Raw genomic sequence first — 57,671 nt, forward strand, 5'->3', positions numbered from 1 at the left:
GGAATGCTGCCCCGTTACTTTAAGTACATTACTTCACAATCTCCTTGGGTAAATAACCCTAAAAAGGCGGTGCCTTTTTTTGTGCAAGTCCTAACCATTAAAAATTCGGTTCATCAGTAATATCTATAACTACATGGTTTTTAGGGCAGACCCTATGCCAGGTCCACCCATTATGATTATTAGACGGCGAATAACCACCCAGAACCCTTTTAACCACAAGTAGGACAACTCGATACTTTTTCATATTTAAATGGCATATCGGAAAGCGAAAGGTTTATAGCCTTTTCCACCTCTTCAATCTCTATACCAGTTTCAATTAAGTCATCAATAAATATAAAAAAAGTCTTTTTAATATTTATTGAATATTGTAAAGTAACGGATTGAAATAATGAAAGCAGTCGGGATGTAACTTTTTGGGTTCTATCTTATTTCAAAATTCTGGTGAATACCAGTAATAAAATAAGCTTCATTTTGTAAATATTGTTATTGTCTTTTTAATATTGGATAGAACTCAAAATTATAAGTTCATCTGACACGGTCGGCGCCGAGCGTTGCATTCTCTATCGCTAGATGATACAAGCTGGGCAATAGAAGGAAGTTCACGGCATGTTCACGAAGGATAGTTAACGCAGTTATTTATTTCTTTGCTGATAACATTCTTATTTTTATCTCCCTTTTTATGAATTGAATTATAAAAAAATTTGAAATATTTACAACTTTATTAATGTTTATTTTACTGCCATAATAAATTAATATAACTCCAGAAAAGTAGGTGAAAGTATGAGAGGGTCGATTAATGATTATACAATTATGGAATCTCTATTTTTTAGTCAAAGAATAATGCAATTAAGCAAAGCGCTCTGGAAAGTAATTGAAAAGGATTGGCAGCAATGGATAAAGCCTTATGATCTTAACATTAATGAACACCATATTTTATGGATTACCTATTATTTAAAAGACGCTCCCATTTCAGAAATTGCCAAACTTGGAGTCATGCACGTGTCAACAGCCTTTAATTTCTCAAGAAAGTTGGAAAACCGAGGATACTTGCAATTTTCTAAAAAGGAAAATGATATGAGAAACACATATATTCAATTAACGGAAAAAGGGGAAGAATTGCTTTTAACCATTTTCAAAAATTATGAGCCGTTACAAAATTCCGTATTTAAAGGAGCATTACCATTACACCAATTATACGGAAAATTTCCTGATTTTATTGAAATGACAACCATTGTTCGTAGTATATATGGAGATGACTTTATGGAAGTTTTTGAATACTCTTTCGATAACATTGAAATAAATTCGCTCAAGTGGAAGGAATGATTAAAAAAATGAATAAAATTTCTTTTTAAAACTATCATGGCCCGTTAGTGAAATAAGGAAAAGATACCTTAATGACATCCCAATTTTAAACTCTTGATCTCGCTTTTTTAACAAACATTTTGTCTTAAAATGAATATAATCATAATGCCATAATATTTAATTCACTCACTTTAGTTTCAATTTGGGCCAAATTTAATTTACTATTTTTTGTATAATGTATTTTAATATTAGGAAAAATTATAACAGAGCAAGGAAATCAACCTCTGATAACACCTTCATTGAAATGCCTTGCTCAATAATTTAAAAAAATAGGCTAATATCCAAGATTAATAACTCAAATGTAATAATATATATACAAATACTGACCTTCAATCAGTATGTATCGTAATGACACATTCCATTGTGTCTATGCCAGGAGAAATCCTGGTTTTTTATTTTCGCCAACCGTACCAAATAGGACAAAAAGACATATGTAATTTAATACCTTTAAGCATATATTCTAGAGGTGACAAACTAGAAAATTTCCCTTTATTTTTAGTTCCGAGTTCTTTCTTCACTTTTTCTGCAAGCAGTTTACCTCGTTTATTAACGTTTTCCATTTCAATTCCGTTGGGACGTAACATATCTTTATTCCAACTAATCCATTTACCAAACATCACTGCCCACCTCATAAGTTCTTCTTTTAAATCATTTGAAATGGAACTTCTTAAATATCAAAGATAAATCCAAATTGATTACACCAAAAGGTTTTGTATCAACTTCACCTTCTACTTTTAAATCATAAGTGTCCTTATATCCACCTAAACAACTCATCCAATAGCCCCCTATTTTGCGTTCATTAAGTGGCAGTAATAGGCTTTTTATTATTCAAATAACATTACTAATTGATTTCTACTTACAAATGATTAGAATTCTATATATGCTTTGTATTGAATTGAATAGGCTATTATATTAAAAATAAAAAGTAATTTGGCCTGAGTGGGAATCTCAGACAGGACCCAAATTAAATTTTTGAATTTATTTAAATAAAATAAGAAAGACAGAATTATAGGTAGAACAAACATTCTGTGTTAATATATAAGTAAAGATAATTTGGAGTTATCTTTACTATACATAATATAATTATTTAGAACTAACATAGGAGGTCAATAATGAATTACTTGACTCTTCTTCAAAATATGAATGGTGAACAGTACTTAACCCATTTACAGGAGAATCTAAAAGCACGTCATCTACTTGATGAAAATCGGAACCTCACACTTGAAATTAGTTCCGAACAGGATTTTCTTGAAATGTTTTTTTTAGAGAAATTGTTTCCGCAAGATAAAAAACTTTCTTCCCACACTATTAAAGCCTACCGATCGGATGCGAAAACGCTGCTTACTTTTCTGACGGACCATTCCCTTTCCTTTCGGGATATCGGATTCCCAGAAGTAAAAGCGTATAACCAATTTATTAAAGAACATTATTCGGCTAAATCAGCTATACGAAAATTGGAGTTTTTCAGAAGATTGTTGGACTTTGGTTATGAAACACAATTTTATAAAGCCCATCTTTCCACTTGGATCTCGAAGCCAGTGTCTAAAAAAGGACACTTTATAATAGAAGAAACTCGTCATGAAGAAGCACAAACTCGTGTGCAAGTCAGGGAATTGAATCAACGAGAAGCTGAATTTCTAATTTCCTTCTTTCCTAAAATAGTAAGGGCAACACGAAATCGAGAACAATTGGAGAAGAGGAATTTGCTAATTGGCTACTTGCTCTATACCACGGGGCTCCGTGCAAGTGAGCTTTTAAGCTTAAATTGGGGAAGCTTTCGATATAATCGTAAAGGATTTTTATTTGTAGATGTCATTGGGAAAGGGAATAAACCTCGATCAATTCCTATAAGAGATGAAACCAAAGATATTTTATTTAGTTATCGAAAAAGTATGGGCGAAACCGTTGAAATAAATTTGCAGGATACGAGCCCTCTCTTTTTTGCTTTATACAATAAAATTGAGCCTATAGTAAATAAAAGACGGTTAACCTACCCAGCCTTGTATAAAATTGTGAAGGAAGCTGTACAACTTGCTGGTGAAAATTTAAATGTAACTCCCCACTGGTTCCGTCATACATTTGTCACTCTTCTGCTTGAAAACGACGTTCCTCTTGCGGTAGTTAAGGATTGGGCCGGCCATTCGGATATTTCTACAACCAATATATACCTAAAACGCATCAACCAAGATAACTCATATATTCATTTAAATAAAGTTAACTTGTTTTAAAGACACTCTTTTTTATTAACGTAAAGCATACAACAGTTGAATGGAAATATTTGGATTAGAAAGAGTGTTTTTTTACTTTCCTAGAAGGAAAAATTATTGGCCATTTTTATTGATCTACAGACCATGGAGAACAATATAGGGGACCTATTCAGGTTATGTCTATTCTAAACCATTGAGTGATATCTTCTGATTTCTGAGGAAAACTATCCAGCATTAACTTTGATTTCAATACGTAGAGCAATGGATATAAATATTCATTTAAAATTTATTCTTTCAGGTGATTTTAAAAGAACTTGGAATCAACGAAAATACTACCTAAAATTAATAAAATGCACAAAGTAAATTAAGATTAAAAATTTGAACAACATAATTTCCTTAATTTGGCATGTTGTAGATTTGCATTCTGACGTAATTATCTTAGTACTCATGTATAACTCTTCAACTAATTTGTTGTAGTTTGATTATTTGAAAATTCAAAAAAGTCACCTTTGGTTAATTTTATATAGTGATGCAGAACAGCGGAAATATCCTTTGGTCTCTCACCATGTGCACCCCCCTTATAAAACGAATATATATAGTACAAATGATTATAAAGTTATTAATATTAAAAATAACATATATTTAAATGCATAAACACAGTCTTGCTTTGCTATCCTGCCCGTTCAATAAGAAAAGCCACCAAAAATGGCAGCCGAATCTAAAGCTAAGTAAAACTCTTCACAATCCAAAATAAATAAATGAAGAGGTTACTCAAAAGTTATTAGAATATGGACCCCTTTGAAGTAGCCTCAAATTAGATAATTAATCCATAATCGATAATTTCAATGCATCCAGATTTTTTTTCATAACACCAATATAGTCTAATCCTTGTTGTTGCTCTTCTTTCGTTAATCCTTCTAATGGATTTAATACTTCAACTTAGATGTACTAAGAAACAACAAACAACCTTCTACCCTTATTGAACTCGGCTTCCTTTCCAATCAACAAGATGATATCATCGTTCTAAGCTCTAATTTCCCTAATAACGTAGCTCAAGGAATCTATCTAGGATTACTTGAATATTTCCAATCAAAGTAAGAAGCACGGGGACGGTTCCCGTGCTCCTAAGAGGGCTAATTAGGCCCCTTCTTCTTTTTTATATCTGCTACAATACATAATTACATAGTTTACCGATATTCTCTACTTCCACAGGTACGACATCGCCTGCCTTCATTGGACAACTGCCAGATGGTGAACCAGTAGCCAAAACATCACCAGGCTCCAGTGTCATAATCTGTGAAACCCAGCTGATAAGGAAAGGAATGGAAAGGAGTACAGCCGTTCGTAAATTAGTTAATGGAAATACAAATTTAAATTCCTAGTTGACACATTGGATTAATTTGCTTGTTATAATGTAATAGGTACATAATATTCCAAAAATGTATATAAAAATGAGCTTAGCTTATCAGTCAACTGAAGGCTGCTTCCATTCTAAATGGGAGCAGTCTTTTTTATTTAGTGTTAGGAGGGAGCAAAGAGCATGCAGGACTTATTTGTAAAAATAGCAAGCAGCGTTAGTGGCTAAAGACTTGACCTAAACCAGATCCTGCACCTGTAATTAATATCACTTTCCCATCAAAACGATTACTCATTGTAAATTTCCTCTCTTTGTTTTTTTCAAGGTCTAAAGTGAATTTTTTTGAATTATTTTTAATCAAAATATCTCACATTAGAGATATAGGATAAATTATTGCGCCGTATACCCGCCATCAACAATCAAACTAGTACCAGTCATGAATGAAGAATCATCAGAGGCCATGAATAGTACTGTTTTTGCCATTTCTTCAGCTTTACCAAGACGTTTCATCGGTGTGGCTGCAGATAAAGCCTGCTTGCTTTCTTCCGGAATAATTGGTGTATCAATAAAACCAGGGCATAATGCGTTAATGCGAATATTTTGTTCTGCATATTCAAGTGCAAGTGAACGAGTTAAGTTAACCACGCCGCCTTTTGCCGCGTTATAAGCTGCTGAACCTGGTGACCCAACCCAACCGTACATAGATGCCGTATTAACAATCGTACCGCCGCCTGTTTTTAACATTTCACGGATGGATTCACGTGCTATTAAGAATACACCATCCAAGTCAACATTTACGGTGTTGCGCCATTCTGAGTATTCTAAATCATGTGAAGAATGAACACGGCCGATACCCGCATTGTTGAATACAACATCCACTTTGCCGAACGTTTCAACAGTTTGTTTAAAGATATTTGCGACTTCTTCTTCACTCGTAATATTGGCTTTTATAAAAAGAGCTTCAGCATTTAGCGCTTTTAATTCTGCCTCAAATGCTTTCCCTTTTTCCTCATTTAAATCAACAAGAACCACTTTGGCTCCTTCTGAAACGAATAAACGTGCTGTTGCTGCCCCAATACCTGATGCTCCACCGGTAATCACAGCTACTTTGTCTAATAATTTCTCCATACTAGTTCCTCCTTTAACACATTCTAAAGAAAAATAATAGTCAGATTGATTATCTGTACTATTTTGTTCACAATTCAATTGTACTCTTTTGTTCACATTTAACAATCATTAAGATATCATTAAGTGTCTACTAGTTAGACAATAATTATTGATCTGTCTATATTAAGGGAGGTTTTTTCATGAATAATGAACAAACTACGACTTCTCCACGACAAAATCGGACAAAAGAGCATTTAAAGCAATCATTGATTGAACTTATAAAAGAGAAGGGTTACCATTCTGTTACTGTAAAAGACATTGTCGATTATGCCTCTTATAATCGTAGTACCTTTTATATCCATTACACAGATAAAATTGAATTGGCTGAGGATTTACTTGTTTCCATGCTTCGAGGGTTAGAAGCTTCAGTGGGCAAACCATATGTGCCTGGTCAAAAAGTTTATACAGCAAAACTAAATGCACCATCTTTAAATATCGTTTCATATATCTATAAAAACCGGAATTTTTTTAATCTGATTAACTACGATGACACGTTACCAGGATTACATACAAGGTTCCCTCAAACAATCTTAAAAATCTATAAGGATCAATTTATTTTTGAAACCATCAACAATTTCCCCGTTAATATGGATTATTTTAAACGTTATACAGCATATGGATTTTACGGACTAATTCTGAACTGGATTACAAATGGCTTCAAAGAATCTCAAGAAGAATTTATCCATGAAGTAATTGATTTAACGAGAACACACATTTACTCACTGGAGTATATTGGAAAATAACTGAACAGTGATATAATTGGCTTTTTTTGTGTCTGATTCAAATCCGTCAATATTGGCTGCTAAAGCAAACTCACGAAATTAGCTATATCGTAAAAAGGCAGTATTGGTTCTAATGCGAACATTAACAGTAGTAGGTTTTAGGCCTTGTTCGTAAAGCAAATAGCCAATATAATCCCTACAATAATTCAACTGTGACTTCCTCATTTGAACCTAAGTAATCATTAAGGTAATAAAAGTGTTCGTAATAACCTTGTATTCTAGGCTTTGCTAAACCTTCCAAACATTTCAAAAAGCGTCATTCTTTGTTCGGTATTTTTTAAACGGGTAACCTTTTTAGTACTTCTTACACCTTTACGATTTGTCTTTCTTGCAACTGCTGCATAAAAAAATCACCCATGTATATTTGCCACCATCATACCTTTTCCGGAATCGGGCGAATACCACATGCATCTTAGGACCATTGACCATAATAAGTAGAATACAGAAAGCCAGATCCTTTCATAAAAATATAATATATAATATGTTTTATCATATATGTTTACATATTGTTTAATGTTATTTTTAACATATAATACTAATAGTAAATAAGGAAATATTATATTTCCAAGTAAGATCACCCTTTTCTACTTTTTCTAAAGTGCGTTTTTAGCAAGTTTAATCAGGGAAGGGTGCTGTAAATAAATTTTAAGTAACCTTTCGAAATACCAATTCAAAAATAAAAAAATGGCCTGAATAATCCAAAGCCATTTCAATAATATCTTTTTATTTCTGTGTAAATCCTACGCATATTATTGTGGACAGATACTAGAATAGTAGTTTGTAACGGTGTAGGACGTGCTAAATTCCATTTTGAAATCTGCGTATGTAAGAACAATCGAAGAACAAAAAAAACGGTTTCCATATGCAAATGAGACTCAATTAGAATATTTTTCCACTTATACAACAGGAGGAACGATTGATATCGTACAAAAATGGATCAATTTATGATATAAAAATTCCATCTGAAGAAGTTGTCCTCATCTTAGAAACTATGTATATGATCTAATCTCAAAAACATTATTTTTATTAAAGAATGATCATACACAATTTATTGAATCCCCCGGTATTATAAAAAATATTTTGAATTTTAGCCGTAAAAAGAAGATTTTTTTTATTAGAATTTAACATTATTAAAATCTATAATTAGTTTAAATTATTGGGTAGTTGTAATTCTTTACATAAAAATGAAAGCGCATTAATACAAGCGTCCGGATTGTTTTTATTGAAATCATAATATTAAAGGAGCTCATTTTTTTAAATAAGGAAGTGATGTTATGGATGATGAACAACTTTTAACCTTCATTACTGTTTTTGAGTTAAATAATTATTCGCGTACAGCAGACCACTTGAATTTAACACAGCCCGCGGTAACGGCAAGAATTCAAAAATTAGAAAATGAACTAGACTGTAAATTATTTTACCGCGACGGAAAAAAAATCCTATTGACTAAGGAAGGAACTGCCCTGCTTCCATATGCACGTAAAATATTAAACTATGTAAAAGAAGCCAGACAGGTGATTGAAGGTATTAAAACTCCAACGATTACCATTGGATTATCACCTGCCATCTCTGTTTCGATTGTCTTAGAGGTTTTATCACTGCTGCGCAAAACAAGTGAGTTTTCGTTTGAACTAGTGGAAGCAGCGGACTCTGTAGAAGTTTCTAAAATGATTGAAGATGGGTCAATCGATATAGGGCTGGTAAGAGATGTAATCCCATTTACAAATCTGGAATCTGAATATATTTTTCATGAAAAGCTTGTTTTTATTGTTGGAAAAGACCATCCATTAGTTGGAAAAGCTGAAATTTTCAAAGACGATCTTATTGACCAAACGATGATTTGCTATCGTAGGGAAACAGCCTTATGGCGAAAAATTGATGAAAGATTAATCGGAATAAGAAATCTAAAACGAATTGAAGTTGGCGGATTCGAAATGGTAATATCGATGATTAAAAATAACTGGGGTTTTAGTGTCGTACCAGAACTAATTCTAGCTAATCACACAAATACACACAATAAAGATTTATGTACCGTCCCTTTTGCTGAATTTAAAGATCTCACTTATAATATTGCTGGAATATATAAAAAGGATTCTCCAAAATTAGAAAGGCTTCTTCTGTTCCTTCATACTTTTGAAACTATTTTAAAAAATTTAAAATCTATTTAAATAGGTATAAGCTATGGATCAGCAATAACAAAGGACATTCCATTTAAACAGAAATGTCCTTTGTTATAAATCTATACCGTTTCTTTAATAACACTGTGGCTTTATTTAACCCCAGAAACTCGATAGCATTTTCTCCAAGCACACGTTTTCTAACATTTCGGCTACATTACCTGCTGGTGCTTCTCGCAGCAAAAATGGCTAGTCAGTACCCATGATGATGTGATCAGCCCCCTATTTTTCAATCATAAATTGAAGGTTGTGCCGGTCATAGACTAGTGTATCGTAATAAATTTTCTTCGCATAATTGCTTGGCGGCTGGTCCGTTGTACGGATATGCGGCCATACTTCCCCAAGCTTGATCGATCCTTGGTAATAAATAGGGCAGGGTTCCTCCGCCATATGGCAAAACAGAATTATATATTTGGATACTTATCAAAAATGCCGCTGAAGATTAAACTTCCTACAGCAAGCGCTGTCTCGGAAGGCATCCCGATTGAATACATATTATATTCAGGCATTCTCTCTTCGCCAACTGTCGCCCAAGGATGGACTAAAATCGGAACATCCATTTTTGCCGATGCTTCTAAAAATCTTTGGAATCTCCGGATCATCAAGATTTTTGCCGTTTGCATTGCTACTGATTTCAATACCAATCAGCCCAAGCTCTTTTATAACTCTTTCCATTTCTGCAATTGCCAAATCGACATCCTGCTGTGGTACCGTTTCAGTGGATTTCTAATCGAAATAATCTTTGTTTTTGCGCCTTAATTCAAGATTTTAGTTATATTCATAAGGTTATTAAATGTTACACAAACTTATAAAAAATCAAAAAACCGTCAAGATATATCTCGACGGTATTAACCATTTTAATTATTTTTTTGAGTTAGTTCGTTTTCAATCTTCTTTGTTTTACTTTTTCCATAATGACTTTGGACTCTGTACTTTGCTTTAAATTTTATTATTAATCGTTTTGTTCTCTCACTATAATATTATTCTCAATTATTAATGGTTTTTCTACAAAATTAATCTTTTTCATTATTTTTTGTATTACTTTCGGAAAAAAGTAAGCCCCAAAAAAAGCGCAAATAAAAGCCTGTGACCAAGTTTTTAACCATGCATGTAAAAATGTTCCATCATAACCCCTATTTATTAAGATTAATATTAATGAAATAAAAAAGGACATACTAAAAGCCATTAAAAATGCAAAAATGATATTTTTATATTTAATATTAATATTTATTATTACTCATCTCCTCATCATTTAATTTAACTACATTTTTATCTTACGAATACCTACATATCAAAGTTAGAAAAGCTTCTTCTATTTCTACAGTCGTTTAAAACCTCTTTAAAAAAATTAAAATTTTCCTGATCTATAGAACTATAGTTCAAGATAAAAGAACATTCCTATCAAAATGGAATGTTCTTTTATTTGGCCTATTCCGATTCTTTAATAAAACTCTCTTTATTTAATCCCAGAAACTTAATCGCATTTTCTCCAAGCATTTGTTTCTTTTCCACATCCGAAACATTTTCCAACATTTCAACTATTTTCCCCGGCGGTGCTTCCCGCAACATGAATGGATAATCTGTACCCATGATAATATGATCAGCACCAAATTTTCCAAGCATAAATTGGAGATTGCACGGATCGTAAACGAGCGTATCGTAATAGAGTTTCTTCGCATAATAGCTTGGCGGCTGTTCCGTTGTGCGGATATGCGGCCAAACTTCCCAGGCTTGGTCGATTCGCGGTAATAAATACGGCAAGGACCCTCCGCCATGGGCGAAGCAGATTTTTAATTTTGGAAATTTATCAAGAATACCGCTGAAGATTAGGCTTCCTGCCGCAAGAGCTGTTTCGGACGGCATTCCGATCGAATACATAAAGTTATGGTTTGGCATTCTCTCTACTCCGACCGTGGCCCATGGATGAACTAAAATGGGTACATCCATTTTTGCCGCTGCTTCCAGAAATCTTTGAATCTCTGGATCATCGAGGGTTTTTCCATTTGCGTTGCTGCCGATTTCAATCCCGATCAGCCCCAGCTCTTTAACTGCTCTTTCCATTTCTGCAATCGCCAAATCCGAATTCTGCAATGGTACCGTTCCAAGGCCGACAAAACGATCAGGATATTGGGCTACTACCGAAGCTATGAAATCATTTTGTGCTTTCGACAGCTCTAAACACTTTTCTACATCTGCCCAATATGTAAACGTAACCGGAATCGGAGATAAAACTTGGACATTGACACCTTCTGCATCCATTTCAGCGATGCGCTTTTCAGGATTCCAGGCATTCTCGTCGATTTTTCGGAATGACTTTCCATCCTTGTAAATTTCAGCTCCACAGCTGCACGTATGCTTTAAAATCGGAAAACGATCATCCGCATATTTTTCCGCAAAATCAGGAAAATTCTCAGGAATAATATGGGTGTGAAAGTCAACACGGAAATTCTCACCTTTTGACACGATGCTGCCTCCTTAAAGGATAATTGTTGATTGATTATTGATTAACTTTTTCCAGGTCTTCCTTTATCAATTTACCAACTTTTCCCCATCCTGGTTTAGGTCTTCCTCCCCATTCATCAAGGGTATGCATGGTTGGTTCTAGACGGCGAGGCTCTCTTGGATTTTCCTCCGGAAATTCTTCCATTCCTTGACTATACTCAATCGTTAAACCGTCAGGATCCGCAAAATATAGGAAAATGCTGCCCGATGGGTGATGTTTTCCTGGCCCAAAAAGAATCGGAACATTGTTATCCTTTAATCTATTAACTTGAATCCCCACATCATCTACACGTTGAGCTTGATAAGCAAGGTGATTCAATTTATTTTCTTTTCCTTTTGTTAGGGCAAAATTATGGTGAAATGGAGTTCCAGCTGCCCTTAACCAGGCCCATCCCGTTTCCCTTCCTTGGATATCTGAAATATTGAAGTTCAAAACATTCGTAAAGAAATCAAATAATTCGTCAAATTTATTAGTTTCATAAACGACATGAAGAAGTCTCGTAATTCTGGCTTTCTTAGGAACAAATGGTGTACCCATTTGCATAATTTGCACATAAAATTCGTACGTTACCCCTAAATATGGATCTTTAAAACGCAATGTTCTACCTTGGGCCAAACTTTGGCACTCCTCTGCGCTTAATTCGACAGGATTTACACCTTGTTCCGTTAAATGGTCAAACACTGCTTGAAATTGGTCTGCCTTTTCAAGCTCAAATGCTACTCTTTTTAACCCAGGTTCTTCTCCTTGTTCAAGGATTAAATTGTGATGGTCCCCGCTGCATCGAAGGTATGCCGCATCAAGAACCCGTTCAACAAATTCCATACCAACAATATTTTCATAAAAATCTACCGATTTATTAAGATCAGTCACGCTTAACACAACATATCCCAACTTTTTATAACGAATCATTCAAAAACCTCCTATGTTATAGTAGAGGGTCTGACCCTCATAGCTTAACCACGTTAATGTGTTAATTCGTATGAACCCCAATCAAAATCTGACTTCATATTATAAAATGATACTTACTTTTCCGTGCGGGCGGAGACTGTCCAATTTGAGAATGACTTTCTTGGATTGAATCTTTAATTCTCCGTTTTCTTTTACCAAGATGTATTCGAGGACCCCGACATAATTGTCAAGTACTTCACGTTTCGTACGGTAGGTAGAGAAATTGCATCTGACTTTTACGGCATCCTCTTCATTATTAACGATTCTTACATTCGTCACATTGTGAAGAGTAGTGGAGTGCGGGTATTCTACATGGGCTTCTCTTTTCAGTAATCGTAACGCCCGCTGTTCTAAACGGGCACGATCATCATGAACAAAGAAAAGCGACTTTTTAAAATCTGCATCAGGATTTCCGATGGGCGGAATCACATACGTTCCATTGCTTGCGAATAACGCAGCCCACTCCTTTAACTTAAACTCATCAAGAAGCTCCGCCTCATGGAATAAAAAATCTTCAATTTCTTGACGTGTTATGTTCATACTTCCACCTTCCCATCTTCTTCTTTTTTGCTTTCCGCTGCTGTCATCCGTTTATCCCATTCACGCCAAAAGGCACGCATTTGTTCTTCATCCGTCGCTTGGGGAATTTCCCTGTTCATTCCTTTGGAAATATCATTCCATCCGACTTCTTTAGTATTTAAAAAGCCTTCCTGGCATAGTTCAAGTGCTTCATTATCATCCGGAGTCGCAAAACCGCCTGGCCCTAAAAACTCTAAGTAGCTGTCATTCCGTACCTCTCTGAAACCGTCTGTTTCATTTATAGGAGATAAACCATAGGCGGTTACTTGCATATAACCCGGTTCAATCGGATAAAAGGTTCTGATTGCAATCGCCATGATGTCATTGATGACCAGGTTAGGGAAAATTAAAATATTACGGTTCTTTTTCGAAATGCGGTGGGCTCTTTCTTCGCCAAATTTTTCTACTAAGCGGGCATTGATTTTGTCGATAATTTCTTTCGCCTCTTCACCGTAACCTTCAATCCATTTTCCGATTGGTCTTGGCCACGGGGCATAATATTCCATTACGGCATGTCCATTCCCCAGAGCGCGTGCTTCCCCTGCAAGACTGTCTTTTTCCATTATTCCGCCGCGGGTCGCAACAATATCAAAATAGGTTTTATGGGTTGGTACCCCGTGGTATAAATCAAAACTATTTTCACAAAGTAATTTCCAGTTCGCTCGTACGCTATATTCTTGGGGATCCTGCAAAACTTCCATTCCAACTTCTGTTTGATCTGCCACCAAGTCGAGATACTCTTTAGCACCTGCCAGGTATTCCTCTAATGAAATGGCGTTGTCATCAAAGTTAACGAATACGAAACCGCGGTAACTTTCAAGTCGTTTGACAGCCAGCATATTTTTGGAGCCATCGCAGTTATGGTCTTCCAAGAAACCAAATTTATCAGGTAATCCGACTAATTCCCCTTGCGTATTAAAGCTCCACGCATGATAGAAGCAGCGGAATACTTTTGAGTTTCCTTTTCCTTCACGGCATACGAGCGCACCCCGGTGTGGACAGGAGTTATATAATGCCCTTATTACCCCATCATTGCCGCGGGTAAATAAAAGGTTTCGTCCACCAACTTTTCTTCTATGAAAATCGCCTTTATTCGGTACTTCTGATTCATGCCCGATATATAACCAGCATTTATCAAAAATTTCATTGCGTTCGATTTCTAAAATTTCCGGATCAATAAAAACTTCACGATTTACTTTGAATAAACACTTCTGTTGATCATCCTTAAGATAGCTGCTCATTGGCTCTCCCCCTAAATAAGTTTTTTTAGTAAACCTGCACATCATCTGTGTCAGTTCTGAAAGAGGTTTTAGAAAACCTTAAAATCATTTTTATTGCATCGTGCTTCCGCCATTTACACTAATCACTTGGCCCGTAATAAAAGTCGCCTTATCGGAAGCAAGGAATTCGACGGCATCCGCCACCTCTTCCGGATAGGCCCCTCTTCCTTTTGGAATGATGTTAATATAGCGTCTAACAACCCCGTATCTCTCTTTCTGTTCTCATCCAGCAATTCCCCCTCTACTGCCGGGGGAGCGATGACATTCGCGGTAATATTATTTTTGGCTAATTCTCTTCCTAATCCGGAAACAATGGCATGGACGCAGCCCTTTGCAGCATTATAGGCTGCATGGTCCCATAAACCATTGCGGACAGAATCTTCTCCTATGTTAATAATCCCTCCGTAATTTTGTTTCACCATATTCGGCAACACTCTGTATCATGACCACAGCATGGTCCAGAGGTTACGGTCGATTGTTGTTTTTAAGGTTTACGGTGTTTGTTCAAGGAACGGGAGAATCACGCCTCCACCGGCATTATTGACAAGACTGTCGATTTTGTCCCATTTATGTATGGCTTCTTCAACCATCTGGATAACGTTTTCATCTTTTGATAGATCACCAATAAAGTAGTCTGTTTCCCGCCCTGTTAATTGGTCCACTTCCTCGGAGACTTTCTTCGAACGTTCGAGATTGGTTCCTGTAACCAATACAGTCGCACCTGCTTGTGATAAACCAATTGCAACCGCTTTCCTAATTCCTTGTAAAGAACCTGTTACAACTGCTACTCTCCCTTCCAAAAGATAGGCTTGTGATTGACTCGACAAGCTAAAATCTCCTCCTTTCCTTGTAAAAATGGTCTGTTTCCTTTTTGTCGTGCAACTATCAATTGCACAAAAACTAGCATCGATCCGGATACCTCAGCTAAATGTAATCGCATCCAAAACTTAACTCAGTGTACTTAGGTAAACAGCGTTTAATGCATTTTTCCAGATAATATCTGAACATATTGACATTCGAAATATCAGAATATTATCTCAATTGATTTAATTTTAAATCTTTTTTTTGTGAAAATCTAATCGAAATATTCTTACTTTTAATGCCTAAATTCAAGATATTATTTATATATAAACATTATGAATACGCTGTTAATTCGCGTGCAAAGAGATGATTTAAGAGGAATAATTAAAAGATTTCGTTTGTCCTGAGTAAATTCTAAAGACATTTAAATGGACATGACATAATAAAAAAGGGTAAGGGGTGCTCGAAATTATAAAAAGGATAAACTAAAAGAATCTTTATATTTGTTTTGATAATCTAGATTTGAGGCACTTTTATACGATTTGATCACAAAAAAAATGAGCCATATGATTTCCAATTCTATTAACCTCTCTTATGATAGGAAGTGACTAAACTTACTTCATATGAGAGGACGAATAGGATGATCAAAATGGCTTAATTTCATAATATCAAATTCTTAAAAAAGGTTGAAGGTTTATCGCAAAGGTAATTCAGTGACTACTTGCACTTGCTTTTGTCGGTATCTCCTGGTTCCTACATTAAGGCTTGTAGCTTTTTTAGGTACTCATTTTCAATCCTTAACATTCGAATTTCAAGTTGTAGTTTTTCGACTTCAATAGATTCTTCCCCAGGTTATGTTTATGATTAGTTGTCATATCTTTAGGTCTTCCTCTCCGAGTGAACAGAGCTCCGACACCTTTCTCTTTGTATTTTTTCTCCAACTACCAAATTGTACTAGGTGTAGATAAATCAAAATGAAGAGGAGTTTCGGGTAATGATGCTCTGTTACTACACCTCATTCTTGTACTTCCAACTTTAAGTTACCATCATAGACACATTTAGAACTTCGTATATTGAATGCTTTATCCCCATATTTTTCGTAGCGATTTACCCAATCAAGTATAGTTTGAGGACTACCAATGCTAAATTTCTTTACCAGTTCTCTTGATCCTCCCCCTCCTTCTAAATACTCTGATACAATCTATTTTCTAAAATCACTTGAAAACTATTAAAAACCCCCTTAAGTTGGATTATTAGTCCAACTTAAGAGGGTAACTTCATTAAGTTGCCTTTTTCTAATGCTAAAATATTGTTTATTACAGTTTTATTTACTGCTAAAAAAGTTACCTTCCCTCCGAAAAGAGAACCCGTTACTTTTCCTCCTGGCTCCTATTTGTTGAAACTGGATGAATTACATAATAGAATCCTAAAATACTTTCAATCTCTCCTATATCTAAATATTCATCTGATGAATCTTTAAGCACTATCTGTGCATCTTGAATATCCAATTTCTCTAGTTTTTCAATGAGTTCAGATACTGTCATTTTATATTTTCCTCCATATTTATTTACCGATGTCTGCAATTTTTTTATAATGAGTTTGCACCTGGAAGATAGACCTGAAAACAATAGATTAACATGATAAAAAAATTCGTTAATGAAACGATTAAATCAGACAGATATAAAAAATACCAATTCAATAAGATGAATGGGTATGCCTTTAAATCTATTTCTACTATGGCTAATCATAACGATATGAGTAATAACAAGAAGAGGTGTAGTGAACCTCGCTTAAGGGGATGTCAATACCTCAGGTATATCGACAAACCCGAATATTTTCGAATTTGTCGACAGTCTGAACTCCCTTTCAAAAAATATAGGGAGTTTTAATTTTTTATTTCTAAGGTTGTGAAAAATTACCTTTATAAAAACAACTAATAGTTTGTCAATTTTCTAGAACAAAGTTACTAGACTCATGCTTATTCGTTTATTTTCTATCAGAAACCGGTACACCGGCAACTCCCCAATGAGTTTTTGGCATTTCATTTACCAATACTCGAACGCTAGTTTTTGGTACAACTAATGTTTCAACAACAGTATTAGTAATATTTTCAATTAATGCTTTTATTTTTTCAGGTGGTCTGCCTTCCAAAATACTTACTTGAATAACTGGCATGGTAATTCCCCTTTCATAAATTATATTTTCCTATTGTAATATGTTTTAAAATTGCTCATTTATTTACCAACAGAGAAAGTTACTTCGCCCAGGCCATCAAATTTACCTGAAACAACGTCGCCAACTTTTAACAATATTGCACTTGTTAAGGCTCCCGATAATATGATTTCGCCTTTTTTAATTTTATCTCCTTTTCTGGCGAGCATGTTTGCCAATACTGCAATGGCATTGGCAGGATGTCCTAAAACGGCAGCTCCAGCGCCCAATTCTTTAATTTGGCCATTAATCGATAAGGTTGCCCCTACTAATTCAAGTTCAAAGTCATTTGGTTTTCGAAGTGTATTACCGAATACGACCCTTGAAGTAGATGCATTATCAGCAATTACATCTGTGTGGGTAAAGTTAAAATTTTCATAACGGCTATCAATAATTTCAAGTGCAGGTAAAACATACTCTGTTTTAGCTAACACTTGTGAGCCGGTAATTCCTGGTCCTTCAATATCTTCGCCAATCAAAAACGCAATTTCTGCCTCCACTTTTGGATGGATCAGATCAGAAAATGGAAGAACACCAGCGTTATCGATCAACATATAATCAAACACATATCCATAAATTGGCTCAGTAACGCCCATTTGTTCCCACTTCGCCTTGCTTGTTAATCCCATCTTAGGGCCAATGATTCTTCGGCCCTCGTCTAATTTTTTTTGAACAAGCAGTTCCTGTGCCTGATAAGCTTCCTCAACTGTTAAATCAGATTTAAACGTCTTAGTTACCTTTACAACTTCACGTTTTTCTTCTTCTGCAGCAACTAAGTAATCAGCAATTTGTTTAATAATATCACTTGCCATTCCTTTTCCTCCTTTGATCCAGATTCAGTATCTATTTAAGCCAATTATTTAAAGTTAACGCTTACTTGACCAAGATGAGCAAATCTTGCTGTAAAATTGTCGCCCGGATTAACGACAACCATGCCGGAAAGTGCACCCGAAAGGATTACTTCACCTGCTTTAAGAGTAATATCATAATCTGCTAAACGATTCGCCAGCCATGCAACACAAGTTGCCGGATTTCCAAGTGCAGCTGCTCCAACACCTGTATTGGCAACTTCACCATTTTGCAAAAGTACCATGCCCATTAATTCCAGATTAATATCTTTAATTTTTGTAGGCTTGCCACCCAATACAAATAATCCGGATGAAGCATTATCAGCGACCGTGTCTGGTAGCTTAATTTTCCAATCTTGTATCCGACTATCAACAATTTCTAAAGCAGGAACAACATAATCTGTTGCTTGCAGCACATCAAGAACAGTCACATTCGGACCTTTTAAATCTTTCTTTAAAATAAATGCTATTTCACCTTCTACTTTTGGCTGAAGCATGGTTTCATAAAAAATAGTACCGCCATTTTCAACGACCATGCTGTCTAATAGATGTCCATAGTCAGGCTCATCAACACCCAACATTTTTTGTACGGCAACAGAGGTTAATCCAATTTTTTTGCCAACAATTTTCTGTCCTTCAGCTACCTTCTTTTTAATATTTTCCAATTGAATATTATATGCCACATCGACAGTAATTTCTGGATCTACCACAGTTAGCGGATTAATTCCAACGCGTTTTTTTTCAGCTTCTAATAATTTAGCAGCAATCTTTTCAATTTTACTAGTCAATTGAATATATCCTTTCTATTATAAATGTATTTTGAGACTGTTTAGTATAAGCTGAGAAACATTCAAAAAAGTTGCACGGTATATCTTATTTAAACCGTGCAACATATCTATGTTAAAAACTAAAAATTAAAGTTTAACACAAATATTAGTTATTTCAGTGTAGAATTCCCAACTGTGACTACCGCCAACACGACCTAGTCCACTGTCTTTCGTACCTCCGAATGGAGTTCTAAGATCACGTACAAACCAGCAGTTGATGTAAGATAAACCTGATACAATTTTTTGGGCTACACGGTGTGCACGACGGATATCGTTAGTCCAGATTGTGTTACTTAAGCCCATCCGAGTATCGTTTGCTGCCGCAATCACTTCTTCTTCTGAGTCAAATGGAATAACTGTAACAACCGGTCCAAAGATTTCTTCACGAACACAACGAGATCTGTCATCTAGACCAGTAATGATGGTTGGTTCTATGAAATATCCTTTATCCAAACCATCAGGGCGCTTACCGCCTGTAACGAAAGTACCACCTTCTTCTTCAGCAATTTTCAGGTAGCTCATTACTTTATCATAGTGTACTTTGGCGACTAATGCGCCTTGATCATTGCTCATATCAAATGGATCGCCAACTTTTAATTCTCTTGTTTTAGATGCAAATTTTTCTACGAATTCATCAAAAATTTGGCGTTCAACATAGATTCTTGAACCGCAGACACAAACTTCCCCTTGATTTGTAAAACTTGATCTAATGGTTGTTGCCACTACTTCATCAATATCCACATCTGCAAATATAATGTTAGGGTTTTTACCGCCTAATTCGAAAGAAAGCTTTTTTAGTGAAGGCGCAGCTTCTTCCATGATTTTAGCACCTGTAGATACTTGCCCGATAAAACCGATACCTGCAATGTCAGGGTGTTTGTTGATTGCACTTCCAGCACCAGGTCCAAAACCGTGAACCAAGTTTACAACTCCATCCGGAACACCAGCTTCTTTAAGAATTTCCATTAATCTTGTTGCAGTCATTGGGGTTAATTCAGATGGCTTAATCACTACTGTACATCCTGCAGCCAAAGCTGGAGCTAATTTCCATGTTAATAAGAATAATGGAAGATTCCATGGCTGGATTAATCCTACTACTCCAATCGGGCGGCGATATCCGTAGTTAAGCGCATTGTGAGTTTCATCTTGGTATGCCTCTGTTCCTATAGAAATCATGTAATCAGCAAAAAAATGGAAGTTTGCTGCTGCACGAGGAGCATCAACGTGACGTGAGAATTTAAGGTGCTTACCAGTATCTAATGATTCTAATTGTGCGATTTCTTCTTGACTTGCTTCAAGAATGTCACCAACTGTGCGGATAATTCTTGAACGTTCATTTACAGTCATTTTTCCCCATGGGCCTTCTTCAAAAGCACGTTTAGCAGCTTTAACAGCTAAATCAATATCTGCCGAGCTTCCTTCTGCAACTGTACCATAAACTTCCTCAGTTACAGGGTTCACGTTATTAAACGTTTTTCCATCTACAGATTCAACAAATTTACCGTCGATATAATGTAAACAATCAAATGGTTTTACGATAGGTTCAACTACAGTTTTAGTTTCGATTTGCACCATTCATAATTCCTCCTTGGTTTTGATTTAAATATTTTCTAAATATAGCGTTAATGCTTACATGCTTTATGTTAATGCTAATTTGTTTATGGAACTTTCCACTTCACTTAAAAGAGTTAAAAAAGTGTACGTCTGACCCAACCTAAATTTTAAGATAATGCTTACTTTTCCGTGCGGACGGAGACTGTCTAGTTTTAGGATGACTTTCTTGGATTGAATCTTTAATTCTTCTTTTTCTTTTACCAAGATGGATTCGTTGACTCCTACATAATTATCGAGCACTTCACGTTTTGTGGGATAGGTTGAGCAAATCCAGCTTACCTTACGGCATCCCCTTCATTACTAACGATTCTTACATTCTTGATATTGTGAAGAGTGGTTGAGTGCGGATATTCTACATGGGCCTCTTTTTTCAATAATCGTAACGCCCCTGTTCTAGACGGGTTCGATCATCATGAACGAAGAAATTTTTTAAAGTCCGCATCAGGATTTCCGATGGTATGAATCACATACGTTCCATTGCTTGCGAATAATGTAGCCCACTCCTTTAGCTTAAACTTTCCAGAGGTTCCGCCTCATGGACTAAAAGATCCTCAATTTCCTGACGTGTTATGTTCATACTTTCACCTTCCCAGCTTCTTCATTTTTGCTTTCCGCTGCTGTCCTCCGTTTATCCCATTCACGCCATCAGGAACGCATTTGTTCTTCATCCATTGCTTGGAGAATTTCCCTGTTCATTCCTTTGGAAATATCATTCCATCCGACTTCTTTAGTATTTAAAAAGCCTTCCTGGCATAGTTCAAGTGCTTCATTATCATTCGGAGTCGCAAAACCGCCTGGCCCTAAAAACTTTAAATAGCTGGTCTGATTCCTTCTTGTCGAGACTATCAAATGCACGAAAACTAGCATCGAACCCGGGCACCTCAGCCAAATGTAATCGCATCCAAAAGTTAACCCAACGTGCTACGGTAATCAGCGTCTAATGTATTTTTCAGATAATATCAATATTTTAAAATGTTAATATTTAAATATATCGGAATATTATCTTAATTAATTTAATTTTAAATCTTTTGACCATGTAATTCTAATCGAAATTATCTTTCTTATAGCGCCCGAATTCAAGATTTTATTTATATATAAACACAATGAATATGCTGTTAATAATATAGTAAACCATTGTTTCTTCCAGTTACATTTCGATTAAATGGGATTAAACATTCCATTCAATATAATTTTTGTATCAATCCGTTTTGCAAGTGGTTCGGAAAGCCACAAACACGATTTACTGCGGTCAAGAATAAACCTTATCGGTACAAACTCATCCGGAAAGCGGGACACAAATCAATTCAATGTAACTTGTGACGCTATATAACCTAATCAAGGTATGACATTCGATTGCACCACCACACCCAATTCTAATTAGAGCATCGCACAGGAAGTAGAACACTGAATCCGTATTAATTCTGTGAAGGATGTTGTGTCTGAATACCAATTTCATAAGGAAAAGTATGTAAATTCAGATATCAATCCAGTTGAACATCCTTCCTATTTCTACAAAAGAGAAAAAAGCAAAACTTGCACGCAGCGATGGCAGTGTAAAGAGTGTGGGAAATATGATGCCTGCCAGAAGAAAACATCTACCTTTAACCAAAAATGAAATGGCATCCTGCCGTTATTCATCAAGCTATTGGTAAATAAAATGCCGGTTTCAAAAACTATTGATGTTCTAGGTATTGGGGTAAAAACTTATTATAGTAAATTGGAATGGGTTTATCGCAGATACTTAGAATTTTTGGACGACACGAACAGAAGCCATTACAAAACAAATCTTTTGGAAGGTTCTGGATTAATACCGATAAAATGATTTACTGCTTGAACAACGTTCGTAAAAAAAGGAATGGGCGGAGCGAGATATGATGATGTAGAAGATTCCCAATTCCCAACTCATATTATTGTTTCTGCTGATGTATTTTCTCGATATGTTTTTCGGTCAGATGTTGCTTTTGATTTGGACATAAGACTTGAAGATAAAATGCTGGAAACCGTTTTATATAAAAAAGACCACCTATACGAAATGGTTACTTAAACTCTAATAAAAGTGGATTCTTTTTTCATTTTTTTAGCGCAAACCAAATTGGGTGAGAAAGTTTATATACAAGGCTATAGCTTAAATCTTAAATTACTATGAATGAATCAGATTAAATGATATTTTTTCTCTAACGCTAAGAAGAAGAAATAATTTTAGTTCCGCCTGTTTGCCACAAAAGGAACATGTATTTTTTGTTTGGGCAGACATTTTTTTTACATGTGGAACAGGAAGTAATTCCAATCCTTTGGTGAGATGTTCTTTACAAACCATTACCATAATGAATGCTCCTTTCTAATTAGACTCTACCTATGAAACAGTGTTTTAATCCTCCTAGGAAAATTCTGTAATTTTACTTGGTATAGGGTAAGCAAAACCCGTATTTCTTCCGACGAGGCGACAGGATTCACTTTAGGTTACAACCTGTCTGTTAATTTGCTAGCACTCTCAAAGAGTTACTTTGACACAGGGATTCAACCTTAGCCACCAGTTACCTGTCAGCTACCGAGCACCATCTAGATAACGTTTTCATCTTTGGATAGATCACCAATAAAGTAGTCTGTTTCCCGCCCTGTTTATCGGGCCACTTCCTCGGTGACTTTCTTCGTACGTTCCGGATTGGTTCCTGTAACCAATACAGTCGCACCTGCTTGTGATAAACCGATTGCAACCGCCTTCCCAATTCCTTGTGTAGAACCTGTTACAACGGCTACTCTTCCTTCCAAAAAATAGGCTTGTGATTGACTCGACATGCTAAAATCTCCTCTTTTCCTTGTTATCTCTTTTTTGGTTTGTAATGAAAAAGGTCTGTTTCCTTTTTGTCGTGCAACTATCAAATGCACAAAAACTAGCATTGATCCGGATACCTCAGCCAAATGTAATCGCATCCAAAACTTAACACAGTGTGCTATGGTCTAAAATTGTAATTAAAATATATCAGAATATTATCTTGATTAATTTAATTTTAAATCTTTTCCCCATGTAATTCTAATCGAAATAATCTTTCTTCTAAAGCCAAAATTCAAGATTTTATTAATATATAAACACAATGAATACATTGTTAATTCTAGTGCAAGGAAATGTTTTAATAGGAATAATGACTAGACTTCGTTGTCCTGAGTGAGTTCTAAAAAACATTTAATTAAAAAAGGGTAAGGGGTGTTGGAAATCAAAAATAAAACCACGAATAAACAAAAAAACATCTTTCTATTTAAATCCTTCCAAATATTTTTTTCCAAAAAAAAAAGCAGTTATCCCTATAAAATGTACCCTAATAGAGTACTTAAAAAAAGTCTACCTAGATGGAGACGGAGTAATTATGAGTAAAAAGATCTTCATAGAGAAAGAGATCAAGTAGCAATCAGCTAATAATTACGTTAAATCTGTAAGCTCAAAAGGAATCACTTATACTGATCAATTTAAGCCTATATTTATTGTGGAAAAAGAGAAGGGCAAATTCGCAAGAGAAATTTTGTTGCTGTTTGTACCATCTTGTTTTCTCCTCCTAATATGGCTCTGATTTTCTAAATAAGAATTATTAATCAATACAGTAATATTTTCTCCTTCTAGATCCCCTTATTGACTTACAACTATAAAAAATATTTTAAAAAAACCGCCTTTTTATAAATTATATTCTATTAGATATTTCAATAGCTTTTTATTACACTATAAACATTCAGAAAATTTCAATATATATAAAATATTTATTTTCTGAATGTTTAAGACAAAGGGGATCCTATAAGTTAATGGAAGATTTAGGGTTATATAAAAAGGGGGGAAAATGAAAATGCCATTATTAATGGTTGCACTTGGGGTTATTCTATTAATTATTTTAATCACGGTCTTCAAATTAAACGCTTTCATCTCATTGATTATTTCCTCGTTTGTTGTGGCGCTGGCATTAGGGATGCCGCTAGGTGGAATAGTCACTTCAGTAGAAACTGGATTAGGAGGTACTTTAGGACATATAGCGCTAATCTTAGGTTTCGGAGCGATGATTGGTCGTTTGATCGCTGATGCAGGTGGAGCCTATCGAATTTCAATGACATTAATCGATAAGTTTGGAAGAAGGAATGTGCAATGGGCAATTGCTGCTTCTTCCTTTATCGTAGGAATTGCTTTATTCTGGGACGTTGCCTTTATTCTATTAGTTCCAATCATCTATATGATTTCTAAGGAACTAAAGATCTCCATTACACACTTTGGCCTTACGTTAGCAGGTGCTTTAGTTGTCGCACACAGTTTCTTGCCACCTCATCCAGGAATCACTGCCGTTACACAGGAGTACGGAGCAGACCTCGCCATGGTATTAATATACGGAATCATTATTGGGATACCAACAATTGTAGTTGCGGGAGTTTGGTTTCCTAAAATCAACAAAAAGTGGATCCCAAGTGCTTTTGAAAAAACAGGCAATGCGGAAGCAATAGGAGATCAAAAAATATGGAAATTAGAAGAAACACCTGGATTTGGAATCAGTGTCTTAACAGCGGTATTCCCGATTCTATTGATGTTTGCAGCAGCTTTTTTAGATATTTTCCAAAAACAATTGGGATTTGCCGATAATCTTTTAGTTGTAATTATTCGTTTTGTCGGAAACGCTCCAGTAGCTTTGTTAATCTCACTATTATTAGCTATATATACAATGGGAATTGCCAGGAAAACTCCAATGAAAGACTTAACGTCCTCTGCAGGGGCATCCATAAACGCGATTGGTTTGCTAATCTTAATTACTGGTGGTGGTGGTGCATTCAAACAAGTTATTATAGATGGCGGAGTTGGGGAATATATTGCTAGTCTGTTTACTGATGTTTCCATTTCTCCAGTTCTTCTTTCGTGGATTATTGCCGTAATTTTCCGTATTTGTTTAGGTTCAGGAACTGTTGCAGCATTATCAACTGCCGGATTGGTCCTTCCAATGCTAGAATCATATCCTGAGGCAAACTTAGCACTTGTTGCTCTTGCTACTGGAGCGGGAACAGCTTTTGCTTCACACGTAAATGATCCTGGCTTCTGGATGGTAAAAGAATTTTTTGGCTTATCAATGAAAGAAACATTTGCGACATATACGATTCTTTCATCAGTAGCATCAATTGTTGGAATTATTCTTGTCCTCTTAATGGATACTTCTGTCATATTAGCTGGTGTAACCATTGCAGCTATCCTAGTTGCTGCAGTTGTTATTCACACGATTGAAGGGGCTGGAAACAAGAAGAAGCAAATTAAAAATATTTCTGTTTAATCTTTATATATTAACATAACACCAAGAGAAAGCTATCTGATAAATTCCTTTCACAATGAAGTTACTATTATAAAAATAAATAGCAAGATGCTTCCTATTTTTAATAGACTTTCTATTCTAATTATTAAAAATGAAGAAAATATAATACGAAATGGGGTATTTAAATGAAGATCATCACAGTACTTGGAGCAGGTATTATGGGTCATGGCGTTGCTCAATTACTTGCACAAGCAGGATATATTGTACGTATTCAAGCTAGACGCGAGACATCATTGGAAACAGCAAAAAAAATGATTACGAACAGCTTGAAAATTATGGTTGATAAAGGAATGCTGTCACAAGAAAAAATGGAGCAGACTTTGGATAATATTAAATATACAACAGATTTACTTGAAGCGATCCAGGATACTGATTTTATTCTAGAATCTATTCCAGAAGTGCTTGAGACAAAATTAGATACTTACGAGATTATTGAAAGCATTGTCTCTGAAAAAACGATTATTGCATCTAATACATCTACTTTCCCATTAAAAGAATTAACACAAAGAGCAAAACATCCAGGAAGATTTATCATTACACACTACTTTAACCCTCCACAACTTGTACCAATTGTGGAAATTGCTAAATTTGAGAAGACAGATGAAAATGTCGTAAAAGTAACTTATGACCTAATGAAAGAAATCGGTAAAACTCCAGTGGTACTTAAAAAAGAGATTACCGGCTTTATCGTTAACCGCATACAAGTAGCTTTTCTACGGGAATGCTTCAACTTAATTGAATTGGGAGTATGTACGGCAGAAGATATTGATATCGCTGTAAGAGGAAGCATGGGCTTTAAATGGGCTTTTTGCGGACCAATGGAAAGTCAGGATTTAGCAGGTCTGCAAACAACACAAGCTATGGTATACAACATCGAGCAGGATTTATCGAATACAAGAGAAGTTCCTAAATTCTTAAAAGAAATGGTCGAAAAAAGTGAACATGGTATTCGTTCAAATAAAGGTTTCTATGAATACGATGATAATGGGGCAAAAGCAATTTATACACGTGATGATAATTTCCTAGATCTTCTAAAATTAATTCAAGACAAAGAAGCAAAGAAGGAAAAAACAGCATCAGCAGTTAAATAAGCAATGTGACAGTTTAAAAATAGTGAGAAAGAAGTTGGTTTAGCCGGCTTCTTTTTTTTGCTCCGTACAACGTCTCCGATTCTGGGATAGAAAAAGCTTTTGTTGATTAACTTAGATTTACCCTCGGACCCAAAGAACACTTATTTTAAGTTCAACTCTCCTGTTACTTGAAGAAGAAAAAGGCTACTGAAGAAACATTTCCTTCAAAGGCGAATTCCCTTCTTAGTTCAAAAGCTATTTATTGTTTAGCGCTTTCTTTAGTCCTTCTAGTTCTGCCAATGCACCTGTTGCTGAATAAAATTTAATCTTATTTTCTAATATCTCTATTTCCTCTTCTAAACTTAATTCCTCCACTGTATTAGTTACTCCCTTTAACGATTAGGGCAAGAACCAAAATGAAAGTGTGTATAACGCGCGATTAACTTTTCTTTCATATAGCCCTCTTTTTTAATCCTTGCATGCCCTTCGTATAGTAAGCATACGGAATTTCCGTTTTTGGAACAAAGGTGGAATAGTGAAACTCATGCCCTTTCGCTTTTAGGTTTTTAGCTAATAGAAAATTTCCTTCTATTGCTGTAATTTCCCGATATCCCAAAATTGCGCTTGATATTAAATAATCTGAAACTTTGCTCTTGATCATCAGTATTTAAGACAAGAGTTAATTTTCTTGATTCACGCAATAAGTTCTCCACCTTTTCGGAACTACATCAAAAGCAAGCCTTACATTCAAATGGAGTTCCTAATTCCATTAAAAATAAAAATTAGTTAAGGTTGATAATTTAAGATAATAAACATGAAGTGAAAAACTTTTTCACTGACCCCCTTTTATATATTGTTTGAGGCCCTCAAGAATTGTTCTTAAGGCTTATTTTTTTCTCTATATTTTATGTTCACTCACACCAACAACTGTTTTGTGACACACAAAAAGGGACGTTCCGCACTCATGCATGGAACGTCCTTTTAAATTATAGAAAAGACGAAGACTCATCGTCGTCACTAGAATGATTTGCTACATCTTGCTTGCTATAGACGATCAATTAAAAAGATCGTTTATTGTTAACGTACACTATCGGCTTATTTATTATCTCTGAGTTAAAATATTCATATTAATATAATGTATATTTAAAAGTAATAATGCAATTTACGATGTAATCAGAAATAACTACAATCATATATTATATGAAATTAATAACATATAAGTTGAAATATATATATAATAAATTCTTTGAGAAAATTAATATTCCTATCGTCCTCTAGCAGAAATAGATCAAAGTCAATCTATTGCAAGGAATATAATCTCTTAGCAAATAATAAGTCTCGTGAATAATTTTCGATACTTTTTTGATCTATTATGAATGGTAAAATTTTTATAGACACACACAGTTTTGAAGTTTGCTGGCACCCGTTTTTGTAGTATCTCTATGTTCTCTCGAGTACAGATAAATCAAGCTTACTTGCTTTATAGTGTTAACGAAGTAAAGAAATTACTAGAAAAGGCCCTGGTCGCATTCGCTGAAAAAAGTCTATTCAAGACTTCGTCCAAGTTCTCCCTTTATCATTGCTGTAAGCTAGGCTTTGTCTTTGTTTTGATCCATCTGCATGAGTGAAAATGGCATAAGCCCAGTTTTTCCATTAAAAAAACCTGTGGAATCATTGTATTCCACGACAGCACTGCCGGAAAATATTGCCCCATGTTCATCTGGTTGTAGAGCAATCGGAAGGTGCTGCCAGTGTATTAGGTCTCTACTAACTGCGTGTCCCCAATGCATAGAACCCCATACCGTTTCAAAAGATGAAACTGATAGAACAAATGAAATTCTCCTTCGTAATACACCATCCCATTTGGGTCATTCATCTAATTGTTTTCAGGCGAGAAATGAAATTGTGGTCTGTATCTTTCTTTATAAAATTGATTTTCTGGCATCAATTTTATCACCCCTCTTTTTACTGAAAACTTTTTATAAAATCTAACACTTCCTGTTTTTTCCGGCATTACTCGAAGTGCCCCTTTCTTTGTTGTAATTAAAGGAGCAGCCGCGTTTGCGAACGTGAGCATATCGACCAGATTCGCTTCTGATAGGTTTCCTAATCCATATTCCAACACAAAGTTAATGATTGAACCGAAACAAGTATCCCCTGCACCAGTTGTCTCAATCGTATTTTGGTGAAGGAAAGCTGGTCTTTCTACTTGCAGATTTTTGTAAAATCCAAGACTTCCCCCGCCCCCCATTGTTAGCGATTTAACGAAATCACCACTTCAAGGCACTCATTACCCTAAAAAGTCGATCAAATCCAGTTTTGCTTTTGTTCTAAGCTAAATGGGGCTGGATAATATTTCATTGTTTCCGCATCTGAAAAACTAGAATGAAGAAGAGGTGTGTCCTCTTTTCTATATAGTCAAAAATACAATCTTTTAGTTAACTTTTTACCTATAAAAATGGAAATAAGAATCTTAAGATAATAAAAAACTTATAAAAATACCCTTAAAAAATAAAATATATTTCGAATATTTTTGAGTGTAAGCAAAGGAGCAATCAAATGAAGACATCTATATATGATATTATATTAATTTGTTTGGGTTTAATCTTTGGTACATATGCAATATTTATTGACCAAACAAAACGAATTAGTTCTGAATTAGCTGGAATATTATCCTTCATTTTAGCGATTTGGCTATGTATTTCGTGTTCAAAGTCTTGGAAGAAAAATAAGTGATTACTTAATAATTAATTTAAGGGGTATTTAGTGTTAAGGAATTTACTGTTTGTTATACTTTTGAAAATGAAATTATTACCGAAAAAATCATAAAAAAATAAATGTAAAAAAAGAAGACATTGAAAAAGAAATAATTGAAAAAATGGAACGTTACAAGTATTTCATTGTTGAAAATGATGAAGGAAGATATGTGATAAGTCCATATTTAGTCCGTTATTTACGTGTGTCGGAAGAGAGGAAATTAGCCTAATAAAGTAATTAAAATTATTAAAAAAATACCTATAATTATACTTGGTCGAGGGATTGATGCTCTGGGCTTTTTTACTTTTTAAATTTATCGTAATAATTTCTGTATGACGCTATAAATGCTTTTCATCTTCAAAGAAAAAAGTACATCGTACGACGGTGATCCTTCTACTATTAAAAAGGAATAACGATGATTATTCAGTGTTACATGAAAAAAGGAAATGGATTTAGAATGGATGAAATTAATTGAAGAGGCTCTTGAAATGGGACTCACCGTTGAGTAAATCATGGAATTTTTAAAAAAGGGTAAACAAGTTAATAATAGATGGAGGGTTCAAACCATCCTTAATATCAATATCTTTATTTTCATTATCATTAATAATAATATTAGGAGGAAATAAAATGGGTGCAAGCACATATATGAAACCGTTATTGAAGGAAATGGCGAATCAATCTTATCTAACTAATTATAAGGTGACAAGGGTATATCCAATAAAGGATAATGCGGATACAGTTGGTTTCAGGCTTTCAAAAGAAGAAGCTATTAAGGTGGCTACACAGTTATTAATTGCGGCTCAATTATCTGACCAAATATTTTTACAAGGTTCAAGGAAGGACCAGACTGTGGCTATTTCTAGATATAATACAGGAGATAAGGAAAATGAAGATGTTCAAGCATAGGATCACCGGGTCAATTAGTTTGAGATCTATTATTTTGCACCTATAAGTTGTAGCCATTTAACCTATTTACGTTATCTTTCTAAAACCTACTAATATATTGCCGACTTTTCAATCTCTTGCACGTAGTGGAGTAAGCAAGAACTCACCAACTCTGTGACATAGGTCTTCAAGTTAGTGGGAAAATGTTATTTCAAGTTATTTTTAGGTATCAATAGTTGTTGGAAATCGTTATTATTAAAGTTTTACGTAGATTTAATAAATTTCGTTATTTAGTATTATCGGTAGTAATTTTTAGTTCGTGACCAAAATGTTACCACTTTATTTCTATTCGGCACCCGCCCTATGTTACCGACAACTTCTTCAGATTCTGTTTTCAGTGGTCTGTAGATAATATTATTTACTTCTTTATATTTTTGCTCTTTAGCATATTACCAAATTGACCATTAATCTGTGGTAATGTATATGACCCCAACCCTGTCAATGATGGATATACTTTATGATTATAACAGAATGAAATTATTGTTATAACGGATTTCAATAATTCTTATTATAATTGAGATTTTGTTTTAGGAAACAGTTTGCTCAAATTTGTCTCCAAAGTGTCCCCGCGATTAGCAATAAGTAAAAAACTATTAAAACCTTCTAAAGACGGTACAAGTCTCTGCGGTTTATACAAACCTCATCCTCTTCTTTCATTTTTGACATAGGGAAAGGGAACCTATTTGAGACCAGGAATTATTACATCATGCCGCCCATTCATGACTATATATAATACAATGAAATCAAAATACAAAAACCGCTTCGTATAAAGGTTTTACTGCACTTGTATTAAATAATGGCGAATGAGATAAAAATTTGTTGCGGACAATCATGCGGACAAATTCAGATAAATGGGGCAGTATGCCAATTAGGTCAGCTAGTTGAGTGCTACTCTCGTTTATTGATTTGCTTATTAAATAGCAATCACAAAAAAACTAGAAGCGTTGATATGACGCAGTTTCTAGAGTTTTTTATTTTTACGCTGCTTTGTAGAATTTTGTATTCTCCCCCAAAGAATTAGGGGGCTTTTGGGGGAAGTTTTTAACAAAAATATTCAAGTGGGCAGACGTATACTATTTTGAAAAGGTCCTTGAAGTATCAAAAAAGGGTGTCCTAAAACCTACTTGGACACCCTTTTCTTTCAATATTATTCGTTAAATAACGATTAGTCTTCAGTTGTTGATGGTGCAAAGCTTTCAGGTTGCTTTTCCACTTCATCTGGTGTTTGAACTTTTTTCTCACCTGGATATGGCTTATCAAAACCTTTTGTAGCGTACCAAACGGCATGATTCATCATATTTGCATTTACTTGGTCCGGTGAAGCGTTTTTACCACTAAACTTGTCATTATTTTTGTTTGACCATTCCGTCCACTTCTTCGAAAACTCCTGTGCCTCCGGTGTTACTTTCGTTGTATTTGCTAGTGCGGCCGAGTTGGCTTCAGGTGTTCCGTTTAGCGTGGTAAGCGAAATTTGATTTTGTTCAACGTCATAAGGAGTAAAGTCAGGTTCGTCAGTAAAGATTTCACTCATTGGTTCTGCTGCAGCGTCAGTCTGGTTCATTGCAGGTAACCCAAGAATTTGCTCAATACTGCGGGTCATGTTAACAACTGTCCAGTAATGGCTGTTCGTGATTCCTCTCTTAACCCATGGACTGATGACATGGGCAGGCTGACGGTGTCCATCTACGTGATCTAATCCGTTTTGTGCATCATCTTCCGTAATAAAAATCGCGGAGTCTTTCCAGTACGGGCTGTGTGAAATCGCATCGACAATTTTACCAACCGCTAAGTCATTGTCGGCCACTTGTGCCTGAGGAGTAGGTGTACCCGTGGCAGTTCCGGACGTATGGTCATCTGGCAATGTCATGGTCACAAGTTGTGGAAGATTGTTGTTTTTCACATATTGCTCGAATTGGTCAAGGAATAATTGTGCACGATATTGATCTGGTATCTTTGTATCAAATCCTGGAAATGGATGATAGGTATGATCATTAAGTGTCGGCACATCACTCGTTGCCTGGAAGGAACCCATTGGTGCACGTAAATCACCTTGCTGCTGCCCAGACATCTTCAGATAATCATTGTACCAATCTGTCCAAGAGCCATGACTTACAGATCCTTTAAATTGATTGGTATATTCCCCGTAGTTGACAAAGCTGATGCGGTTCTTGATGGCATTGTCCCAAAGGAATCCAGTGGATGCATACGTCATTGCATCACCGCCATTATACGGATAACTGCGTACATTTCCCGTATTGGTCTCTTTATCCTGATAATCTGGGTTGGTTCCTTGTACGATCCATTGATGGCCGCTTGCCGACTGGATGCCGCCAACGTAAACATTGTCTAAAAGCGGGAATTGATTCGCAAGCTTATGGAAGTTCGGAGTAACCTTCTCAGGAAACTGAACTAGCGCTGGCTCACTATTGCCCTTTCCGATATCGCCAAGCACTTGGTCATAGGTACGGTTCTCTTTGACGATATAGAAGACATGCTTAATCGTTGATGGCTCACCAATACGTTCTGGCATCGCCACAGGCTTCTTGTTGTTGCGGGGCTCGGCGTTTCTATTTTTCATACCAAACCAGTCATTGTTCGTATAGACCTGTTTTGTCCCTTGAGCCAAATCTTCCATGGATGGGAATGGAATCATCGATAGTGATCCGATTTGCGCATATGAGGAGTGCCCTTCTACCGTTATTCCTTGAATCGATAATTTACTTGCTGGTCCGAGTGAACCTATTCCATCACTGTTTGCAACTAGGATTCGCTTGTTGGCTGAATCGACCGCCAAATCAACTGGAAACCAAGCTGTGGGAATAAGCCCTTTTAGTTCAGGAACTTCCGCTGGTCCGTTCCAGTCATATACAGCTACTGCGTTGTCACGTCCAAGGCTGACTAGAAGCTTGTTTTCACCTAACATCTTGACTGCATTAGGAGCAGAACCTTTTGGAGCATCCGGATATGGCTTGATGTCAATCGTCTGAACGACATCATTCGTTTTGGTATCAATAACGGATACAGTATCGCTGTTGGTGTTTGTTACAAACAAGTACTGGCCGGACTGCGTCATCCGCTCTGGGTGCACACCAACTTCAATCGTCTTAACGACCGTGTTTGTCGTTAGGTCTACGACGGAAACGGTTCCTGTCGAGCTCGCACCCGTCTTAGGGTCCGAAACTACTTGCGTACCGGAAGAGTTATTTGTTGTATCGCCTGGTTTTGCAACACGGCCGCCCTGGTTAGTCACATACGCGGTATTGCCGTCAACAAGCACACTTGTAGGTGCATTTCCTACTGGAATCCGGGCAGACAATGCGCCTGTCGCCGAATCGACCACACCTAGGGAGTTGTCCCTATTAAGTGCGACAAGAAGCTGACCCTGAGATCCAACTGTTAGATCAAGCGGGTTGATGTTCCCTTTGACACTTGCTGCAGGAAGATTATATGTTTTTTCAACTGTAGGCGTGCCGTCACCCGCAATCGACATTGCGACAATCTTTCCTGTCGAACCTGACGAACCTGTCGCATAGAGATAACTACCATCCTTTGAATAAGCCAATCCCCACATACTAGTAAGTTTTAAAGAGTAGCTCGCGCCCATTTGTTTTCCTGTTGTTAAATCAATCATGTTTAGCCCTTGGCCTTTTCCATTCAAGACCGCTGCAGTTTTGCCATTTGGATGGATTGCAACCGACATAGGATTACCATTAAATTCAATTTGTTTTCCAGCCGGTGTAATCAACTGGTTGACAGGCGTTTGAACCGAGCCATTAGCCTGTCTCCCAACGAGATTTGTGCCAAACACACCATCTTGTGCAGCGTAAACTCCTGCAGAACCAAGAAGGAATGTACCTAAAGTAAGTGCAGCAAGCACCCTTCTCTTTTTTCTTAATTTCTTAAACAAAATCATCACCCCTTATTTTTTTCGCATACAAAAAGGATACTGATGATCTATGAATCTCTTATCAAGCTAATGTAAAAAATTTATGAAGAATCTTCAGACTATTTAACTATTCTAGTAATTGGTAAATCTATGTTATATTAAGATATACAATTCTTACACAAATGTGATTTACGTATTAAACCTTTGCTATAATTAAAATAGCCCCTAATAGGATTAACATAACAATCCTCCAAAATTGCCCTTACCACCAACCAAATCAGGTCACCCAATTGAAGATAAAATAAGCGCCTTCCTTATAGAAAGACGCTACCTGTTCACATAAGAATCTCTAAGTAAATCACCTTAAATCTACATGGCGTTTACATTTCGTACATTGGTAAAGATTAGTTTCCACTTCACGATGCTTTTTTATTTTACGGCAAGTTTGACAGGAAAGTGTGACGTATCGGCCAGATAAGGCATTTAACTACTCCTGCCTCATCCACTTCAATTTTCTTCCGGTTCCTCCTCCAACACACGACTAAATAATGCATAAGTTATAAACACGGTAGTAACCCCTGAGAAAAAACTTACCCAATTCATTTAACCATCCTCCCTGCCTTTTAATAAGTAAACTAGCTCTCCTGCACCATTATTAACTAGGATTACTCTAAATATGAAGTTTGTGTGCAGTACTCTTTTTGCAATCTGTCCACTAGCCCTGCATTGTTCAAGCTTAATTCGATTAACAGACCAGCAAGTGTTGTCGATTTCATGTTGCAAGCTGTTGCCAGTCGATTTAGCTTGAACACTGCTTATTCGTTAGAGACAGGTTCACCCTATGAATTTTCTTTCCGCCCAGTCCCTTCTCTTCTATCAATTCGCAATTCCCCTTTCCAATGTGGGATTTGTGGAGATAATATCCCCTTTAATGTTTTGAGTAGCCGTTATGTTTCGGGCATTTTTGAGCCATATCTCTCCTAGATAGTTATTATTATTTCTCATCAGATTCTAATGATTTTTTACAATTCATTTACACTCTCTTTCCTATTACTTTACATTCTTTTAGTTAAATATTATTGAAAGAAATAATATTTAGAGGTTAGTGGAGGAGATTCTAATTGAGAAAATGAATACGTACAGTCACATTATCATTAACAGTATTATCGCTTATGGCAGCACCTTTTGTTGGAAAGGTAAACGCTGAGGTTCCAAAAACCGCATCAGTAGAAAAGCAATTTGCTCCTGAATTAAAAACAGTTTCACCGATAAAACATACAGTAGTAATTTTTCAGGAGAACCGTACGTTTGATAACTATTTTGGAACATATCCTTATGCTCCTGGATTTAAATCACTTCCCGGAACACCTATGGATGTTAGAAATTTCAAATATGTAGCAGGTAGTGTACCAAGAGATGTTAACGGGAATGTCTATAACCCTGATTCAAATGGAAATCCGGTATATCCTTGGCATGATGCGGGTAAAGGTGAAATCCAAGAAACAGATGTAAATCATGGTTATAAAGCAATGATCTCCATGGCCGATGAAGGAAAAATGGATAAGTTCTATCAGGTGAATCATGATAGTGGCAAGCCTACTGATACAAATGACAAGGGCTTACTATCTATGTCTTATTTTGATTACAATGAAATTCCTGCTTATTGGCAGTATGCTCAGCATTTCGCGATGGCGGACAACTATTTTCAGCCTGTTTATGGACCGTCAACGCCAGGTGCATTCTATTTAGTGGCAGCGCAATCTGGAAATGGAAATGAAACGACAAATACAAACACAAATCCTAAGGCTCAAATTACGGGTGACCCATCTCCTAAAAACGGTCCATTTGGCGGGGATAGCACCAATGGACTGAAATATAATCTCACTTACAAAAACATTGGCGATGAGCTAAGCGCATCGAACCAATCCTGGGCATGGTATGCTGGGGGATGGGATGCTGCAAAAGCAGATCCTGCGTCAGCTGAAGCAAAGACGTATCCACCGCACCATAACCCGTTCCAGTATTTCCAAAACTATGAGGATGGGAAATATGATAATAATCTAAAAGATTACAATAACTTTGCAAAGGATATCGATAATGGCAATCTTCCTGCGGTTAGTTTTATAAAGGCTGGTTATGGAGATGATGAACATCCTGGTACTGGAAACCAGAGTACTCCATCAGCAGAAGAATTTACAGTCAATACGATTAACAAAATCATGAGCAGCCCATATTGGAAAGATACAGCCATTATTGTTACGTATGATGAAGGTGGCGGATTCTTTGACCATATTGCCCCTCCAACTGTAACTCCTAACACGGATGGATTACAAGGTGATGGACCACGCATTCCGGCAATGGTCATCTCCCCATATGCAAAAGAGAACTATGTAAGCCACGTTCAATATGACCATGCTTCGGTTTTGAAATTCCTGGAATGGAACTATGGTTTACCTGCATTGAACAGCAAGGATGCATATGCCAACAATATGTTAGATATGTTTGATTTTGAACATCCTAATTTCTTGCCTTACATGTTTAACGATGGTAATTTAACTGCCAAGTCTTCCAATGGGCCAGTTGCTGAAGTACAGCTAAACAATGCCTTATTGGGCGTAAGCCATCCTGGTGAAGCGTCATTTGTAGACAACAAAGGTAATGTAATGGTCCCATTAGACGATTTTGCCCGTAGCATTAATGGTTCAGTGACTCAAACAAAAGAAAACCGTCTGGTCCTAACAACAAATCACAAAGACATTGAATGGAAGGTGCAAGGGAGTACAGCGTTTGTAGATAATAAACCAGTACATCTTATAACACCTGCTATCAAGAGTGAAACAGGTATCACCTATATTCCGCTTAAGTCTGCAGTTGATATACTTGGTTGGTCAATGGAAAAACAAGGTAACACCATTGTTGTGAATAGTAAATAACATAAATCATATTTTAAAGGGTGACTCGGAAGGTCTATATGGGACCGACTGAGTCACCTTTTTATGCATACAAAAGATATAAAATGTAAGATAGGGAGTGGCATCACTTGTCACTTGTGGATGACAACGGAATAAACAAGATCTTAAGTGATTCTGAGAAATGTTGTTACTGTGGGCAGATTGGAAAGCACAAACAAGAATGTGAATAATTGTACTTATACAAACAGGCGTTTTAACACAATAAGGAATAAAAATAAAAAGCCTAAAATATGCAAGTTTTTATACACTACTTGCGTATTTTGGCTCTTTTTACATTCATAAAAGATACTGCCATTAATAGCATTTTTTAATTGCCAAATACACAATAATAACCCTTCCAACAACCGCCTAATTATTGTAATCCATTTCCATAGTATTATAGGGTAGAGGTGATAACAATGTTTATTAACCCGATGCTACTCCATAGGACGGATAAACCGTTCGATAATGACGATTATGTATCCGAGCCAAAAATGGATGGGTTCCGTCTCATCTATTCCTATATCGAAGAGTAAAAGCTTTATACGCGCCATAAAACGGATGTCACTACACGTTTTCCAGAGCTGCTAGGTTTGGACATTCCAAAGGGGACAGTCTTAGACGGGGAAGTGGTGATCACCCATGAAGCAGGGAAACCAGATTTCGAGGCAGTTATGAGTAGATTTTCAGTGTTTAATTCGGATAAGGTGAAACTGCTCGCAAAGCAGGAACCATTATCCTTTGTGGTATTCGACATTCTGTACCATAAGGGAGAAAAAGTAACCCATCTGCCTCTCCATCAACGCAAGGAAATTCTCAATGCGGTCATACCAGTTAATACTCCCCTACTTTCAAAAGTAATAAATATAGATTCTCCACCGCTAAATCGAGTAAATAATCATCAACTCTCTGTAATTTAGTATCAATTTGTCTCATATAGAGATTAATCATATTTTCATTGGACTGCGCAATTTGATTTCGAACAACTTGAATGGAATAGTAGTTATTGTAGATTAAAAACAGGATGATCGGTATTGTAATTATAAAAAAAAGAAAAGTTAATCTAAATTGTAAGGATTTAAAAAGAAGCTTACTTTTGAGTTTCATGCTTTTCATAAATCTCCTTGTTTTGTGTTTTAAGTATCCATGTTTGCTTAAAAGTAATTTAGAATATTTATTTTATTATAACTTTATAACCCCATTATTCTTACTATTCATTTTTTCAAATTTACATTCGAGAGAAAACGCTTTCAGAAGTGTATCATATCTTTAACTTTAATTAATTTCTACTATTTTTACGATTTTTTTTAACGTTTTTCCGTTTGATTATCTCGAAGTCTTGAAATTTTATTTCTTCATTAAAAAACCTCCTCATCTTAATAAAGAAAAAGATAAGGAGGTTTAAAAGTTATAAGTCTAACATGTCCAATTAGACCACTCGGTTCTTGTGGGACAAACTGAGAAAAACAAATCATAATTGGTAATCTAGGAAATTCGTCAAAATTATTAATTTATAGAATTCTTAGGTTCTGTCCAACCAGTCATTTGCTAGAGAATTGAAAAGTTGGGGTTGTATCGTTTCCTATCAATAATAAAGATTTCCAATACTATCACATTCAACTGAATCATTATGTTCATTTAGACATTACTTAAACAAAATTTCCCCATAATCTCCCCTTTCAACATTTGGAACAACACGGATTGTGGCAACTGCTCTCAGCCAAGAGGTGAAATTTGAGGGATGCTTGCTTTCACAAACATGTCCTAGGTATCTTTTATTTTATACCTAAAACAATAACGTTCACTCAATTTACAGATAAAGTGACGACTGCACAATTGTCATACAGCTTGATTTCCGTTTCTAAAGGAACAACCTGTTTAGCGTCCTTTTTAGTGACATACGGTGTCATGAACATGTCATTCAGCCTCGGATACTGTGGTCATACTAGATGCTGTATCTACGCATTGTTTGTAATCGCCTAGAATTTTTAGTGCTATTAATAGCGTTAATTTATATTTTTGGTATGACGATTTTATTTCGTCGTCTTTTCCAGAATGTTTTTCTGCATATATTTCTCATAATCTTCTATAGTAATAAGATCAAGATCGCTCTTAATGGTCATACAACACGCTAAGGCAAAGCGGTTTTCTAAATCTTGATCAGATAATGCTTCATGTGAACGAACCAACTTCTGTTCGTATTCTCCACTCATAACTTTCACCTTGCACATACCACATCCTCCTCGACGGCATCCAGATGGAAATGGAATAAATTCATTTCTAGCTGCTTGAAGAGGTGATTGGTCTGGTGATGAGATAAATTCAAATTGTTGCCCCCGAGTCGTAAGAATAACTTTGTACATTGGTCTCCCTCCTTCTACTAATCAATCCATTATTCAAAACAAATTAAGTCAGCGCTTTCATAAATGACTCAGACAATTCTCTTGCATGATAGAAAATTCCGGTTCCAATTTTAGATGCATCCCATGTTATTGTTGGCATATCTGCATAGGTCATATATCCGTTGGCAAAGGCTTCATTACGATTTCCAGAAGGATCAAAGAAATAGATTGTTTCTCCTCTTGAAATACCGTGGCGAGTGGGAGTTACATCAAATGGAACATTATACATTGACAATAAATCTGCGGCTTTAAAGACATCCTGAATGGAATCAACATGGAAAGCTGCATGGTGAAGCTTAGAATTAGGGCCTTTAACAAATGCAATATCGTGTGCAGTATTCGTTGTAAATAAGAAGCTTCCTAATAACTCCTCTTCACCTTCAGTAACAACTCTTTCACTTTGTCTAAAGTTAAGGGCTTCAACAAAAAATCTAGTAACAGTTTTTAAATCTTCACCCGTTAATAAAATATGATCTAAACGATGTGGTGCAATTCCCTTCCAACCTAATGGCCAAGGATGTGGATTCCTAAATCCGACTGCTGTTCCTAGGAAACCAATTTCATGATATAATTCGCAATGGTGTCCAGTTGGTAAAATAAAATGAACTGCTTCTCCTTCTGCCAATCTACTATTCTTTGAAGTTCTTGACGTTGTACAACCAAACTGTTCTACTTTCTTTTCGTAATAGGCTAAATCATCTAATGTCTCAACCTTAAATGCTACATGAGCCATTCCTGGAGAATATGATTTTGTTAAAATCACGCTATGATGGTCAAATTCATCCCATGCTTTTAAATAGACACTGTCACCCATTCGCCCGGTTTCTTCTAGCCCGATAATATTTGTATAGTAGTCTACTGATTTCTCTAAGTCTAATACATTTAATTCAACTCTACCAATACGCAAAACTTTTGCCATTTTTATCCTCCTACCAAAAGAAATGTAAATTAGAAGTAAATCCAATCGTTTCAATTGCCATGACCATGAATCTGGGCCTTATCCTTACCTTTGAATTAACGACTATTTTGAGGTAAAAACCCCATCCACCTCATTTTACTCGTTCTACTAATTGAATTAATTCATGATTTGGTCCGTGAAAGAGAATCATACGACCGCCTTCCAACGTAGGCTTCACCTCATCTGAAGTAAAGACAATCTCATTTTCTTTTAAAAATTGGATTGTTACCTCAATGTTTTCAACTGTAAAAGCGAGATGATTCACAATTCCTGTTTCACTGTATTCCGTCTCTGCTGTTTTTTCTTGAATGAGTTCGATTTCCATATCCGGCTGAGCTTCAAGATATAAAAAGGCCATTTCGCGATCCGGTTTGCTGCCCCGAAGACGGACGCGAAAGCCAAACATCTCAGAATAAAACCGAATCGATTGATCCATGTCGAGCACCATGATGGCCACATGTTCCATTTTCCGTATCATTTAATTCTCCTTATTTGTTCAATTTTATGCGGAAACTGCAGAAGGTCCGAGGTCACAGAAAAATTGTTATTTATGACAGCTTTGCGTTTTATTGGCTTCCATTGGTCAGAATTGAAACCGCCTTTTGACATGACTGATGTTTTTTTCCAATTGCCTTGTCAGAAACGGACCCGCTTCTTGACATGATCCTCTGCTTTTGGCTCGAGGAAGCAAGAGAACCGTCTCCTGCTTCCTATTGCTGAACATAGTTATGATTGTTTTTTAATGCCGCCACCCAATGCACTGATTTTTCGTAACAGTCTCCGATTTGTAGGACTCTTTTGTCTGAGAAAGGTTTTCCAATTAGCTGAAGTCCGACAGGGAGGGTTTCAGATGTGAAACCACATGGAACGGATAAGGCCGGAAAGCCTAGAATATTCGCTAATGGCGTTTTGCCAAGAGTAAACATATTGCTGATGGCCATGGAAGGAACCATCGTGCCGATTTCAAACGGCGGCTGGACATTGGTTGGGCCGACTAATGCGTCAATTCCTTGTTCCTTCATTTGCTTAATCGTTTCTCTGACAAATTGGTCTCTCCTGCGCTGGGCACGGAGGTAGGCAGTTGCGGAAACCTTGCTGCCAAATTCAAAGCGATATTTCAAATCATCGCCGTATAAATGTCCGTATTTTTTCAATAACTTCTCATGGACAGAGACAACCTCTGATTGGGCGATTGCTTTTAAAGCGTCAAGAGCTTTGTCAATTCCCGGCAAGACAATTGGAATGATTTCTGCCCCAAGTGATTCTAATTGACTAAATGCCCGGTCAATCACTTGTTTCACATCAGTATCAATTCCGGCAAACATGTATGGCTCATAGAAGCCCAGCCTTACACCTTTTAGGTCTCTTAATGACTCTTCAAAAAAGACAGGATCATCTCTTTTTACAGATACACGATCTTTTGTATCATGCCCCTTCATCACTTCGAGCATGATGGCTGCATCCTCTACCGTCCTTGTCATTGGACCGACATGATCCAATGACAAGCTGAAAGGAAGACAACCTGATCTGCTGACCAATCCATAGGTTGGTTTAAATCCGACCGTGCCGCAGAACGCCGCTGGAAGTCGAATGGAGCCTGCTGTATCGGAACCGACAGCACCAAAGGCCATTCCTGCTACAGTTGCTACGGCTGACCCACCACTTGATCCGCCGGGAATTTTTTTCATATTCCAAGGGTTCTTCGTACTTCCATAATGAGGATTTTCCGTTGTTGCACCCATCGCAAATTCATGCAAGTTTGATTTTCCAATGATAATCGCACCGGCTTCTCTTAGCTTTTGAACGGCTGTGGCATCATCGTCAGGGATCCAGTTATCAAAAATTTTCGAGCCGCCGGTTGTTTTCACACCCTTTGTTTGTAAAATATCCTTGACTGCTATAGGAATCCCGTGCAGCGGTCCCCTATCAAGATTGTTCATCATCTCTGTTTCCAGCTGCTTCGCCTGAGCTAGAGCCTCTTCTTCCATCACAGTAATAAAGGCATGTAATTTAGGTTCATGTTCGTAAATCTGTTTAAGGGTCATCTTTGTTAATTCAACGGGTGACAGCTGTTTATTTTTAATCGCGGTTCCAACGATTTCAATGGTTTCAAAAAGTAATTCATTCATTGCTAGTATCCTCATAATCTTCTAGATTAAAAGTGAAGGCTGGCTCTAAGGTTGCTAATTCTATTTCTTCATCGTCTAAAATACTGCGCAAATATTCCTCCAATGTCATGTCATCCCTGCTTTCACTACGAAATTCTTTGTTCACGGGCTAAATGGGAAGACTTACCTTCTAAGAACTGTTTGAAAGGTTCCTGAGAGATTCATCATCCCGCTTTATCTATAACCCAAGTCTATTAAAAAGAATCTCTATTCAATTAAGACTTCACTTCCTGCCCATCCTTTTTAAATTGGTCTTTCATTGGAAAGGCCTCCTGCCAGGACTTTTCATTGCTGTCGTATAGTCCGGCACTGTACAGATTTTTCAAGGAATCATTATCCAGAGCAAATGGCTTCTTGCCTTCCTGGAAAGCATTCACCTGCTGAAGCAGCAAGCGGCGCATATGAATGACAGGCAGATCGCTTGTTCCAAGATGCTCTTTAGAGCGGTCTACAATCGCTCCCATTGTTTCGGTTGCCGCATGGTCTTGGTTAGCGATACCGCGGATTCCGGTGAAATTGCCTGTGATTTGCAGCTCACGGTCTTGCTCATATTCATTTTCCAAATTCATTTGTTTTCTGAAATGTTCATCCAGCTTCAAGCCGCGGCGGTCATGATTGGCCTGGACATCAATCGGGTGGGTATGGGAAAACTGGACGTCCCAAGACCATGTGCTGTAGTCATCCCTTGGAATGAATGCATGCCACATGCCGTCCTCACCTTCAAAACGAGGTGGGTACGTATAGAATGGCATGATATAGTGGATTTCCATAAAGGCATTATCTTTTTCGTTGCCGATTCCTACTGCCACACAGCGCTTTCCATAATTTGTATCCTCGACATCCTGATCAACCGGAGGGTTTTTCACAAGCGGATGGTTAGGGTCAATTCCTAAATCGGTACTTAAAATGCCATCTCCTACCTCCTGTTTGCCATGTGCTTTGTGTAGAAACGCCGCATGTACATAATCGAGATCATTTTCCATTACCTGTGCATAGTTACATTCCTGCCATACCCGCTCGGACATCATATAATCATCCGGCAGCCCCATCCAATAGAACTCAGGGAATTCCGGCTGCTCTTCCTCCGGACCCATGTACGTCCAAATCATGCCTTTTACCTCTTTCACCGGATAGCTTTTAATCTTGATTTTCTTTCTAAACTTTGGATCGCCCTTTTCGGATGGAATGTCAGTACATTCACCCTTCGTATTAAACTTCCAGCCATGGTACATACAGGTGAGTCCGCAGCCGTCATTAATCCCAAAATATAGTGAAGTCCCTCTGTGCGGGCAGGCCTCCTCCATCAAGCCGACCTTTCCTTCTGTATCACGGAAAGCGATTAAATCTTCCCCAAGCAGTCTCACACGCTGCGGTTTTCCATCAGGTTTTATTTCATCTGACTTTAACGCTGGAATCCAATAGCGGCGGAATAATTCACCCATTGGTGTGCTAGGGCCTGTACGTGTTAATAAATGATTATCTTGTTTTGATAGCATGTGTAAATACCTCCTAATTTACCGAGAATATTATCTGAAAATTTAAAATTTATAATTATATACTAGTGAAATAAATGATTGTATTCAATGTATGAATCGGTTCGAAATTTTTTCATTTATACAACCGAAACATACAGTAGCTATTTCCCATAAATTTTTAAAAGACAATAGATTCACAAGCCTTACTGAAAAATAATAGAATCTATTTTTTTATGATTACTTACCATAAGTACTCATCGATGGGCTGTTTTTGTTCTTTTACTTGTTGTTCACAACCAAATCAAAAAGTCTTTCATTCCTCACTTGTAAAAAAAGAAATGGGGACGAGTACTATTACTTCCTATGAAGCAATAATACTCGTCCCCATGAACCTTATAAAGAAGACTTCCATCAGTGGGGTTTTCCTTCATCCCCTCTGATGGTTAGTCGCACTTATCGGACCTTTACGGCAGTTGGATCTCCCACTAGCATCTTATTGAACCACCAGAATCTTCAGGTGGGAATCTTAATGCCCGTTAAGAGTGGGATAATATATCCTCTAATACCCTTAGAGCATTCCCTCCAATAATCTTTTGAATATCTTGAAATGTATAGTCATGTTTTATCATCCATCGGATCATATTCTTCGTTGCTTCAGTCGGATTTTCCAACCCTTTTACATAGGAGGACTCTTGAAATTGTTCTCCATGCGATTCACTAAGGGATAACATGTCATCAAATGCGTGCTGCAAACCTACATGATCGCCAAAAAATGTATCAGGGCCGAGGCCTACATGGTCAATTCCAACTAGATCAATTAAATACTCCAAATGCTCCATGACAGATTCAATCGTATGCTGGTTTGGATTTTTGGATGAAAGAGTGGTATTCGGTGCTGCACAAACCCCGATGATGCCACCCTTCTCAGCACAAGCCTTTATTACCTCATCCGATTTCATTCTTGGGGAGTTCCAAACAGCACGTGCTCCTGCATGTGTAATAAAAACGGGGTCTTCACTTGCCTCAATGACTTCCAAACTCGTCAAGTCACCACAATGTGAGATATCAATGACCATCCCCACCAGATTCATTCTTTCAACAACCTTGTGGCCGAATTTCGTTAACCCGCTGTCATTTTTCTCGATTAAACCGGATCCTAATGTATTGGCTTCATTATAGGTAATGCCCATGCATCGAATCCCTAGTCCATATAAAACATCTACACGGTCCACTTCATTTTCTAATATACTTGCTGCCTCTAATGAAGGCAGAATCGCAATGCGGTCAGTTTTTTTTGCATCCAGTAAATCCTGATAATTTTTTGCAAGATAAGCGGTAGTTTGTTTCGCCATATCACAATAACGAATACCTAATGTTAAAATCACATCATCCCATTTTAGCCCATTCGTAGAAGTCAAAATCGAGATTCCATCCATAAAATTTTCAAATATAACGTCCACGCCAGATAAGGCCAGCCCTTCATAGTCAAATGCAGTGTGAAGCTGCCGGCAATAAGGAATAATATCCTCTTGTTTTTTTGGTACTACAAAACCGTGATCTCTAAGAGATACAATAGGGTAATATTTTAATAAGGTTTCAAAAATCCTTTCCTGATCTTCTCTAAGCTTGATTTCAACTGTCTGCCGATATTTTTCTGACTGCGGCAGCTGAAATGGCTTATAATGTTTTCCTGGAGTTAAGTATTGAAAGGATTGATAGCCGTCATAGTTCTTTACGATCCTGCTTTTCACTTCATTTTTTTGCGGCGTCATAACCATTTTTCTACCTCCTAAAATGTTTCATAGTTTACAAGAGAAAATAGCCGATCGATATACCAATGGCTCCGAAAAGTAAGCAAAACGGCAAGTTATTTAACGTAATCCGGTATGGATTTTGCTGGGTTGCCACGGAAGTCATGGTAACTGTTACCCCGTAAGCTCCGACTGTTGCAGTAGCCAGTGCACTAGTAATCATCACGATACCAATACTAAGTGGATTTACCATCCCGTATAAAGGCTGGATCACTTTAAATAAAACACCAATCGTGGCGATCGCATGTACACCGATTAATCCCCCCAGTAAAAAAACAACCTGAATAAAAATTAAGATCACAATGGGATACTCACTAAAGGCAAGAAACGGCTGTTTGATAACATCTTGAAAGGAAGTCCCGTTTAAACTGTTGGAAAAGAGCGAAAGGGAAAGAAACAAGACAACAAAATTCTGCATTTTGTTGGTGCGTTCCCGCCAAGTCTTCCAACCAATCACCTTATAACTTTTCCATCTTTTTATAAAAATGGCCCAGCATAGAGAAAACACCGGAATCACAAGTGCAACTGATAAAATAAAACTTAGTTGTAACAAACTCCCGGTCAGAATAACAACGATTAAAAAAATGGCTAAAGCCATTACTAGTTTGATGATTTGAACCGTAATTTTTTTGAAATCAATCTTCTGGTTTACACATTTATCGTGTTCAACGTTTATCGACCGAAAACTTTTTTTCCCGATGATCCAATCAAGGGAAATCACAATAATGGAACAGAGTAACAGCCATGGCAATAGGGATAAATAACTGATACCTGTTGAATCTACTGTAATGGCCACAATAATCTCCGTCGGGCTCCAGATTAATGCTAGAGCCAGCGCTCTTAGGGTGGTTTTACTAATAAAGATTTTCCTTGTTTTTTGCGGGATATTTTGTAAACTTGATTGTAATACCTCCTGCGATAATGTTAAGGCCGATATATTAATAAACCCTGTTAATAGATAGGTCGTAATCGAACTCCTAACATATAGATTTCCTAAATTATCTACTTTTCCTTTCATTAATTCATTTAGTCTTCGGTCAAATCTACCGGCATGGACAACACTGGTCATAAGAGGAAGAACCGTCAACAAAGCCAGCAATGACATGTTTGAAGACATATATAGAGGCAGAAGTACAATAGATAATCCCGCATTCATTAAAAATAGCAGACCCGTAAAACTAAAAATGATACATAAAATTTTAAATAATTTACTTGCTCCTTTGAAAGAGATAAATACGAGAATAATAGCCATTACTCCAATGAAGTATCGGATGATTTCATTCGGCAAAAAAGCCGTAAATATGTTAAACGAAAAAGTAAGTGTATATAGGATATACAAATGACTATTCACCCAGGAAGAAAATGTACGCATGATTGTTACTCCTTTATTTACAACACATCACTACCGACAAAACATGTAGTTTAACAAACAAAAAACGGATTTTTTCTATATATTAGTTAATGAGTTGACTCTTAAATCAACTCATTAACTGAATAGGAATAATCCCTCTAACATGATTTAACAGTCCTATCACATAAATAAAACTTCCATGTGCTAGTTAGTAAGATTCGTTTTTAAATTTGATAGCAATTCTTCATTATGTTCCCCTACTAATGGAGGTCGTGTGATACTCCCGGGAGTCTCATGAAATTTATATGGCGGACCCGGATAGGTAAACCATTCGTTTACTTCAGGATGATAAACGGATTCAAAGACCTGTCGATCTTCAGCTAAATGTTGATCATGAATCATATCTTCCGGTGCGCGAACCGGTGCCCAAGGAAGGCCGATGCTCTGCGCAGTATGATAAATATAGTCTGATTCAAATTGAATACAAAAACGCTCTAATACATCTGTTACATGCTCCATTCTTTCAGCACGGAACCGATCATTTACATATCTTTCGTCTCCCAAATCCTCCTCAAGCTGATTCGATGACAGCCAAGAAACCAAGCTTTTCCATCTCTTTACATCCAAATAAGTATTTAAAACGAGAATATATTTTCCATCCTTACATTTGAGATTCCAGCGTACAGAACGATTTGGCAGGGCATGCCGGCCTGTTTGGCGGATGACATGTTCCTTTTGATAAATCCAATATGGCAGGGACATTTCAGTAGAGACTGTCACGCAGTCATGTACAGCTATATCAATAAATTGACCTTTATTTTTAAAATCACGATATAACAAGGCACTTACAATCCCCATCGCGGCAAAATATCCTGCAAGATGGTAGGATTGTCCACCGGTTGGGGCTATAGGAGGAGCATCAGGTACATCATCATACCCGGTGACAGCCATTATACCGCCGAGAGCTAATTGGACAATGTCAGATGATTGGTATTGACTCCATGGCCCTTCCTGGCCAAAAGGGGTAACAGAGCAATATACCAGTTTTGGAAATTCTTTTGATAAGGTATGATAATCCAAGCCCCATTCTTTCATCTGACCTGGTTTATTGCCTTCAAGAATTACATCTGTCTGAGTTAGTAACCGGACAATTGTTTCCTGCCCTTCCTTTGTCGTGATATCTAGGGTAATCGACTTTTTGGATGTATTGTAATTCCAGAAATACAGGCTTCCATTTTTATCAGGAATATCCTTGTAAAATGGGCATATCTTTCTTGAGGGCACACCCTCCTTCGGTTCCACCTTGATCACTTCTGCTCCCATATCTGCCAACAGCTTTCCGGCAAATTGAGTGAATTGATCTCCTATCTCAAGTATCCTTATTCCTTTTAAAGCTGCCTTCTCCACCATCATTTCCTCCTTCCTTTTACCATAATGGCCTTACTGCTTTAAACGAATCCTTTGACATATCCAATGGCCAAAAGACGCCATGATCATGCATCAGTTCTATTTCCTGATCTGAAAAATGCAGGATTTCTTTTAACACATAATCATTGTCTTCTCCCATTAATGGAGCAGATTTATGAATATAAGGAGAGGATTCGGACATTTTAATCGGAATACCTTCTACTAATCTTTCACCTAAAAGTGGATGGTTAATAGGTTCAAACAGGCCTCTAAACTGTAATTGAGCGTCCGTTTCAATGATATCTTCATTTTGTTGAACCGCGGCGGCAACCAGGTCATATTTCTGTAATTTCTCCATGATTTCATATTTCGTAAACCTGCTTGTATACTCTTCAATAAACTGATCTAACTCATCCTGATGTTGAATACGCCCATTGAGGTCTGCAAATCTCTCATCATTCACCCATTCCGGCTGACCGATTGCCGCTTTAAATCTTTCCCATTCATTGTTATCGTAAATGGCGATCACACAATAATCATTCGCGTCATCACCCGAACAACGGTAAGTGTTTTGCGGACAAGCAGCAGGTCCTCTAAAGTCGATTTTGTTAAAATCAGCTGAAAGGACAGAACGATTACCGGTTGGATGTGAGGAACGGCAATTAACAAAATAATTTAATAAATTGGTACCAACCAAAGGCAATGCGGTTTCTACTTGAGAGATATCAATATATTGACCTTCCCCTGTTCGTTTTTTATGGAACAATGCCGTTAAGACGGAATAGGCACCTGTATATCCGGCAACAATATCCAAAATCGAATAGCCCCAGCCGCTTGGATGTGTATCAGGCAAGCCGGAGATATAAGTCATGCCGGATAGAGCGGCAGCTGTCGGACCCCATGTCCCATAATTTTTTTGTCTTCCGGTATGGCCTAATCCGGAAATACTCATATAAATAATTCCTTCATTTATTTCTTTCAAAGAGTCATAATCCAATCCCCATTTTTCAAAAACGCCAGCACTAAAGTTCTCTGTAATAACATCTGACTTTCGAATTAAATCTTTCACAATATTCATGCCTTCAGCGGATTTGATATTAATGGTAAAGCTTCTTTTTCCAACATTTAAACTGTTAAAAAACGCACCGTTATCCAAGCCAGGTTCATCCTCCTTGGCATACATGGAAAACCGCATCATATCAGGTGTCTTTGGCCATTCTACCTTAATGACCTCTGCCCCCATGGCTGCTAGAATTCTCGTTGTCGTCGAACCGGAAACACTCCAGGTAAAATCAAGAACTCTGATACCAGTTAAGAGATCCTGTTGGATGTTCATGTTAATTCCCTCCATTCACAGGCTTCCATTGAACCAACGTCACTTCATCATCCACTTTTTCAAACACCGCTTCCATTTCCATACCTATTTTTACTTTTGTAGGGTCCATTCCAACGGTATTGCCAAGAAATCTGACTCCGTCTCCTACATCCACTACAACAAGAGCATATGGAACCTGATCATTAAAATATGGATAAAAGGATCGATGAACAATATTAAACGTGTAAATAACCCCTCTTGTCCCTACCTCAACCCACCTTACCTCAGCGCCAGGTTCATGCGGCGATAAAAATCTCGGCGGCCATATTTTCTTTTCGGTAGCGGTACATTCCTGTACAAATAACTTTCCTTCTTTTGTTCCTTCCCAAAAAGGTTTATATAAATTCCAATCACGTGACCAATCAGAATCTCTATTTGGTAATGGTCTAATAATCTGCATTTCTACTTGATTCATATGACAACCCCTCTTTCAAAAAATTAATTGTGTAAAATGGCAATGGATCCGTCACCCATATCGCCATATCCTGTCACTAACCCTATTTTTGCATCCTGTACCTGTGCAGCTCCTGCTTCGCCTCGTAACTGATGGACCGCTTCTACCACATGATTAATTCCGACAATATGTGCCTGTGATAATAAGCCGCCATGTGTATTAATCGGCAATTGTCCGCCATACGTAATTCGTCCATTTTTGACAAACTCAGGCGCTTCTCCTCTTTCACAAAAGCCCATTTCTTCAATTTGTCGTAAGACGATAAACGTAAAGCAGTCATAGATTTCAGCAAAATCGATCTCATCTCTTGAGATTCCGGCCATTTCAAAAGCTCTTGGTGCTGCATATTTAATTCCCATATCCAAAATGTCAGGACGCGTTGGCATATCATCAGGCTGATTCGGATGACCTTCTGCTATGCCGGCAATATATATTGGCTTTTTGAAACGGTGGGCATTGCGTTTAGATGTGACAATGACAGCGCCAGCACCATCTACCTCTAAAGAACAATCGAATAATCGGAAAGGAGTAACCAGCATCGGGGAGTTTTGATAGTCTTCCTCTGTCATCACTCTCCCTTTCATATAGGCTTTACTGTTATTATGAGCATGCTCCCGGCACGTCATGGCCACAATTTGCATGCCGATTGGGTCTGGATTATATTGGTAAAACCAGCGGTTCGCATGAAGAGAGAAATACTGCATCGGAACCATTAATCCATATGGGTATTCCATATTATCCCGATACTCTGGATTTGGCATAATTGTATTATTAAAGTCTAGTATTCTCGGATCCGTTCCTCCTAATCTCGGTCCAGAAAATCCTTTTTGCCCTGTAGTGACAACCACATATTCTGCTACACCATGTTCTACAGCAAGAGCAGCCTGCTGAATCGCGGCAATCGCACTGGCTCCTCCCATTTCACTTCTGCCGCTGAACTTAAGTTCTTTTATTCCTAAACCTGCAACCAAATCTTCACAGCGGACATTATATCTCCATGGATTAATGACACCATCAATCTCAGAAGGATGAATCCCGGCATCTTGACAAGCGTTCACCGCTGCTTCCGTTAATAATTGTGTTAATGACTTATCTGTACCCCTTACAAAGTTTGTTTCACCTACTCCGACAATGCACACTTGATCACTTAATAAACGTCTCATCTTTTATTCCCCTTTACGTTTAAATGAAAAACTTCATTTATTCTTGTCGTTTCTATCGTATGCCGAAAAACTATTCAGAAAATTAAATCTATATTAATATCTTATTTAGATAAGGACCCTGAAACAATTTACGATTAGGTAGGAAAAATTCATTTTTACAGCCGAAATGTACAGTTATTAATTTTTAGAAAATTCAATCCGATTATGATAGTATAATAATCAATCATCTATTCGTATTGGAGGGTGAAAAATGGCGATAAAAGCAAACACAATTACCTTGAGTGATTTATTTAAAGCAACCCCTGAGAAGGGCAACTTTCTTCAGTCTCATCGAATGTTTATTTCAAGCGCGGATGCTTGGGGAGCGTTAATCAAAGATTTAGTTTTAGCTTTAGGAATTGAAAGAGCCAAACGCTTTCTATTACGTTATGGATATCAATGCGGACGGCATGAAGCCTTAATACTGAAGGATATGTTTAATTGGGAAAATCAGAAAGAATGGATTATGGGCGGAGTCACGATGCATAACCTCTCGGGACGTTCATCATCGGTTCCCATAAAGGTTCATATCGATGCTGATAAAAAAGAACTTGATGTGGAAGGGTTTTGGCATGATTCTTATGAAGCGAAACAATATTTGCAGCACTTCCCCACTCATTCCGAACCTGTCTGCTACTTTTTAGAAGGATATGCAAGCGGCTACTGCAGCACCTCATTAGGAAAAAAAGTAGTATTTAAAGAAGTTGAGTGTATCGGAAAAGGGGATCCGCATTGCCATTTTATCGGAAAAACATTGGATCTTTGGGGAGATGATATTTCACCTGAATTGGTTGATTACGAACGTGAAGATATTGGAGACGAACTGGATCAAGCACATAAACGAATCGAAAGACAGAGGGAAATATTAAAACGAATGAATTTGTTAAGCAACCAATTGACAGAAATTGTCTTACAAGGAAAAGGGCTTGACTCAATCGCCCAGACACTTGGACGCAGCTTGAAATGCGGCATTGTTATATCCAACAAAGATTTTGAAACCCTGTCAAAATATGGAGATATATTAGATTATTCCTTAAAAAACATTATCGAGAACAAGGTACATCTTCACTCATCAGACCAGGATAAAATCAATGAGATGTTACAACAGCGAGCCACTACTATCCAACTAAAATTTTTAAAGGAACAAGGATTCTCTTATTATCCGTTAATTACACCGATTATCGTACAAAACCGTGTATATGGTTATATTTCGATCATTAATAACTCAAAAGAAATGGAAGAACTAGAGTCTTCTTTTGCCGAGCGGGCAGCAAATATTTGTGCACTGCACATTCTAAATGAAAAAACCGCTATTGATACAGAGCAGCGAATGAAAGGAGAACTATTAGACGAGGTCTTACTAAAGCCAAATTTAGATGCTAACATTACGAAAAAATTATCTTTACTAGGCTATAAGATTAACAAACCTCATTATGTGTTTATTTTTCACTTACAAAATCAATCCTTTGATTTGCCAAAAGATGAATTTGTAAATGATGAAAAGGAAGTGATTATGAATATCCTTCGAAAATATTCATCTTCTATTGCAGGAGAAAATATACTAATCTCGCACTCGTTTGGACAGATTCAAGCACTTATTTCCGTAGATTTATTAAAGGCTTGCCATATGAGCGAAGAAAAATTCGTGACATACATATTAAAAGAAGTAAAGCAGAAATTACCTTCAGCACAGCTACGTATTGGAATAAGCAATATATGTCCAAGTATTCATAGAACTCACGAAGGTTACAAACAAGCTAAAAAGGCATTAGAAATTGCTCAAATCAATATGCAAAAACAGCAAGTGTTCTTATTCTCGGCGATTGGACATATTTCCATTTTATTAGATGCCAGAAATCCGCAAGAATTAGAGAACTATGCCGATAACATTTTAGGTTCTATCTATGACTATGATATTCAGAAGTCCTCAGAACTGTTGAAAACTCTTTATTTTTATTTAAATAATGAATGCAATTTGCATAAAACCGCCCGTATCCTTAACCTGTCCATTGGCGGCATGCGTTACCGCCTTGCGAATTTAAAAGATAGATTTAACATTGATATGATGGATTCCGCTACACGACGTGAGGTACAAATGGCCTTAGATATATATGTTGCTTTTGGAAAACTGCCTGACAGCTTACTGGAGCATGAGGAAGATACGATAGAATATTAATTTTTCCTCTCATTAGACCGAATCCTATAAAAAATGTCCTTCATCGTTTGATGAAGGACATTTCTTTACCATTTCTTAAGGAAGCCTGTTTTTAAACAACTATTATGCTTTTACATCTTCCGGAGTTTTTACGATCAATCCACTTTCACGGCCTGCACTTACTGTACCTTCTTGTTCAGTTGCTAGATTCTTAAGTTTGTATGTACCAATCAGGCCAAGAATAGACACAACCGCGATATAAATTCCAAGTGACCAAATTGTACCTGTTTCCTGTATCAAATACGTACAAACCATTGGAGCAATCCCTCCTGCAAAGATGGCAGGGATTTGCGTACCTAGTGAAGCACCGCTATAGCGTAAGCGGGCAGGGAATGCCTGTGAAGCTAAAGCTGGAAGTGCACCTGTCTGCATACAAAATGGAACCATAGAAATAATCATAGCAGCTGCGATGAGAGCTTGTACACCTGTATTAACTAACCCAACAAATACAAATCCCCAAATCAGTGTGGCAGCGATCCCCATCCTAGACATACGTTTAATTCCAACCTTATCAGAAAGGTAGCCAAAGAGCGGGATGAAAATACATAATAAGAAGCTTGCTCCGGTATTCGCATTGACCATAAAGGACGAACTCACATGATAATTATTAATACTGTAATTAATCAAGAATGTTGTATAGATAGCAAACGGCGTATGTTCAGCTAATTTAACTAATGCTGAATAAAGTATCTGTTTTGGATGTTTTTTCATAACATCTAGAATTGGCAGTTTTGAAACACTTTCGCCATCTTGAACTTTGCGGAAGGATGGTGTTTCATCGATCTTTGAGCGAATAATAAGCCCTGCCACTAATAGCAATAAACTGGCTAAAAACGGAATTCTCCATCCCCATACGTAGAAATTGTCCCCACCTAGAGTAATAAACAACCCTATTATCGCAGAAGAAAGTAACATTCCCGCTCCTACTCCAGCATTTGGGATACTAGCCATAAATCCTTGCTGCTTTTTCTTTCCCCATTCCATTGATAATAGGATAGCTCCTGCCCATTCGCCTCCAACGCCAATTCCTTGAATTAATCTCATCAACACAAGCAGGATGGGAGCCCATATTCCAATCGTGTCATAGCCTGGTATTAATCCCATTGCGGCACTGCTCAAACCCATCATCCATAAGGTAACAATTAATGCTTTCTTTCGTCCAATTCGATCCCCAAAATGTCCAAAGATAATCGCTCCTATCGGTCTTGCTAAGAAACCAGAGGCAAAAGTAGCGAATGACAGGATCGTTGCGATAAACGGGTCTGTATTCGGAAAAAATAGTTTTGGAAAAATGACAGCTGAAGCAGTAGCATAAAGCGAAAAGTCATACCATTCGATAATCGCACCAGAGGTAGATCCAATTAGTGCCCTTCTTGACATTTTTTTTTGTGAAATTTCATTTGCATGAATGCTAGTCATTATTTACACCTCCGATAGATTCCAATTGCGGGCAAGGCTACCCCCATTTCTTAACAAACCTCTCATGACCTTTCTTTTTCTATTAGAACAACTATTTTAGATTCATACCTCCTTTTTTCCACTATGACTATGTTGTAAATAGATTATACAGAAAATTTAATCAATTTGTATCCTGCAGAACCTGCAGGAAAAATTTAATTATTCTGTACCATTAAGTTAGAAGCAACCAATTCCACTGCTTTCTAAATATGGTTTTTTCCTGATATTTATTGTTTGATAACAGTCTGACTTTTATCGTTTAATCTCAGAAAAGGATACTCCATCCGCAGGTAAAAGAACGCGACAATTGGCCCCAGCTAAACGGCCATAATTAGAGTCCCAACTGCAACGCTTAAAATCGAAACTAATTCTCCCACCAATACACTCCTGCACAATCCTTAACAAAAATGCATCCTTCTTTTCCAAGAAAGATGCATTCCACAACCTTAGTATTTCCTCCATCTAACAACATCCTTCGCCAACAACTGATGTCTGGCCCATCCATGCGCATGAGTAATCATTTTCTCAATCATACCTGTTGTACGGGCCAGCACCCTCAAAATCACTCCGCCCTCCAGCAAAGAGGACAATCCGAAACGAACGTCTTCCTGAATATCCTCCATGACTTCATATAAACCATCCAAAAAACCTTTATCCGCTTGATCATGAAGGATGAGGAAGGTCCCAACATGGGTATACCCCTCCATTTGCATAATCCCGTTCAACTGATCATCCGGCTCAAGCAGCAAATGATCAAATAAAACGAGCTTGTCATTTTTATAGACTTTTAATTTCGAACGGATCCAGTCATAGCGAAACAAGCTCCCATCCTCTGCCCATCCAGGTGTGATTATATCGCTATAAAAAAAAACAGCTTCCTCCTCCATCCGAACATTGGTTTCTTGAATAAAACGCGCACCCTCATAAGCGATTAATGAATCCGGCAAATATTCAAGCACACTTCCCTTGCCCACTTTCAAATTTGTTTGCTGAACAACAGGGTTTTTCGGCGTTTTATATACTTTTGTAGCGGATTGCGTAGTGACTGCCAATTCCGCTCCCGCCTCAACTGAAAGGTCAGTCAAATAGGTATCGCCGTCGACATAGCCGCCCCCAACATGAATCAGATAAACGGTTGGCACATCCTCCTCCAGGTAAACCGGGCGAGTGAATTTCAATGCCCCTTCATAATAACAGCTGGATACAATACTTTTGGACTGCCTTCTGACCGCAGAAAGCTCCAATACGCCGGTATAGCTCATGCCTCCAATCCCATAAATAGAGCTTGTTTTTTAATCCAATCGATCACTTGATCAAGGCCTGTTCCATCTTTTAAATTTGTAAAAATAAAAGGCTTGTCCCCTCTCGCATCGATCGTGTCCCGCTCCATGATTTCCAGACTTGCCCCAACGTAAGGCGCCAAATCAATTTTGTTGATGATGAATAAGTCTGACTTAATCATCCCTTGTCCGCCTTTGCGCGGAATTTTTTCTCCTTGGGCCACATCAATAATATAAATGGAGAAATCAACAAGCTCTGGACTGAATGTTGCCGCTAAATTATCGCCACCGCTTTCGACAAAGATCAATTCAACATCAGGGTGTCTTTCTTTCAATTCATCGATGGCCGCAAAATTCATCGAGGCATCCTCACGAATCGCCGTATGCGGACAACCGCCAGTTTCCACCCCGATTACCCGATCCTGTGGCAGCACTCCGTTTTTCATGAGAAATAACGCATCTTCCTTTGTATAGATGTCATTCGTGACAACGGCCATGCTCAGTTCTTCGTGCATCGCC

Annotated in this window: 43 protein-coding genes and 8 pseudogenes (1 of these 51 running past the window's edge); 13 read left to right on the top strand and 38 right to left on the bottom strand. The window is 37.1% G+C overall.

Annotated features, from left to right (window positions below; all coding sequences use genetic code 11):
* The first annotated feature begins 780 nt into the window (after positions 1–780).
* Positions 781–1,352, top strand: a pseudogene (locus tag COD92_RS17440) (HTH-type transcriptional regulator Hpr).
* A gap of 402 nt (positions 1,353–1,754) precedes the next feature.
* Here COD92_RS17440 and COD92_RS32070 read toward each other — a convergent pair.
* Positions 1,755–1,979 carry a hypothetical protein gene (locus COD92_RS32070; protein WP_098528994.1) on the bottom strand — a complete coding sequence of 75 codons (225 nt, stop codon included), beginning with the start codon at positions 1,977–1,979 and terminating at the stop codon, positions 1,755–1,757.
* A gap of 495 nt (positions 1,980–2,474) precedes the next feature.
* Between COD92_RS32070 and COD92_RS17450 the strand changes: the two genes are divergently transcribed.
* Positions 2,475–3,590: a tyrosine-type recombinase/integrase gene (locus COD92_RS17450; protein WP_098996431.1), complete on the top strand. Its 1,116-nt coding sequence runs from the start codon at positions 2,475–2,477 to the stop codon at positions 3,588–3,590.
* A gap of 801 nt (positions 3,591–4,391) precedes the next feature.
* Here COD92_RS17450 and COD92_RS32890 read toward each other — a convergent pair.
* A pseudogene (locus COD92_RS32890) lies at positions 4,392–4,505 on the bottom strand (zinc ABC transporter substrate-binding protein); the annotation flags it as partial.
* A 12-nt stretch (positions 4,506–4,517) separates the two neighbouring features.
* Between COD92_RS32890 and COD92_RS33365 the strand changes: the two are divergent.
* A pseudogene (locus COD92_RS33365) lies at positions 4,518–4,667 on the top strand (N-acetylmuramoyl-L-alanine amidase); the annotation flags it as partial.
* A gap of 67 nt (positions 4,668–4,734) precedes the next feature.
* Here the strand turns inward: COD92_RS33365 and COD92_RS17465 are convergent.
* Together COD92_RS17465 and COD92_RS17470 are read right to left on the bottom strand one after the other, a co-directional pair.
* The gene (locus COD92_RS17465; protein WP_368731442.1) at positions 4,735–4,893 is read right to left on the bottom strand and encodes a fumarylacetoacetate hydrolase family protein; all 159 of its coding nucleotides are present in this window, start codon (positions 4,891–4,893) and stop codon (positions 4,735–4,737) included.
* Positions 4,894–5,316: 423 nt separating this feature from the next.
* A complete protein-coding gene (locus COD92_RS17470; protein WP_098528990.1) occupies positions 5,317–6,054 on the bottom strand; it encodes an SDR family NAD(P)-dependent oxidoreductase in 738 nt (245 codons plus the stop codon).
* A gap of 179 nt (positions 6,055–6,233) precedes the next feature.
* On the opposite strand from COD92_RS17470, the gene COD92_RS17475 reads away from it, so the two are divergent.
* From COD92_RS17475 to COD92_RS17480, 3 genes are all read left to right on the top strand, one after another.
* Positions 6,234–6,836 carry a TetR/AcrR family transcriptional regulator gene (locus tag COD92_RS17475; RefSeq protein ID WP_098528988.1) on the top strand — a complete coding sequence of 201 codons (603 nt, stop codon included), beginning with the start codon at positions 6,234–6,236 and terminating at the stop codon, positions 6,834–6,836.
* 834 nt (positions 6,837–7,670) lie between these two features.
* The gene (locus COD92_RS32510) at positions 7,671–7,823 is read left to right on the top strand and encodes a hypothetical protein (RefSeq protein WP_218014476.1); all 153 of its coding nucleotides are present in this window, start codon (positions 7,671–7,673) and stop codon (positions 7,821–7,823) included.
* 326 nt (positions 7,824–8,149) lie between these two features.
* The gene (locus tag COD92_RS17480; RefSeq protein ID WP_098528986.1) at positions 8,150–9,043 is read left to right on the top strand and encodes a LysR family transcriptional regulator; all 894 of its coding nucleotides are present in this window, start codon (positions 8,150–8,152) and stop codon (positions 9,041–9,043) included.
* Between the two features lie 413 nt (positions 9,044–9,456).
* On the opposite strand, the gene COD92_RS32895 is transcribed toward COD92_RS17480, so the two are convergent.
* The 16 genes and pseudogenes from COD92_RS32895 to COD92_RS17570 form a co-directional block, all read right to left on the bottom strand.
* On the bottom strand, positions 9,457–9,690 hold the full coding sequence (locus COD92_RS32895) for an amidohydrolase family protein (RefSeq protein ID WP_255286595.1): 234 nt from the start codon (positions 9,688–9,690) through the stop codon (positions 9,457–9,459).
* A 314-nt stretch (positions 9,691–10,004) separates the two neighbouring features.
* Positions 10,005–10,286, bottom strand: a complete 282-nt coding sequence (locus COD92_RS17490) for a DUF2798 domain-containing protein (RefSeq protein ID WP_480254365.1) — start codon at positions 10,284–10,286, stop codon at positions 10,005–10,007.
* Positions 10,287–10,480: 194 nt separating this feature from the next.
* Positions 10,481–11,515 carry an amidohydrolase family protein gene (locus tag COD92_RS17495; RefSeq protein ID WP_098528982.1) on the bottom strand — a complete coding sequence of 345 codons (1,035 nt, stop codon included), beginning with the start codon at positions 11,513–11,515 and terminating at the stop codon, positions 10,481–10,483.
* A 34-nt stretch (positions 11,516–11,549) separates the two neighbouring features.
* The gene (locus tag COD92_RS17500; protein WP_098528981.1) at positions 11,550–12,464 is read right to left on the bottom strand and encodes a VOC family protein; all 915 of its coding nucleotides are present in this window, start codon (positions 12,462–12,464) and stop codon (positions 11,550–11,552) included.
* A 99-nt stretch (positions 12,465–12,563) separates the two neighbouring features.
* On the bottom strand, positions 12,564–13,043 hold the full coding sequence (locus tag COD92_RS17505; RefSeq protein WP_098528980.1) for an aromatic-ring-hydroxylating dioxygenase subunit beta: 480 nt from the start codon (positions 13,041–13,043) through the stop codon (positions 12,564–12,566).
* Positions 13,040–14,323 (bottom strand): aromatic ring-hydroxylating oxygenase subunit alpha, encoded by a 1,284-nt coding sequence (locus COD92_RS17510; RefSeq protein WP_098528978.1) that lies wholly within the window; start codon positions 14,321–14,323, stop codon positions 13,040–13,042. Before COD92_RS17510 ends, COD92_RS17505 begins: the two co-directional genes overlap by 4 nt.
* A 90-nt stretch (positions 14,324–14,413) precedes the next feature.
* Complete coding sequence (locus COD92_RS33370) at positions 14,414–14,506, bottom strand: SDR family oxidoreductase (RefSeq protein ID WP_255286593.1); 93 nt, start codon at positions 14,504–14,506, stop codon at positions 14,414–14,416.
* A gap of 128 nt (positions 14,507–14,634) precedes the next feature.
* Positions 14,635–15,189 (bottom strand): annotated as a pseudogene (locus COD92_RS32075) (SDR family NAD(P)-dependent oxidoreductase); the annotation flags it as partial.
* 989 nt (positions 15,190–16,178) lie between these two features.
* On the bottom strand, positions 16,179–16,364 hold the full coding sequence (locus COD92_RS33375; RefSeq protein ID WP_098529007.1) for a helix-turn-helix domain-containing protein: 186 nt from the start codon (positions 16,362–16,364) through the stop codon (positions 16,179–16,181).
* Between the two features lie 169 nt (positions 16,365–16,533).
* Positions 16,534–16,707 (bottom strand): hypothetical protein, encoded by a 174-nt coding sequence (locus COD92_RS32080; RefSeq protein WP_176541128.1) that lies wholly within the window; start codon positions 16,705–16,707, stop codon positions 16,534–16,536.
* A gap of 442 nt (positions 16,708–17,149) precedes the next feature.
* Positions 17,150–17,338, bottom strand: coding sequence for a 4-oxalocrotonate tautomerase (locus COD92_RS17530; protein WP_098528972.1), 189 nt, complete (start codon positions 17,336–17,338; stop codon positions 17,150–17,152).
* A 59-nt stretch (positions 17,339–17,397) separates the two neighbouring features.
* Positions 17,398–18,186, bottom strand: a complete 789-nt coding sequence (locus tag COD92_RS17535) for a 2-keto-4-pentenoate hydratase (RefSeq protein WP_098528970.1) — start codon at positions 18,184–18,186, stop codon at positions 17,398–17,400.
* A gap of 44 nt (positions 18,187–18,230) precedes the next feature.
* On the bottom strand, positions 18,231–19,010 hold the full coding sequence (locus tag COD92_RS17540; protein WP_098528969.1) for a 2-keto-4-pentenoate hydratase: 780 nt from the start codon (positions 19,008–19,010) through the stop codon (positions 18,231–18,233).
* A 126-nt stretch (positions 19,011–19,136) separates the two neighbouring features.
* The gene (locus COD92_RS17545) at positions 19,137–20,615 is read right to left on the bottom strand and encodes an aldehyde dehydrogenase (RefSeq protein ID WP_098529005.1); all 1,479 of its coding nucleotides are present in this window, start codon (positions 20,613–20,615) and stop codon (positions 19,137–19,139) included.
* Between the two features lie 693 nt (positions 20,616–21,308).
* A complete protein-coding gene (locus tag COD92_RS17555; protein WP_098528966.1) occupies positions 21,309–21,530 on the bottom strand; it encodes an SRPBCC family protein in 222 nt (73 codons plus the stop codon).
* 1,752 nt (positions 21,531–23,282) lie between these two features.
* Complete coding sequence (locus tag COD92_RS17570) at positions 23,283–23,459, bottom strand: SDR family NAD(P)-dependent oxidoreductase (protein ID WP_098528961.1); 177 nt, start codon at positions 23,457–23,459, stop codon at positions 23,283–23,285.
* Between the two features lie 566 nt (positions 23,460–24,025).
* On the opposite strand from COD92_RS17570, the pseudogene COD92_RS17575 reads away from it, so the two are divergent.
* From COD92_RS17575 to COD92_RS17585, 3 genes and pseudogenes are all read left to right on the top strand, one after another.
* Positions 24,026–24,178 (top strand): annotated as a pseudogene (locus COD92_RS17575) (IS3 family transposase); the annotation flags it as partial.
* A gap of 315 nt (positions 24,179–24,493) precedes the next feature.
* Positions 24,494–25,948 carry a gluconate:H+ symporter gene (locus COD92_RS17580; protein WP_098529003.1) on the top strand — a complete coding sequence of 485 codons (1,455 nt, stop codon included), beginning with the start codon at positions 24,494–24,496 and terminating at the stop codon, positions 25,946–25,948.
* A 164-nt stretch (positions 25,949–26,112) separates the two neighbouring features.
* Positions 26,113–27,078 carry a 3-hydroxyacyl-CoA dehydrogenase family protein gene (locus COD92_RS17585; RefSeq protein ID WP_098528959.1) on the top strand — a complete coding sequence of 322 codons (966 nt, stop codon included), beginning with the start codon at positions 26,113–26,115 and terminating at the stop codon, positions 27,076–27,078.
* A 1,533-nt stretch (positions 27,079–28,611) separates the two neighbouring features.
* On the opposite strand, the pseudogene COD92_RS33380 reads toward COD92_RS17585, so the two are convergent.
* Together COD92_RS33380 and COD92_RS33385 are read right to left on the bottom strand one after the other, a co-directional pair.
* Positions 28,612–29,002 (bottom strand): annotated as a pseudogene (locus COD92_RS33380) (glycoside hydrolase family 32 protein); the annotation flags it as partial.
* A 75-nt stretch (positions 29,003–29,077) separates the two neighbouring features.
* Positions 29,078–29,308: pseudogene (locus COD92_RS33385) on the bottom strand (PfkB family carbohydrate kinase); the annotation flags it as partial.
* 1,133 nt (positions 29,309–30,441) lie between these two features.
* Between COD92_RS33385 and COD92_RS17600 the strand changes: the two are divergent.
* Positions 30,442–30,720: a hypothetical protein gene (locus COD92_RS17600; RefSeq protein ID WP_098528957.1), complete on the top strand. Its 279-nt coding sequence runs from the start codon at positions 30,442–30,444 to the stop codon at positions 30,718–30,720.
* Positions 30,721–31,924: 1,204 nt separating this feature from the next.
* Here the strand turns inward: COD92_RS17600 and COD92_RS17605 are convergent.
* Positions 31,925–34,666, bottom strand: coding sequence for an alkaline phosphatase family protein (locus tag COD92_RS17605; RefSeq protein ID WP_098996432.1), 2,742 nt, complete (start codon positions 34,664–34,666; stop codon positions 31,925–31,927).
* 1,151 nt (positions 34,667–35,817) lie between these two features.
* Between COD92_RS17605 and COD92_RS17610 the strand changes: the two genes are divergently transcribed.
* Together COD92_RS17610 and COD92_RS17615 are read left to right on the top strand one after the other, a co-directional pair.
* A complete protein-coding gene (locus tag COD92_RS17610) occupies positions 35,818–37,578 on the top strand; it encodes a phospholipase C (RefSeq protein WP_098528955.1) in 1,761 nt (586 codons plus the stop codon).
* A 566-nt stretch (positions 37,579–38,144) separates the two neighbouring features.
* Positions 38,145–38,516, top strand: a pseudogene (locus tag COD92_RS17615) (ATP-dependent DNA ligase); the annotation flags it as partial.
* Between the two features lie 1,113 nt (positions 38,517–39,629).
* Here COD92_RS17615 and COD92_RS17620 read toward each other — a convergent pair.
* From COD92_RS17620 to COD92_RS17670, 11 genes are all read right to left on the bottom strand, one after another.
* The gene (locus COD92_RS17620) at positions 39,630–39,959 is read right to left on the bottom strand and encodes a 2Fe-2S iron-sulfur cluster-binding protein (protein ID WP_098528951.1); all 330 of its coding nucleotides are present in this window, start codon (positions 39,957–39,959) and stop codon (positions 39,630–39,632) included.
* 43 nt (positions 39,960–40,002) lie between these two features.
* Positions 40,003–40,917 carry a catechol 2,3-dioxygenase gene (locus COD92_RS17625; protein WP_098528950.1) on the bottom strand — a complete coding sequence of 305 codons (915 nt, stop codon included), beginning with the start codon at positions 40,915–40,917 and terminating at the stop codon, positions 40,003–40,005.
* 130 nt (positions 40,918–41,047) lie between these two features.
* Positions 41,048–41,434 (bottom strand): VOC family protein, encoded by a 387-nt coding sequence (locus COD92_RS17630; protein ID WP_098528949.1) that lies wholly within the window; start codon positions 41,432–41,434, stop codon positions 41,048–41,050.
* A gap of 232 nt (positions 41,435–41,666) precedes the next feature.
* Positions 41,667–43,085 (bottom strand): amidase, encoded by a 1,419-nt coding sequence (locus COD92_RS17635; protein ID WP_098528948.1) that lies wholly within the window; start codon positions 43,083–43,085, stop codon positions 41,667–41,669.
* Between the two features lie 254 nt (positions 43,086–43,339).
* On the bottom strand, positions 43,340–44,620 hold the full coding sequence (locus COD92_RS17640) for a Rieske 2Fe-2S domain-containing protein (protein WP_098528947.1): 1,281 nt from the start codon (positions 44,618–44,620) through the stop codon (positions 43,340–43,342).
* A 515-nt stretch (positions 44,621–45,135) separates the two neighbouring features.
* A complete protein-coding gene (locus tag COD92_RS17645; protein WP_098528946.1) occupies positions 45,136–46,377 on the bottom strand; it encodes a dipeptidase in 1,242 nt (413 codons plus the stop codon).
* Between the two features lie 28 nt (positions 46,378–46,405).
* Positions 46,406–47,782, bottom strand: coding sequence for a hypothetical protein (locus COD92_RS17650; protein ID WP_098528944.1), 1,377 nt, complete (start codon positions 47,780–47,782; stop codon positions 46,406–46,408).
* Positions 47,783–47,965: 183 nt separating this feature from the next.
* Positions 47,966–49,168 carry a CaiB/BaiF CoA transferase family protein gene (locus COD92_RS17655; protein WP_176541127.1) on the bottom strand — a complete coding sequence of 401 codons (1,203 nt, stop codon included), beginning with the start codon at positions 49,166–49,168 and terminating at the stop codon, positions 47,966–47,968.
* A gap of 19 nt (positions 49,169–49,187) precedes the next feature.
* Positions 49,188–50,504 carry a CaiB/BaiF CoA transferase family protein gene (locus COD92_RS17660; RefSeq protein WP_176541126.1) on the bottom strand — a complete coding sequence of 439 codons (1,317 nt, stop codon included), beginning with the start codon at positions 50,502–50,504 and terminating at the stop codon, positions 49,188–49,190.
* 1 nt (position 50,505) lies between these two features.
* Positions 50,506–50,958, bottom strand: a complete 453-nt coding sequence (locus tag COD92_RS17665; protein WP_098528938.1) for a Zn-ribbon domain-containing OB-fold protein — start codon at positions 50,956–50,958, stop codon at positions 50,506–50,508.
* A 23-nt stretch (positions 50,959–50,981) separates the two neighbouring features.
* A complete protein-coding gene (locus COD92_RS17670; RefSeq protein WP_098528936.1) occupies positions 50,982–52,160 on the bottom strand; it encodes a thiolase family protein in 1,179 nt (392 codons plus the stop codon).
* Positions 52,161–52,410: 250 nt separating this feature from the next.
* Between COD92_RS17670 and COD92_RS17675 the strand changes: the two genes are divergently transcribed.
* Positions 52,411–54,375, top strand: coding sequence for a XylR N-terminal domain-containing protein (locus tag COD92_RS17675; RefSeq protein ID WP_098528935.1), 1,965 nt, complete (start codon positions 52,411–52,413; stop codon positions 54,373–54,375).
* Positions 54,376–54,477: 102 nt separating this feature from the next.
* Here COD92_RS17675 and COD92_RS17680 read toward each other — a convergent pair whose 3' ends face one another.
* The 4 genes from COD92_RS17680 to ureG form a co-directional block, all read right to left on the bottom strand.
* Complete coding sequence (locus COD92_RS17680; RefSeq protein ID WP_098528933.1) at positions 54,478–55,833, bottom strand: MFS transporter; 1,356 nt, start codon at positions 55,831–55,833, stop codon at positions 54,478–54,480.
* Between the two features lie 291 nt (positions 55,834–56,124).
* A complete protein-coding gene (locus COD92_RS17685) occupies positions 56,125–56,334 on the bottom strand; it encodes a hypothetical protein (protein WP_098528931.1) in 210 nt (69 codons plus the stop codon).
* Complete coding sequence (locus COD92_RS17690) at positions 56,319–57,134, bottom strand: urease accessory protein UreD (RefSeq protein ID WP_098528930.1); 816 nt, start codon at positions 57,132–57,134, stop codon at positions 56,319–56,321. The genes COD92_RS17685 and COD92_RS17690 overlap by 16 nt, the downstream gene beginning before the upstream one ends.
* Positions 57,131–57,671, bottom strand: partial view of an urease accessory protein UreG gene (gene ureG, locus COD92_RS17695; RefSeq protein ID WP_098528928.1) — the 3' portion only. The gene runs 74 nt beyond the window's last position; 541 of the gene's 615 nt are visible here — the last part of the coding sequence; its start codon lies beyond the right edge, outside the window; the stop codon is at positions 57,131–57,133. Before ureG ends, COD92_RS17690 begins: the two co-directional genes overlap by 4 nt.

Source organism: Bacillus sp. AFS037270 (assembly GCF_002585305.1).

What these genes read in the sequence shown, in the direction of transcription:
- COD92_RS17470 (WP_098528990.1), bottom strand. Translation starts at nt 6,054, where the DNA reads ATGGAGAAATTATTAGACAAAGTAGCTGTGATTACCGGTGGAGCATCA.
- COD92_RS17600 (WP_098528957.1), top strand. Translation starts at nt 30,442, where the DNA reads ATGGGTGCAAGCACATATATGAAACCGTTATTGAAGGAAATGGCGAAT.
- COD92_RS17680 (WP_098528933.1), bottom strand. Translation starts at nt 55,833, where the DNA reads ATGACTAGCATTCATGCAAATGAAATTTCACAAAAAAAAATGTCAAGA.
- COD92_RS17570 (WP_098528961.1), bottom strand. Translation starts at nt 23,459, where the DNA reads ATGTCGAGTCAATCACAAGCCTATTTTTTGGAAGGAAGAGTAGCCGTT.
- COD92_RS32080 (WP_176541128.1), bottom strand. Translation starts at nt 16,707, where the DNA reads ATGACAGTATCTGAACTCATTGAAAAACTAGAGAAATTGGATATTCAA.
- COD92_RS17580 (WP_098529003.1), top strand. Translation starts at nt 24,494, where the DNA reads ATGCCATTATTAATGGTTGCACTTGGGGTTATTCTATTAATTATTTTA.
- COD92_RS17505 (WP_098528980.1), bottom strand. Translation starts at nt 13,043, where the DNA reads ATGAACATAACACGTCAAGAAATTGAAGATTTTTTATTCCATGAGGCG.
- COD92_RS17650 (WP_098528944.1), bottom strand. Translation starts at nt 47,782, where the DNA reads ATGCGTACATTTTCTTCCTGGGTGAATAGTCATTTGTATATCCTATAT.
- COD92_RS17670 (WP_098528936.1), bottom strand. Translation starts at nt 52,160, where the DNA reads ATGAGACGTTTATTAAGTGATCAAGTGTGCATTGTCGGAGTAGGTGAA.
- COD92_RS17640 (WP_098528947.1), bottom strand. Translation starts at nt 44,620, where the DNA reads ATGCTATCAAAACAAGATAATCATTTATTAACACGTACAGGCCCTAGC.
- COD92_RS17675 (WP_098528935.1), top strand. Translation starts at nt 52,411, where the DNA reads ATGGCGATAAAAGCAAACACAATTACCTTGAGTGATTTATTTAAAGCA.
- COD92_RS17585 (WP_098528959.1), top strand. Translation starts at nt 26,113, where the DNA reads ATGAAGATCATCACAGTACTTGGAGCAGGTATTATGGGTCATGGCGTT.
- COD92_RS17630 (WP_098528949.1), bottom strand. Translation starts at nt 41,434, where the DNA reads ATGATACGGAAAATGGAACATGTGGCCATCATGGTGCTCGACATGGAT.
- COD92_RS17620 (WP_098528951.1), bottom strand. Translation starts at nt 39,959, where the DNA reads ATGTACAAAGTTATTCTTACGACTCGGGGGCAACAATTTGAATTTATC.
- COD92_RS17530 (WP_098528972.1), bottom strand. Translation starts at nt 17,338, where the DNA reads ATGCCAGTTATTCAAGTAAGTATTTTGGAAGGCAGACCACCTGAAAAA.
- COD92_RS17635 (WP_098528948.1), bottom strand. Translation starts at nt 43,085, where the DNA reads ATGAATGAATTACTTTTTGAAACCATTGAAATCGTTGGAACCGCGATT.
- COD92_RS17480 (WP_098528986.1), top strand. Translation starts at nt 8,150, where the DNA reads ATGGATGATGAACAACTTTTAACCTTCATTACTGTTTTTGAGTTAAAT.
- COD92_RS17510 (WP_098528978.1), bottom strand. Translation starts at nt 14,323, where the DNA reads ATGAGCAGCTATCTTAAGGATGATCAACAGAAGTGTTTATTCAAAGTA.
- COD92_RS17535 (WP_098528970.1), bottom strand. Translation starts at nt 18,186, where the DNA reads ATGGCAAGTGATATTATTAAACAAATTGCTGATTACTTAGTTGCTGCA.
- COD92_RS17555 (WP_098528966.1), bottom strand. Translation starts at nt 21,530, where the DNA reads ATGCTAGTTTTCGTGCATTTGATAGTCTCGACAAGAAGGAATCAGACC.
- COD92_RS17645 (WP_098528946.1), bottom strand. Translation starts at nt 46,377, where the DNA reads ATGGTTATGACGCCGCAAAAAAATGAAGTGAAAAGCAGGATCGTAAAG.
- COD92_RS17500 (WP_098528981.1), bottom strand. Translation starts at nt 12,464, where the DNA reads ATGATTCGTTATAAAAAGTTGGGATATGTTGTGTTAAGCGTGACTGAT.
- COD92_RS17685 (WP_098528931.1), bottom strand. Translation starts at nt 56,334, where the DNA reads ATGGAGGAAATACTAAGGTTGTGGAATGCATCTTTCTTGGAAAAGAAG.
- COD92_RS32070 (WP_098528994.1), bottom strand. Translation starts at nt 1,979, where the DNA reads ATGTTTGGTAAATGGATTAGTTGGAATAAAGATATGTTACGTCCCAAC.
- COD92_RS17450 (WP_098996431.1), top strand. Translation starts at nt 2,475, where the DNA reads ATGAATTACTTGACTCTTCTTCAAAATATGAATGGTGAACAGTACTTA.
- COD92_RS17665 (WP_098528938.1), bottom strand. Translation starts at nt 50,958, where the DNA reads ATGAATCAAGTAGAAATGCAGATTATTAGACCATTACCAAATAGAGAT.
- COD92_RS17660 (WP_176541126.1), bottom strand. Translation starts at nt 50,504, where the DNA reads ATGAACATCCAACAGGATCTCTTAACTGGTATCAGAGTTCTTGATTTT.
- COD92_RS17475 (WP_098528988.1), top strand. Translation starts at nt 6,234, where the DNA reads ATGAATAATGAACAAACTACGACTTCTCCACGACAAAATCGGACAAAA.
- COD92_RS17690 (WP_098528930.1), bottom strand. Translation starts at nt 57,134, where the DNA reads ATGAGCTATACCGGCGTATTGGAGCTTTCTGCGGTCAGAAGGCAGTCC.
- COD92_RS17610 (WP_098528955.1), top strand. Translation starts at nt 35,818, where the DNA reads ATGGCAGCACCTTTTGTTGGAAAGGTAAACGCTGAGGTTCCAAAAACC.
- COD92_RS17625 (WP_098528950.1), bottom strand. Translation starts at nt 40,917, where the DNA reads ATGGCAAAAGTTTTGCGTATTGGTAGAGTTGAATTAAATGTATTAGAC.